Here is a 56,607-nt window from a genome sequence, read left to right on the forward strand (position 1 = left end):
GGCGAGGAAGGCAAGGGCTTTCGCTACATTCTGGACGGAATGAATGCCGAGCGCATCCTCATCGCCAGCGAATGTATCGGTGACGGCCGCTTCTTCATCGACCGCGCCAGCGCCTATGCCAGCGAACGCGGCGTGTTCGGTCGTGCGATCGGGGAGAATCAGGGCGTGCAATTCCCGATCGCGCGCGCGCACGTGCAACTGTCCGCGGCATCGCTGATGGTCGACAAGGCCGCGGCGATGTTCGATGCCGGAATTGCCTGCGGCACCGAGGCCAACATGGCGAAGATGCTGGCCTCCGAAGCCTCGTGGTATGCCGCCGACATGTGCGTGCAAACGCATGGCGGGTTCGGCTTTGCCGAGGAATATGATATCGAGCGCAAGTTTCGCGAGACGCGACTATACCAGGTGGCGCCGATTTCGACGAACCTGATTCTCAGCCATGTCGCGACGCATGCGCTGAAACTGCCGAAATCGTTTTGATGCAGCCGCTCGAAGGCCTCACTGTCGTCGCGCTCGAACAAGCCGTCGCCGCGCCGCTCTGCACGATGCGGCTCGCCGAGGCCGGCGCGCGGGTGATCAAGATCGAGCGCGCCGAGGGCGATTTCGCGCGCGGCTATGACCATGTCGTGCACGGCGAGAGTGCCTATTTCGTCTGGCTCAACCGCGGCAAGGAAAGCCTGGTGCTCGACATCAAGCGACCTGAGGACGCACGGCTGCTCGATCGCCTGCTCGCCCGTGCCGACGTGTTCGTTCAGAACCTTGCGCCGGGCGCGACCGCACGGGCCGGCATTGGATCGGCCGCGCTGCGCGCGCGCCATCCGCGGCTCATCACCGTCGATATCTCGGGATACGGCGACGACGGCCCGGCCGCAGCGATGAAGGCCTATGATTTCCTGATCCAGTGCGAAACCGGACTCGCGTCGATCACCGGCGGAGTCAACGAACCGGGCCGGGTCGGCGTGTCGGTCGCCGACATCGCCTGCGGGATGAACGCGCACGCCGCCGTCTTGCAGGCGTTGCTGGCGCGCGAGAAAACCGGCACGGGCGCGGGCATCGCCGTGTCGCTATTCGATTCGATCGCGGACTGGATGGCGGTACCCTTGTTGCATCACGACTATGCCGGCCGGGCGCCGGCGCGCGCCGGCCTGCATCATGCGACGATCGCGCCCTATGGGGCGTACCCTTGCGGCGACGGAAAGCAGGTGGTTTTGGCGATCCAAAACGAGCGTGAGTGGCGCGGGTTCTGCGCTGACGTACTCGACGATGCAGCGATCGCGACCGACCCACGCTTCGCCACCAACGCACAGCGCTGCGCAAACCGCCCCGCGCTCGACTCCGTGATCGACGCGGTGTTCACGACGCTCGACACCACCGCCGTGATCAAGCGGATGGCGGCTGCCGGCACTGCTTATGCCTCCCTCAACGGTGTGGCCGACCTTTCGCGGCATCCGCAACTCCGCCGCGTCGAGAGCGAGACGCCGAGCGGCCCGGTGGGTCTGCCTGCCTCGCCGGTGCGCTGGGCCGGCCACGACGCTACTGCGCTGCCCGTTCCTGCGCTCGGCATTGACAGCGCAGCGATCCGGGCCGAATTCGCTGCATGACCAGCCTTGCTCCCTTGCGCGCTACCCTCGATTTCCTTGTAAACGACTGGCTCACGGTAGACGAGGATCGCGCGACCGTGGACGGTCTGCTCGATTTGGCCCAGGCGATCGCCACCGACCATTTCCTGCCGCATTACAAACTGACCGACGGGCAGGAGCCTCGGCTCGATGCGGACGGCGTCCATGCCCATCCCGCGATCGCACCCGCGCTGCGACAATATGCCGAAGCCGGCCTGTTCGCCGCGGGCTTCGCGCCCGAGTTGGGCGGCATGGGTCTGGCCGCAGTGCTGACATCGGCGACATTCGCGCTGTTCGCCGCCGCCAACATCGCGACCGCCGCCTATCCGATGCTGACCACCGCCAATGCGCGGCTGATCGCGACGTTCGGCACGCCGGAGCAGATCGACGCGTTCGCGCGTCCGCAGATCGCGGGAAGCTGGTTCGGCACGATGTGCCTGTCCGAACCGCAGGCCGGCTCGAGCCTCGGCGACATCCGTACCCGCGCGGTGGCGGACGGCGTCGACGACCTCGGCGGACGCTATCGCCTGACCGGCAACAAGATGTGGATTTCGGGCGGCGATCAGGACGTGTCGGAGAATATTGTGCACCTCGTGCTCGCCAAGGTGCCGAACGCCGACGGCACGCTGCCCGAGGGCACCGCCGGCATTTCGCTGTTTATCGTGCCAAAGAATCTTGCCGATGGCAGCCGCAACGACGTCGTCGTAGCGGGCCTTAACCACAAGATGGGCTATCGCGGCATCCCCAACTGCCTTCTCAATCTGGGCGAGCAGGGCGGCGCGACCGGCTGGCGGGTCGGCGAGCCCGGGCAGGGCCTCAAGCAGATGTTTCTGATGATGAACGAGGCGCGAATCGGGGTTGCGACGGGCGCTGCGGCATTGGCGATGCGGGGCTATGCGCTGAGCCTCGACTATGCGCGCGATCGGACGCAGGGGCGAACCGCCGGCACGCGGGGCGGCGCGCCCGTGCCGATCATTGCGCATGCCGACGTGCGCCACATGCTATTGCAACAGAAGGTCTATGCCGAGGGCGCGCTGGCGCTATGCCTGTACTGCGCGGCGCTGGTCGATCAAAGCGAGGAAGCGCTGCTCGGGCTGCTTACGCCGGTCGCCAAGACTTGGTCCTCGGAATTCGGCCTCGCCGCCAACGATCTCGCGATCCAGGTGCATGGCGGCTATGGCTACACGCGGGATTTCGACGTCGAGCAGCTGTGGCGCGACAACCGGCTGAACCCAATCCACGAAGGGACGACCGGCATTCAGGCGATCGATCTGATCGGCCGCAAGCTGCAAGGGAAGGACGGCGCCTATGCCGCGTTGCGGGCGCGGATCGCTGACAGCACGGGTCGGGCGCAAGCAGGCACGCTCGCCGATGTCGCCGAGGCGGTAACCGCGGCCTGGGCGCGGATCGACACGACGCGCGACCGGTTGAGCGATCACCAGCAAGCGGCGTACGACAATGCCACGGCCTTCTTGCGGGCCTTCGGCCATGCCACGGTCGGCTGGCTGTGGCTGGATATGGCGCTCGCCGCGGAGGGTGAGGATGCACGCTCTCACGGTCGACGCCACGCGGCGCGCTATTTCGCCAGTATCGAACTGCCGCGCGTTGCCGCCTGGCTCGCGCCGGTCGACGCGCTCGATCGGCTCGCGGCGGAGATGCCAGCCGACGGCTTCTAGGTCCCGCCCGAATAGCGGGGACCCTTTGCGTTCGGTTGGCGGATCGGGCGCGCGGCGCGCAGACCTTGGCCATGTCGATCACCGCCACCGCAGCCTCTCCCGCCACCGGCGACATCGCCCGCGATCTTGTCGCTCTGCTCGGTGATGCGGCGGTCGAGAACGATCTCGCCAAGCGCACCTTCTTTGCGACCGACATGAGCCGGCGCGGCCCCGCCGCCACCGCCGTGATCCGGCCGGTCGATGCCGGACAGGTTGCCGCTGCGGTGAAGCTGTGCATCGACCGCGGCGTGGCGGTGATTCCGCGCGGCGGTGGCTTTTCCTATACCGGGGGCTACGTTCCGACCCGCGATGACAGCGTCATCGTCGATCTGCGCGGGCTCGACCGGATCGTGGAGATCAACGCGACCGACATGTACGTCATCGTCGAGACCGGCTGCACATGGCACACGCTGTACGAGGCGCTGAAGGCGAAGGGCCTGCGCACCCCCTATTTCGGACCGATGTCGGGCTATCACGCGACGGTCGGCGGCGCGCTCAGCCAAGGATCGTTTTTCCTCGGTTCGTCCCAATACGGCCCGGTCGCCGACTCGGTGCTGGCGGTCGAGGTGGCCCTGGCCGACGGGACATTGCTCCGCACGGGCTCGTGGGCCGGAGCCGGGGCCTTGGCCGGGGAAGGGGCGGGAGCGTCTCCCTTCTTTCGCAGCTACGGGCCCGATCTTACGGGCGTGTTCCTGGGGGACACCGGCGCGCTGGGGTTCAAGACCAAAGCGGTGTTGAAGCTGATCCCATTTCCCGCGCACCAGGCCTTCGCCACCTTTGCCTTCAACGACGAGGAAGCGGCGGCGAGTGCGGTCTCGGAGATCGCGCGGACTGGCATCGCGGGCGAATGCTATTGTTGGGACCCATATTTCGTAAAGGTGATGGCGACCGCGACAACGGGCCTCTCGCAGGATCTCAAGATTCTAGCTGGGGTCGCCCGTGGCGGCGGCGCGTCGCGCGCGCGCGGGCTGTTCAACGCGGCCAAGCTTGCCGCCGCGGGCAAGAGCGTGTTCGACGGCGATATCTTCATGCTCAACCTGACGGTGGATGACGCCACGCGTGCCGGGGCCGACGCGCATATCGCGGTGTTGAAGACGATCGCCGCCGCCGGCGGCGGTCGCGAGATGCCGGCCTCCGCGCCGATGGCGATGCGGGGCACGCCGTTCATCGACTTCAACACAGCCGAGCGCCGGCGCCCGATGCGCAACTTGCCGACCCATGGCCTCGTGCCGCACTCACACGTAGCCGAGCTCAGCCGCGAGGTGCGCGCGATCGTCGCGCTGCACCTGGCCGCGATGCAGGAAGCCGGGATCGAAATCGGCGTGATCTATTTCGGGGTCGGCCTGCAGGCCGTCTGTCTCGAACCGATCTTCTACTGGGACGACCATCAACATTTCAACCACGACCGGGTGAACGAGCGCAGCGATCTCGCCGGGCTGGAGGCCAATCGCGAAGTCCCCGAGGCGACCAGGCTGGTCATGGCGATCCGGGCGGAACTGGTTGCCGCTTTCGCACGGCACGGCAGCGCGCATGTCCAGATCGGCAAATCCTATCCTTGGCTATCGAACCGGAGCGATGCCGCGCGTGGCCCCGCGCGGATGCTCAAGCGGGCGTTTGATCCAGCCAATTTGGTCAATCCCGGGTCGCTCGGCTTCCCACACCCGAATAACGGTGATTGAGCTGATCTTGCGGGAAACGCACCGAAAGCATGTCATCCTTGCGTAACATGCATGTCACGCGACATGGATCGGAGGATGCCATGGAAATCCAGCAGCTACGCCATCTGATCGCCGCGGTCGAGAACCGCAACCTGCTCAAGGCCGCCGACAAGGCGTATATTTCGCAATCCGGCCTCAGCCGGAGTCTCAAGAGTCTCGAGCATCGGCTCGGCGTGCCGCTGCTGACGCGCGGCCCCAAAGGCGTCGAGCCGACGATCTACGGCCTCACCGTCATCCGCCGCGCGCGAGTAATCCTTAACGAAGTGGCGCGATCGATGGAGGAAGTGCGGGCGATCGAGTCGGGGCGGATCGGCGACACGAATTTCGGCATCACGCAGAATTACGCCAATTACCTGATGCCCGATCTGCTTGCCGCGCTGCATGTCGAACGTCCCGGCCTGCACGTCACGATCATCGCAGATGGTTTCCTCGAACTCGTCAAAAAGGTGAAGACCGAAGAGATCGACTTCGCCTTCGGCTTGATCGGTCGGATCCATCATAGCGACGGCATCGTGATCGAGCCGCTGATGGAGAATCGGTCGCGGGTCGTTGCCCGGAGCGGTCATCCGCTGGCAGGTGTGAGCGACATCAGCATCGAGAATTTGGCGGCCGCGCAATGGGCCATGCTGTCGAGCGAAAGCGTTCAGCGTGGCTTTGGCCTGTTCTTCGAAACGCACGGGCTGCCCGTCGCCCCGCAGATCTTGAAAGGCAATTCGATCGCGTTGATCCGCCACGTCGTCGCGCGATCGGATGCTTTGACCATCCTGCCGCAGGAAGTCGTGCAGCCCGAGATCGACGCTGGCCGACTGGTCGCGCTCGATTGCGCGACGCCGGTGGAGCGCACCCGGATCGGCCTGATCTTTCGCGATGGTGGCCTCATCACGCCGCAAGCCGAGGTGGTGGTCAACCGCATCAGGAGCGCGGTCGCCGAACGCGCCGCCGCTTATGCTTTGCTCGAACCCGAGGTATTATCATGAATGCTGCCGACATCTACCGTCGTACCCTGACGTCGCGCGAGGACGTGCCGACCGCTTGGTGGTATCTTGGCACGACGACCTTTGCTGCCGAGGGGCATCCCGAGATCGTCGTCAACCATGTCGAGACGGTGATGCTGTACCGCGCTGAGCCGCTCGATGGAGACGCGTTCCGCGTGCCGTGGTGGGAGATCGGACTGTTCCGCGACGCGATCACGGGAGAAATAGCGAGCGACTGGACCAACCCGCTGACCGGAGCGATCGTCCAGGCCGCGCGGACCTTCGAAGAGGGACCGTCGGGCTATACCATCCGTCCCGAGGGCTCCGGTATCATCCTGACCGATGCGGTGCAGGCTTTCGCGCAGCTCGACAAGGCGACGGTCACCGTCGCCGAGGACAACGGCCGGATCAGCGTGACGCAGGTCGAGGAGAAGGTCCGCTCCTTTCCGGGACGCGACGGCATCCCCGACCTCGATCGCGGCGAAGGCACGCGCTCGCGGACCGTGCTGCAATGGTTCGCCGACGCCGCCGACCTTGCCGGCGACGCGCCGAGCGTACCGTCGACCGGGCTCTACAGCTTCCAGATCGGCGCACCGCCGTGGCTCGGCATGGACGGCCGGCCGGGGATCTTTTCGGTCAAGGGGCTGATGCACAAGACGCCGCTCGATCCTCCGCTCAACCCGCGCGGCTGGGCCGACCTGAAGCGGCTGTTTCCGCACTATTTCGACGGCGACACCATCCTGCCGGGCTGGGGCTAAGCTGGCACCGCCCCCCCCACGAACTGTTTGGCCAGGAGCAGCGATGCGATCGTATCGGCATACAGATCCAGCGCGGGGCCGGGCATTTCGGGCAACTCGATCACCGTCGCGTCGGGCATCGCCGCTGCCGCACGTCGCGACGGTTCAGCGAGATGGCCCGGCGGGTTGAGCACCGTGGTCGGCTGGCGGACCTGCTCGAGACGCGCCAGGAGGTCGTGCTCGAACAGGGCGTCATGCGCCCACCAGCCATGTGGCCAAGCCTTCAGTTCATCGACGAAATTCTCGAACGCGCGGCCAAGTGGTAGCCGCGCGGCGCGTTCGCTCACGAAGAAGCGCCAGCGCTCCTCGAACTGGTCGAGCCTCTCGCCAAGCACGTGCCGCGCGGCGAGCTTGCTGCGCCACGCAGCGAAATCGAGCGCACGGAAATGCGGAATGCCCATAAAGGTCAGCCGATCGACGCGGGCAGCGTGCCCAATCGCGATTTCCGCGGCGATCGATACGCCGGTATGATAGCCGAACAGCTCGAAGCGATCGGGGCAAACCTCGGCGATCGACTCGGCATAGGCCTCGATTCCGATCCGACCGTCCGGCGCATCCGATTCGCCGTAGCCGGGTGTATCGAGCGCGATGACGTGTCGCTTGCCGTCGAGCACCGCCAACAGCGCGGAGAAGCTGCGCGATGAGTAAGCGGTCGCGTGCAGGCAGACGAGCGGCGGCTCGCCAAGCGGGGTATTCTCGCGAAGGTGCACCTGCCCGTAGCGTCCGTCGATATAGCGGCGCCGGATCATGCGAGAGTCGCAGTCATCGTGATTGTGTCCTCATCGTCGCGGATCCAGGCATCGCTGCCGGCGCGGGCGAGCGTGAAGCTCCGGCCGGCATAGAGCGGCGAACGCGCCCGGAACTCGAAACGCGTCGGCACTGCCCCTTCGCCCAGCGCCTGATCCATCAGCAGCATCGCCTGGAGCGGCCCGTGCACGACCAGCGCGGGATACAGCTCGACACGCTGGGCATAGGCCAGATCGTAATGGATACGGTGCGCGTTGAAGGTCAGCGCGGAGAAGCGGAACAGCAGCGCCGGATCGGCCAGCATGCGTCGCTCCCGCTCCGCCGGCGGCCGATCGACCGGCTTGGGGGGCGTCGGCGCGGAGACTGGCAAATAGACGAGGTCCTGCTCCTCCTCGATCACTGCCACGCCGTCCACCGACAGATCGTGGCGCAGCGTCAACACCGTCATGCCGCGCTTCTCGGTGATCGCCGCGATGGTCGTGCGCTTTACCAGCGTCGCGCCGATCGGAATCGGCTCGAGAAAGCGGAGCCGGCCGCCAGCCCACATCCGCCGGGGATAGGGGATCGGCGGCAGGAAGCCGCCTTTGGCGGGATGTCCGTCCGCCCCCAGCGTCGCGTGCGGCGCGTCGGGCAGGTGGAACAGCCAGTGGCCAAGCGGGGGCAGCATTCCGGGCGGCCACTGCGCGCCGTCATGGTCGAGCGTTGCCGCAAGCCGGCGCAGCGGGGCGACGACGACCTGCTCTGCCGCCTCGAGTGTCCGGCCGATCCACGCCGTCACGTCTTCAGCCACCGAGGAAATCGGCGATCGTCTTCCACATCCGGTGGCGGGCATTCTGGAGATGCCCGTAATCGCCGCCGTCGGGCACAATCACGAGCGCCTTGTCCTTCGTCGCCAGCCGTTCGAAGAAATCGGCGCGGCCCGAGCCGCCTTGCATGTAATTCTGCATGCCGGCGGCGAAGCCATAGAGCATCAGCGTCGGCACCGAGATCCGGTCGGCGACTGCGGCGACGCTGCCTTCGGCATTCTCGACCCGGATGCCGTTGGGCGAACGCGGTTCGTGCGCCTCGGCCTGCGTCGCCAGCGCCTCGTGGGCGGCGGGCTCCATGAACTCCAGTTCGAGCCGGTCGCGAAAATAGGCGGCCGTGTTCGCCCACCAATCGTCCTTCTCGGGGAACGGCACGATATGGCCGCCGCCGATCGCGGGATCGAGCATCACCATCCGACCGATCCTGTCGCCATGGGTTTCGGCATAGCGCGCCACGATCCGTCCACCCCAGGACCAGCCGAGCAGATGCGGCCGCTCATAACCTTGGGCGATCACCCAGTCGATGACGGTGGCGGTGTCTTCGATCGCTTGCGGCGTCTGCACGCCGTGCGGATGGCCGTCGAGTTCGCTGTCGCGATAGCCCCGGATCGAGAAGGTCACGACGCCGAAGCCGCGCGCGACCAGCGCCTCCATGAACGAATAGTCGTCGCGTCCGTCGAAGCCGAAATCATAGCCCAGTTGCCCCGACAGGTTCGCGCCCTGGACGAGGATGACGACGTGCCGGGGCTTCGCTTCCAGCCCCTTGGTGCGGACCGACAGCTTGCCGGCCGGACCTTGGATGAACAGATCAGTCGCGATAACCATTTTAGCTCCTCAGGGGATGACGACTTGTCGCACGGCCTGGCCGGCGGCGAGCGTATCAAACAGCGCGTTGATGTCCGAAAGCGGCGAGACGGAGGTGAGCAGGCGTTCGACCGGCAGGCGCCCTGCGCGCCACAGCGCAATGTAGCGCGGGATGTCCCGCGCCGGGATGCTGCTGCCGAGATAGCTGCCGATGATCGTCTTGCCGTCGCCGACCAGGCTGACCGCGGGAATCGAGAAGCGTTCGGCCGGGTTGGGAAGACCGACCGTCACGACGCGGCCGCCGCGCCGCGCGAGCGCATAGGCCCGCTCGAGCACGGCGGCCTTGCCGACCGTCTCGACCACCAGGTCAGGCGGCGTGATACCGTCCTCTTCGCCTGGCGCATACACCGCCGCGGCGCCGAGTTCGAGGGCTAGCGCGCGCTTTTCCGGCATCGGATCGATCGCGACGATCGGGTTACCGCCGCCCGCCACCGCGCCCAGCAACGCGGCCAAGCCGACACCACCCAATCCGTAGATTGCCACGCTTTCACCGGTGCGCAACTGCGCGCTGTTCAGCACAGCGCCAACCCCGGTCAGCACCGCACAGCCGAACAGCGCGGCAATCTCCGGCGGCACGTCGTCATCGATTTTAACCGCCGAGCGTCGGTCGATTACGGCATGCTGCGCGAAAGCGGAAACGCCGAGGTGATGGTGCACGTCGGCGCCGGCTTCGTGCAGTCGGAAGCCGCCGCCGAGCAACTCGCCCTTGCCATTTGCCGCGGCGCCGTTCGGGCACATATAGCTTTCGCCGGAGATGCATCGCACACATTCGCCACAGGCCGGCAGAAACGCGAGAACAACCCGGTCGCCGACCGCGAAGACCCGGTCGTTAGAATCGCCCAGTGCCTCGATCGTCGCGCAGGCCTCATGCCCCAGCGCCATCGGCATCGGGCGTGGGCGGTCCCCATTGATGACCGAGAGGTCAGAATGGCACAGTCCTGCCGCCTCGATCCGTACCAGCAACTCCCCTGGCCGCGGCGGATCGAGCTCGAGCGTGGCAAGCCGCAGCGGGCGTGATCCGGCGAACGGCGCGTGATGCCCGATCGTGTCTAACGTGGCTGCTATAGTCTGCATGTTTGCTCCATATCCGATCGTGATCGCTCGCGGGCGCCGGCGCCATGTCGAATTGCGCATACAGGGTTGCGCATCCGGCAAGCTTGCCAATCCGACGCGACCGCAACATCATGGCGTTCGTGGACGCAGACCAAGAACTCAAATCGCTCAAGCGCGGCCTGAAGGCGATGATCCTCATCAACGCGCAAGGATCGCTCGCGATCTCCGAACTCAGTCGCGGTCTGGACCTGCCGCGCACCACGGCCGAGCGGGTGCTGATGACATTGCTTGCCGAAGGGTTTGTCGATCGCGACCCACAGACTAAGCGCTTCTACCTCACCGATCGGGTGCGCGCCTTATCGGGCGGCTATTCTGACGATAGCTGGATCGCGCACGTCGCCGCGCCCATGCTGTTCGAGACAACGCGCGAAATCGGCTGGCCGTTATGCATCGCGACGGCTGCCGGCGAATATATGCGGTTGCGCCTGACCACCGATCCGGTGACGTCGCTCAGCCTGCATCGCCGCCATATCGGGTCAGAGATCGCGATGGCGGTCTCGTCGAGCGGTATCGTCCACCTCGCTTTCCTCGACGCCGAACAGCGCGACATAATGCTGCGCATATTGCGCGATTCGGACGACCCCGCACAGGAGCCGGCGCGCGAGGAGCACCGGCTGACCTATGCAATCGACCAGGCGCGGGAGCATGGCTACAGCTTCGGGCTCGACCTCGGACGCGAACGCAGCGTCAGCGTGCCGATCCTTGACCAGGGGCGGGTGAAAGCGGTGCTGCTGATGGTGTTCATGGCGCGCGGGCTGACGCACGAGCAGGTGATCAAGGAGTTCGTGCCGCGGCTCAAGTGCATGGCGGCCGAGATCGAACGCCTCGCGTTCCAGAAGGACCCAATGCCGATGCTGTGACGTCCACGCCCCGGATGTCGGTTGCCCGACCGACGCTGGATGGCGCGGACCGACCTGTCGTCGTCATCTCACCATATGGCCACCCTGATCAGCCCCGCTTCCGCCCCGCCCCGTGAACCGAGCGCCGCGGCGCGCGTCTTTCTCGAAGGATCGCACCGCCTGCTGATCGGCAACGACTGGGTCGCCGGCGAAGGCCGCAGCATCGCGGTCGAGAATCCGGCGCGCGGCGAGATCATCGCCGAGGTACGCGCCGCCTCGCTCGACCAGCTCGATCAGGCGGTCAGCGCCGCGCGCTCGGCGCTGCACGGCGACTGGGGGCGGATGAGTGGTCGCGACCGGGGCGTGCTTCTCAGCCGTTTTGCCGACCTGCTCGACGAGCGCGCGGAGCTGATCGGTGAAGTCATGACGCTCGACAACGGATCGCCGCTGACATCGTCGACGATGGTGGTGCGCCATCTCGCGGCAGAGCTGTTCCGCTACTACGCTGGCTGGGCGACCAAGATCACCGGCGACAGCTTTCAGCCGAGCCTGACCGCGCGGCCCAATCTCGACTTTCTGGTCGCGACGGTCCGCGATCCAATCGGGGTGGTCGGTGCGATCGTGCCGTGGAACGCGCCTCCGGGGATGATCGCGCTTAAGATGGCCCCGGCTTTGGCCGCCGGGTGCACGGTTGTGCTCAAGACTGCCGAGCTTGCCCCGCTGGTTGGCGAGTTGTTCGCCGCTCTTTGGCTGGAGGCAGGCGGCCCCGCCGGCGCGTTCAACCTGATCCACGGCCACGGCGAGGACATTGGCGCGGCGATGGCGGCGCATCCGCATATCGACAAGATCGCCTTCACCGGCTCGACGGCGGTCGGCCGCAAGATCGTCGAGGCCGCAACCGGTAACCTCAAGAAGGTAAGCCTCGAACTCGGCGGCAAGTCGCCGGTCATCGTCTTTCCCGATGCAGATCTCGACGCGGTGATCCCGGCGGCGGCGATGGCGTGCTACCTCTCGACCGGCCAGCAATGCATGGCGGGGTCTCGCCTGTTCGTTCACGCCGACATTTACGACCAGGTGACCGAAGGCGTCGCGGCCTATGCCAGGACGCTCAAGGTCGGTGACGGCCTCGCTTCCGATACGGTGCTCGGCCCGCTCATTTCGGCGCGACAGAAAGCGCGCGTGCTCGAATATATGGCGATCGCCAAGGCAGAGGGCGCGATCCCGCTGCTCGAGAGCGAGCTGATTGACGGGCCCGGGCACTTTCTCGGCCCGGCGCTGTTCACCGACGTGACCGCGGGAATGCGGATCGAGCAGGAAGAAGTGTTCGGCCCGGTGCTCGTCGCGATCCGCTTCAGTGACGAAGAGGGCGTGATCGATGCGGTCAATGGCACGGCGTACGGCCTGTCGGGGTCGGTGTGGACGCGCGACGTCACGCGCGCCCTGCGCGTCGCCAAAAGGGTCGACTCGGGCCAGGTCGGCATCAACATCCATGCCGCGATGAGTGCCGAGACACCGTTCGGCGGCAACCGGCAGTCGGGTTGGGGCCGCGAATTCGGCCGCGAGGGGCTCGACGGCTATCTCAAGACCAAGGCAATCAGCATCAATCTGGGGCCAAAGCTGTGAGCGCGCGGATCCTGGTAATCGGCGCGGGCCTCGGCGGACTGACCACCGCACTGGCGCTTCGCAAGGCCGGTTTCGCGGTCGAGGTGCATGAGGCAGCGCCGCAACTGGGCGAGGTAGGCGCAGGGCTGACCGTCAGCCGCGGCGCGCAGAGCGTCTTCCGCCACATCGGCGTGCAGGACGAGGTCGCGCGCTTCTCGACGCCCTCTTCCGGTTTTCCCTTCCTACATTACCGCACCGGAGCGCTGCTCGCCGGCACGCTCGATCACGGCATCGGCCTTCCCGACGACGGAACCGCTGACGTCTCGCGGCAATGCCACCGCGCCGACCTTCACGGCGTGCTCGCCACGGCGTTCGGCGGTCCGTTGCACCTCGACCATCGCCTGGTTGGCATCGAGGAAACCGCGCACGGCGTCCGAGCGCGCTTCGCCGATGGCAGCAGCGCCGAGGGGGACGCGTTGATCGCCGCAGACGGCGTGCGGTCGATCGCGCGCTCCATCCTGTGGGGTGAGACCGCACCGCGCTTCACCGGGCAGATGGCCTATCGTTTCCTGGTCGGTCGCCCCTTCGCCGAGCCGTTCCTCGAGCACGGCCGCGGGGCGGTGTTCCTCGGGCCGCAGCGGACCTTCAACCGGTACACCTTGCGATCAGGCCAGGTGATCAACTGCGTCGGCATCGCCGCGACCGATGCCTGGGTGGACGAAGGTTGGTCGACACCCGCGACGCGCGACGAATTACAGGCGACCTTCGCGGGGTGGCAGCCGTCCGTTACCGGGATGATGGGCGTCGCCGAACGGCTAATCAAATGGGGCATCTTTGACCACGCTCCGCTGCCTGCGTGGAGCAAAGGCCGCGTCACCCTGCTCGGCGATGCGGCGCACGCGATGCTGCCGTTCTTGGGCATGGGCGCGGCGATGGCAATAGAGGATGCGATGGTCCTCGCGCGCGCCCTTGAAGCGGAGCGCGACGTCGCCCCGGCCTTCGCCCGCTACGAGGCGGCGCGCATTCCACGCACCACGCTGATCCAGGCAAAATCGGTCGAGCAAGGGATTCTGACCCAGGCGCGGAACCCCGACGATTATCGGCACACTGCGGCGCCCGCGGCCGATCCGGCAATCATGGCCTATGATCCGGTGACGGCGGTGATGTAAGCGTCGCGCCTACGTGAACGCTAGCGGTGGCGAAGCCCGGTTAGACCGGACAGCCAGCGCCAACCCAATCGACTGTCATCGCGCCCATTTGTTCTCGAAGTCCCACACGTCCTGAAACCCGATCAGGCCGCAGAATTCCTTGAAGTCGAAGATCGGCATTTCGGCCGGATGGCCCTCGCCGTCGGCCTTCAGTCGGCGTAGCGCTTGTTCCATTGCCGCCGCTGCGACGAGGCTAGTCATCGCCGGGAAGATCGCCAGCGCGAAACCGATATCGGCTAGTTCGCTAGCTGTGCGCATCGGCGTCAGGCCGCCATTCGACATATTCGCCATTATCGGGCGATCGATCGTGTCGCACGCGCGGCGCATCTCGTCCTCGCTCTCCAGCGCCTCAACGAACAGCACGTCCGCCCCCGCATCGCCGTAGGCACGGGCGCGGGCGATCGCGCTGTCGAGACCCTCACCGGCACGCGCGTCGGTACGCGCGATGATCAGGAAGTCGTTATCCTTGCGCGCATCGCAGGCCACGCGAATCTTGTCGACCATATCCTCCGTGGAGATGACCCGCTTGAACGGCGTATGACCGCACTTCTTGGGAAACTCCTGATCCTCGAGCTGGATCGCGGCGATGCCCGCGTCTTCATAGCCGCGCACCGTATGATGGACGTTAAGCAGTCCGCCGTAGCCGGTATCGGCATCGGCAATGACCGCGGCGTCGCTGCTCTGCACCAGCGTCGCCATCCGGTCGAGCATCTGTGTGTAGGTCGCGATGCCGGCATCGGGAAGTCCGAGGGCTGACGCGGTCAGCCAGTAGCCGCTGCCATAGACCACATCGAAGCCGACCTTGTTGGCAACAACGGCGCCGATCATGTCCTGAATGCCGGGGGCGGAGATAAACTGTCCGGAGGCGAGCCGTTCGCGGAGGAGAGGAGAAGCCATGATTTTATCCTTCTGACCAGAGCCAAGGCTGGTGTGTGTGCTGGCGCTGTTCGAACCGGGTGATCGATTTGCCGTGCCGTCCCAGGATCGTCTCGATATCGTCCCAGCCGTTGAGCAGGGCCTCGCGCGCGCCCTCGTCGATCGCAAAGGTGGCGGACATGCCCTCTGTCCGCTCGATCAGCTTTGCGACGAGATCGATCGTGATCGGCCGGCCTGCCTCGGCATCGGCGATGAACGGTGCAATGTCGGTGATCGTGACCGGCAGCATGCCGTTCTTGATGCAGTTGCTGGTAAAGATGTCGCCGAAGCTCGGCGCGATGATCGCGCGAAAGCCGAGATCGGCGAGGGCCCATGGTGCATGTTCGCGGCTCGATCCGCAGCCGAAATTCGCTCCTGCGACGAGGATCTCGGCGCCTGCGTAGCGTGGCTGGTTCAGGAAGAAATCGGGTTGGCTATGGCCCGTAACGTCATGCCGCCGCTCGTAGAAGGCGTAGCGGCCGAGACCCTTCTTCTCAGTGATGAGCAAAAAGCGCGCGGGGACGATGATGTCGGTATCGACATTATCCTCAGGAAACGGCGCGGCGCGCGCCGTGAGGCGGGTAAACGACCGCATCAGATCGCACCTCCGGTCCTGAGCCTCTCGAGCTCGGCCTCTTCCATCCCGAGCAGGTCGCGATACACGCGGTGATTGTCGGCGCCGACCGTTGCCGGCGCGAGCGTACGGATGCTGCCCGGCGTCTCGGACAGAAACGGGAAGCTGTTCTGCATTGCGAAGGTGCCCCAGCGCGGGCTGTCGACCTCCACTAACGCCTCACGCGCCGCAAAATGCGGGTCGGCGAGCATGTCGGCCGCGCCGAAGATCCGTCCTGCCGGCACGCTGTGCGCGATCATCGCCGCCTCTACCGCTTCCACCGTCAGCGTGCGCGTCCAGTCAGCGATCCGCGCGTCGAGTTCCGCCTGACGTTCGCCGCGTGCGAGATGCGTCGCGTAGCGCGGATCCTGTGCCAGGCCTGGCTCGCCCATCGCAGCGCATAGCCGTGCGAACACCGCATCCTGGTTGGCGCCGATCAGATATTCGCCGTCGCTGCAGGGATAGACGTTGGAGGGCGCAATCCCGGCGAGCACCGATCCGCTGCGCTGGCGGACATGGCCCGACACGACATATTCGGGAACAAGGCTTTCCATGACCTGCAACACCGCCTCGTACAGCGCGCTGTCGACGATCTGCCCCTTGCCGGTGCGCTCGCGCGCATGGAGCGCGGCCAGCGCCCCCATGCAGCCATAGGTCGCCGCCAGGCTGTCGCCGATCGACACACCCATCCGGCTCGGTGGGCGGTCGGCATCGCCGACGATAGCGCGCCAGCCGCCCATCGCCTCGCCGATTCCGCCGAAGCCGGCGCGGCTGGCATAGGGCCCGGTCTGCCCGTAGCCCGAGACGCGCACGATGATGAGGCGCGGATTGATGGCGTGCAGCGCGTCCGGGCCGAGGCCCCATTTTTCCATCGTTCCGGGCTTGAAGTTCTCGATCAGGATGTCGGCGTGTTCGACCAGCCGGCGCACGATGGACTGGCCCTCGGGGACACGCAGATTCGCCGAGACAGACAGCTTGTTACGGGCAACCACCTCCCACCACAGCTTCGCCTCGCCGTGGCCCCAGTCGCGCATCGGATCGCCCATCACCGGCGGCTCGACCTTGATGACTTCTGCACCCATATCGCCGAGCAACTGGCCACAAAAGGGGCCGGCGATGAGCTGGCCCAGTTCGATCACGCGGATGTCGCTCAGCGCGCCGCGATTTTCACTTTTCATATTCCCTCCTTATGCCGGGAACCCGCCCGAACGACTCACGCTGCCCGGCAGTGGGCGGCCCATCTGCTCCCCGAGCCAATAGGCGGCGTCGATCGTTTTCGTGAGATCGTATCCTGTCTTCACACCAGATCGGTCGCACAGATAAACCAGGTCCTCGGTCGCCATGTTGCCGGTCGCCTTCGGTGCGAACGGGCACCCGCCGATTCCGCCGACCGAACCGTCGAGCGTAGACGCGCCCGCCTCGATTGCGGCCCACGCATTGGCGATAGCGGTGCCCCGTGTGTTGTGGAGGTGCACTCGGATCGGCAAGCCGGTTGCCTCTCGCAACTCCGTCACCAATGACCGTACCTGGCGCGGGACCGCGACACCGATTGTATCGGCGATCGCGATCTCAACCGGTCCGGCAGTGGCAAGTTCGCGCGCTATGGCGATAACCCGTTCAGGGTCGACCTCGCCATCGAACGGACAGCCAAACGCGGCGCCAATTGTTACCTGTGCGCGTCGCCCCGCCGAGGTCGCTTCCTGGACGACACGCGCGGCAACCTGGGCAGATTCGCGTGACGTTTGCCCTTGATTGGCGCGCGCGAAGCTGTCGGTCGCAACGCAGACCGCGCCGATCTCCTTGATGGCGGTCCGCAACGCTCGCTCCAGCCCTCGTAAGTTCATTACCAGGCCGATAGTGGTTACGTTTTCGTGCAGGTCCAGCCCGTCGATCACGGCCTCGGCATCCGCCATTTGCGGGACGCGGTCGGCGCGGACGAAGCTTGCGACTTCGAGCCGGTGCGCGCCGGCAGCGACCATGCGTGTGATCAACGCAATCTTTTGCGCGGTGGAAAACTGCTCTCGCTCGTTCTGCAGTCCATCGCGCGCGGAGACTTCGACGATCTCGATCATGTGCGGCTCAATGTCCTGACGTCGGTTATGTATCCCGTCACGGCCGCAGCTGCCGCCATCGCGGGGCTCATCAGGTGCGTGCGCGCGCCCACGCCTTGCCGCCCCTCGAAATTACGGTTCGAGGTCGAAGCGCAGCGCTCCCCAGGGTCCAGCCGGTCGTCGTTCATCGCGACGCACAGCGAACAGCCCGGATCGCGCCATTCGAACCCAGCCGCCTCGAACGTCGCGCGCAAACCCTCGGCTTCCGCCTGACGCTTCACCAGGCCGGAGCCTGGTACAACCATCGCCCGCACGCCTGGCGCGACCTGCCGTCCTCGCGCGACCTGCGCCGCAGCGCGAAGATCCTCGATCCGGCCATTCGTGCAGGATCCGACGAAAACATGATCGATGGCGAGACCCGCAAGCCGCTGGCCACGCGCGAGGCCCATATAGGCAAGCGCTTTTGCATCGGCATCGTCCGGCACCGCGCCGTCAACCCTGCTCACCTGATCCGGACTCGTCCCCCAACTCACCTGGGGGGCGATGGCGCCCGCGTCGATCGTCACCTCGGCATCGAACACCGCGTCGCCATCGCTCGACAGCGTCCGCCAATACGCGAGTGCGCTGTCCCAACCGGCGCCTCGCGGCGCCCGGGGGCGCCCCTCGACCCAAGCGAACGTCGTTGCGTCCGGCGCGACCAGGCCGGTACGCGATCCGGCTTCGATGCTCATGTTGCACAGCGTCATTCGTGCCTCCATCGACATGGCGGTTACGGTCGAACCAGCATATTCGATCGCATGACCGACCGCGCCGCCCGCCCCGATACGGCCGATTAGCCACAGCGCGAGGTCCTTTGCGGACACGCCATCATCGAGCACGCCGTCGATGCGCACGCGCATCGTGCGGGCCTTCTTCTGGCGCAACGTCTGTGTCGCCAGGACACACTCTGCCTCGCTGCTGCCGATGCCGAAGGCGAGCGCGCCGAAGGCGCCGTGGGTCGCGGTGTGGCTGTCGCCGCACACAAGCGTCGTGCCGGGGAGCGTGAAGCCCTGTTCCGGCCCAATCACATGCACGATTCCCTGCCGCACATCGTCGAGTGGTAGATAGTCGATGCCGACTGCCGCGCAGTTCGCTCCGAGCAACGCGACCTGCGCGCGCGCTTGGGGGTCGCCGATCGGTCGCGAGCGGTGGTGGGTTGGAACGGCATGGTCCGCAACCGCCAGGAACGGCGCGATGCGGCGCGGCACCCTGCCGGCGTCGCGCAGCCCGGCGAACGCTTGTGGGCTCGATACCTCGTGCAGCAGCATGCGGTCGATATAGAGCAGATCGACACCGCCGGGCTCGGAAGCGACGACGTGCGTCGACCATAGCTTGTCGTAGAGCGTGGACATGCCCGGTACATCCTGCGGGGCTGCATTCGTCGCAACTCCGCCAACGGCTTCAACCGCCATACGGGCACCCGGCATGCGGGCAGGGCGGCAGATCGCGCTCCCCTAGCGGGATGGGGCTTGTATCTATTGTAGTTCAGGAGACGTCATGACCTTCACTACGCTACGCCATGAAAAAGTCGACGGAATCGCCATTGCGACCTTTTCGACGCCCAACAATCTAAACGGCATTACCGAGGCCCGGCTCGACGAGATCGAGGCAGTGCTGACAGATTGCGAGACCGACGAGAGCATCCGCGCGCTGATCCTGACGGGCGAGGGGCGCGCCTTTTGCGTCGGGCTCGACCTGGAATTGCTTGACCGAGCATTTGGCGATCTTGATTATTTCGATGTGATCGTCGCGCGTGTCAACGGCATCATCACGCGGCTCGAAAATCTCGATATTCCGACGATCGTCGCGAATAACGGCTACACGCGCGCCGGCGGCTTCGAGATCTCGCTCGGTTGCGATTTCATGATCGTCGCGGACGAGGCAAAAGTCGGCGACGTGCACACCGACGCCGGCGTCGTTCCCGCCGCCGTCACGCTGCGACTGAAGCGGCGCGTTGGCGACCAGCGCGCCAAGGAAATCCTCTGGGGCGCAAAATGGTATAAGGGCCAGGAAGCCGTAGATATCGGGCTCGCGATCAAGTCGGTACCGCTCGCCGTCCTGCGCGACGAGGCGATCGCCTATGCCAGAACGATGACCGACAAACCGCGCGCGACCCTCGCCGCGCTGAAGCGGATCATGCGCGATGGTTACGGCCTGTCGGTCGCCGACGGCGCGGCCCTCGAGTTGAAGGCATTCGCGCATTACAACCGCACGCAGCCTTATGGTCGCGAAGGCTATACCGCCTTCCGGGAGAAGCGCGTTCCGAACTGGAAGGCCGCATGATGCGGCGGCTCATCCTCGTTTTGGCGCTGTTGATGGGCTTCGCGACGCCAGCACTCGCCCAGCAAACTGCGGCGTTAGGAGGAGCAGCCAAGATCGTGCTAGATGCAGATCGCTGCGAGGCGTTGGCGGGTGGGCGTTTCCAGGGCCTGAAGGGCGCCGCGACCTGGGTCACCAAGGCGGCCTATGTCGGCGCCAAGCTCAATCGCCAGGCTTATTGCGCGATCGCGGGCTATGTGAACCCGACGAACAATTTCGGCATGTATCTTCCCGTCGATCACTGGAACGGCCGCTATCTCGTGCGTGGCTGCGGCGGGAGTTGCGGTTCGGTCGCGACCGATTTGGCGTGCGGACCGCATCTGCGCGACGGCTATGCCTGTCTTATCACCGACATGGGCCACACATCGACTCTGGTCGACAACAATTGGGTCGACAGCAACCTGCAGGGACTGGTCGACTTCGGCTATCGTGCGACGCACGTGACGGCGGTCGCGGGCAAGGCGATCGCAACGGCCTTCTACGATCACTCCCCGAACAAAAGCTATTTCTTCGCCTGCTCGACCGGCGGCCGCCAGGGCATGATAGAAGCCGAGCGTTTCCCGCAGGACTTCGACGGCATCGTCGCGATCGCGCCTGCCAGCATGGCACCCTATGGCCTGAAGCAGGCTGCGACGGTATCGGATGTCGATGCCTTCAACACCAATCCCGACGGCTCGCCGATCCTGCCCAACCGCAAGGCGATCCTGGTGCATCAGGCGGTCGTCCATGCGTGCGACGGGAATGACGGGATCAAGGATGGGCTCATCGGCGATCCGCGGACGTGCCGCTGGAAGCCCGAGGATCTCGCCTGCAAGACCAGCGACATCCGCGGCTGCCTGACGTCGCAGCAGATCGGGATGCTGCACAGAATGTATGAGTGGCGCGGCGCGATGAAGGGGTCCGAACTCAACTGGATCGGCAATTACATCCGCAATGCCCCGCTCCCGGGTGAGGCGTGGAAGCCGATTTTCGATCTGGGCGTCGGGCGCGGCGATCAGGCGACGATCGAGTCGATGGTCAACCCCAACAACCCAGATCTGCGCCCGTTCAAGGCGAATGGCGGCAAGCTGATCCTCGTCCAGGGCTGGTCCGACCAGTCGGTGATGGCGCCGCCGACGGTCGACTATTACGAGACGATGACCAAGACGATGGACGGGCCCGCGGCGACGCGGACCTTCGCGCGCCTCTTCATGGTGCCGGGCATGGATCACTGTGCGGGTGGCGAAGGCGCGACCGCGATCGACTATATGGGCGCGATCACTGACTGGACCGAGGGCGGCCCTGCGCCCGACAAGTTGCGCGGCGTCCACGTCGTTGCCGGCGCGCCGCTCGACTTTTTCGGCGTTGGCCTGCCGCATCTCGATCGCAAATATTACGCGTTTGAACGCAATCATCAGGCCTATCCCAAGGGAGACGTCATGGTCGGTAAGGATGTCGTGACCGCGCGCGATACGCGCGCGCTAGACGTCCGGCTGGCGGAGACGCTCACGCTCGCCGAGCGGACCGCCGCCAGCGCGGGGTATCCGCGCGGGAGCATCCTCAACGCGGTGGAGAAGGGGGCGTGGGAGCTGTTCTATCGCAGCGACGCGACCCCGGCCGCGCAGGCGGCGGCGCTCGACGCGATCGCGCCGCTCCAGACCTCGTCGGTCGGCCGCGAAGCCGTCCGTCGCCTCCAAGCTGAACAGGCGCTCAACTAATGGCCGGCTATATCGACATCGTCTGCAACATCTACACACCAGAAGCGGTCGACAATGGCTGGACCGGCCTCGACGACGACTTCAAGCGGCAGGTGCGGATGCCGCCGGAAATGTTCAACGGCGTTTCGATCGACGCGTATCTGAAGAAGATGGACCGCGCCGGGATCGAACGCTCGCTGCTGATCGCGGTGCGCGCGGGTGACCTCAACGTGAAGGGATCGTGGGAGATTCCGTACAAGGTCATCGCCGATATCTGCGCACAGCATCCCGATCGCTTCTCGGCGCTCGCCGGGATCGACCAGACGCGCGGCATGCAGGGGCTGCGCGACCTGACCCAGGCGATCGAGGAGTACGGGTTCGTCGGCGCCCATTGGTATCCGCACTGGTTCGCCTGTGCTCCCGACGCTCCGCAGATCTACCCGTATTACGCGAAATGCTGCGAGCTCGATATTCCGATCATGATGCAGGTCGGCCAGAACCTGGTCTACTCGAAGGAACGCCGCCTCCCATCGGTGGCGCGGCCGATCCTGCTCGATCAGGTGGCGATCGATTTCCCCGATCTGCCGATCATCGGCATCCACATCGGCGTCCCCTGGACCGACGAGATGATCGCGATGTGCTGGAAACATCCCAACATCTACACCGCCGGCGACGCCTATGCGCCCAAGCACTGGCCCAAGCAGTATGTCCGCTATGCCGACAGCTATGGCAGCCACAAGGTGCTGTTCGGCACCGACTGGCCCGTGATTGACCCCGAGCGCGCGGTGGCCGAAGTAGCGGAGCTGGGTATGCGACCCGCGAGCCATGCGAGGATGATGCGCGAGAACGCGCTGGCGGTCTTCACGAAGCTGCCGCGGTGACGTTGCCCGAGACCTTTCGTTCGATGACGTTCGGCGCGGCGATCCGTGCCGCGGCGGCGCGTGATCCGGGCAAGGTTGCGATCCGCGACGGTGTCAGAACGACCGATTTCTGCATATTGGCGGATCGAGTCGGGCGCCTGCGCGACGCGGCGATTGGTCTGGGCGTGGCGAAGGGAGACGTCGTCGCGATCGTCTCGCGCAACCGCACCGAATTCATCGAGGTGGTCGCAGGATTGCCCGATGCCGGGGCTGCCGTCGCGACGATCAATCCGCGCCTCGCACCGGCAGAAGTCGCCCAGGCGCTGGATGATTGCGGCGCGCGTGTCGTATTTACCGACGGCGATTCGCGCGAGCTGGTCGAACAGGCGATCTCGCAAAAATTCGCTCCCCCGGCGAAGGTCGGGTGCCAGTCGGACGACGCGAGCAACGGTGCGCCGCCCACGGGCCTGTCGGCCGCAGAGACTGTGCCCTGGCCTTCGTCTGAGCGGACGCTCGTGGTGACTTTCGGCCCGGACTACGAGGCACTCCTGGCCACCGCCACCAGCCCTGAACAGCGCCCTCAGATCGACGAATGGGACGCCTGGACCATCCCCTACACATCGGGCACCACCGGCAAACCCAAGGGCGTCGTTTTGTCGCACAGGTCGCGGATGCTCGTCGGCCTCGTCTGCGCGGCGGAATTCGGCTGTTTTGGCCCGGACGACCGCTTCCTCGCGATGACGCCGATGAATCATGGCGGCGGCCTCGGCTTCCCGACCGGCATCCTCGCGGCAGGCGGATCGATCGAAATTCTCGACAGGTTCGATCCCGAGACGGTACTCGAACGCCTCAAATTCGGCGGGATTACCGGGCTGTTTATGGTGCCGACGCACTTCCAGATGATCTTCGCGCTCCCGCCCGAGACGCTCGCCAAATACGAACGACCCCCGATCCGCTCGATCCTGGCCAATGCAGCGCCTTTGCCGCAGGCGATGAAGGAGAAGATCATTCCCTATTTCGGCGAGACCGTGTTGCACGAACTCTATGCCGCGACCGAGACGGGTCTCGTCTGCAATCTCCGACCTACACATCAACTGCGCAAGCAAAGCTGCGTCGGCACCACCTTTCCGCATGTCGAGGCCGAGGTGCGGCGCGAGGACGGCGAGGTGTGCGACCCGGACGAAGTCGGCGAACTCTGGGCACGTGGTCCGGTGCTGTTCAACGGCTATTGGAATCGCCCCGACGAAACCGCCAAGGCAGTGCGCGACGGCTGGGTCTCGGTCGGCGACATGGCCCGACGCGACGACGAGGGCTTTCTCTATATCGTCGATCGCAAGAAGGACATGGTGATCTCCGGTGGGGTGAACATCTATCCGCGCGAGATCGAGGAAGTGTTGTTCGCGCATCCCGACATCGCCGATGTCGCGGTGATCGGCGTCCCCGACGAAACCTGGGGCGAACGGCTCAAGGCGATTATCGTGCCGCGCGAGGGCGCGGTTTTCGATGCGCAGGCCCTCGCCAGCTTCTGCACCGGCCGAATCGCCAGCTATAAAATTCCCAAGGATTTCGCCTTGGTCGAAGCGCTTCCCCGCAACGCCAACGGCAAGGTCCTCAAGACCGAATTGAGACTGACATGACGGGCCCGACGCGAACGGGCGGTGGGAGCATCTACGCGTGGTACGTCGTCGCGGTCCTGATCCTCGCCTACACGCTATCCTATGTGGACCGCTCGATCCTGACGCTGATGGTAGCACCGATCCGCGCGAGCCTCCACATCAGCGACGTCCAACTGAGCTTGATCCAGGGCCTCGCCTTTGCGGTCTTCTACACCATGATGGGCATTCCGATTGCCCGTCTGATCGACCAGCGGCGCCGCACCGGCATTGTCGCGGTCGGCGTCGGCGTTTGGAGCATAGCGACAGCGGCGTGCAGCTTCGCCAATAGCTTTGGGGGTCTGTTTGCGGCACGCATCGGAGTTGGTGTGGGCGAGGCGGCCCTGTCGCCCGCTGCCTATTCGATGCTCGCCGACCAGTTCCAGGGCAAGCAGCTGGTCCGCGCGCTCAGTTTCTACCAGAGCGCCATCTATATCGGCCCGGCCATCGCGACGCTCGCGGGCGGGGTGCTGCTCGGGCAGCTCGCGCCGCTCGACACCGCGCTCGGCCATTTCGAGCCGTGGCAACAGGTGTTCGTGCTGGTCGGTATCCCTGGGCTAGCAGTGGCAATGCTGGTCGCGAGCCTGCGTGAGCCAGCGCGGCAGGGTGCCAGCGCGACCGCGACAGCGCCCTCGTTTCCGGCGGTCCTCCGGCAGGTCGCCGATCATCGTGGTGCTTACGGCCTACTGATCCTCGGGCTATGCTGCCAGAGTGTGATGTGGAACGGCGCGGTGGCGTGGATCCCGACGCATTTCATGCGCACCTATCATTGGACGCCCGGTGAGGTCGCCTGGAGCTATGGCCCGGTAATCGCGATCGCGGGCACATGCGGCGGGCTGTTCGGCGGCTGGCTCGCGGGGCGGATGCGCGAAAATGGCGCGCGCGACGCCAATGTCCGCATCGGCATCATCGCGGCGGTCGCGGCACTGCCCTTCATCGTCGCGGCGCCGTTGATGCCGACCGCTCAAGCGTCGCTATTGCTCGTCACCGGGTTCCTGTTCTGCGGCGCGATGCCCTATGGGGGCGCGGCTGCGGCGTTCCAGGAGATCACGCCCAACCGCATGCGCGGTCAGGTTTCGGCGATCTACCTGTTCTGGTTGAACCTGGCCGGCATCGGGCTCGGCTCCACGCTCGTCGCTTTGGTCACCGAACAGGCCTTCGGCGGCGACCTTGGCGTCAGCCGCGCAATCTCGAGCGTCGCAGGTATCGCGGCCGCGCTGTCCGCAGTGACGCTGTTGTGCTGCCTCGCTCCATACCGCCGCGCGATGGACCGAGCGGGCATCGCGGGCTGACGCATTTCAACCATCGAGGATCACCAACTGCAATGAAGCGGGAGCGACAGCGGACGCGCATCGAGACGGCGCGAAGCTTCTTGTTCGTCCCGGGGGATCGTCCCGACCGTTTCGCCAAGGCAAGCGTTTCGGGGGCGGACATCGTCATCATCGACCTCGAAGATGCGGTCGCGCCGGAGCAAAAGCAGGCGGCGCGGTCGCTTGCCTTGAGTTGGCTCTCGTCCGGGCGCGAGGCGATGATCAGGATTAACGAAGCGGGGTCCGAATGGTTCGAGGGCGATTTGGCGCTTTCAGCTGAGCCCGGCCTTCTCGGGATCATGCTTCCCAAGGCCGTTCAGGGCGCGGCACTGACCCGAGTGGCCGATCTCGTCCCTACCGTCGCGCTGATCGAGACGGCTCGGGCGCTGCTGGAGCTGGAGCCCATTCTCAAGACCGAGGGGGTTGCCCGGCTGGCCTTCGGAACGATCGATTTGGCGCTGGACCTCGATCTGTCCGATCCACAGGTCATCACAAATTTGGGAGTGCAATTGGTCATAGCGTCCCGTGCGTGTGGCGCTCCAGCGCCAATCGACGGCGTAACGATAGATTTCCGTGACCCGACGGCCGTGGAAAACGCGGTCCGCGCCGCAAAGGCCCGAGGCTTTCACGGCAAGCTGTGCATCCATCCTACGCAAGTGGTTCCGACCCATGCCAGCTTGCTGCCGACCGCCGAGGAAGTCGCTCGGGCGCGGCGCATCGTCGAAGCGGACAAAGCGTCGTCGGGGGCTGCGGTGGCGCTTAACGGTGCAATGCTGGATCGGCCGATCGTCAGCCGAGCGTATCGGATCCTAGCGGAGGCCCAGCCAGATCATTTGATTGAGGGGCAACCGAATTCTCATCCAACTTGAGGATAGGTTTCTGGCGTTCATTCCGCCACCTTGAGGCCGATCGTATGCTAGCCAGCCGCAGGCTTTGCGGAGAGGGACATTCCTCTTTTGACAATCCGTTAACGGTAGTCCGATAATATATCTTATGTTAAATCGTTAATGATTGCGACCTGGCCGCGGACCGTCGGACCGATATTCGATAAAACGCCGATATTCACTGTGCCGCGAATATTGGCATCGTCTCAATAGCTGCCCGCCAACGCCAACCGCACATCCGGCGCGATCGTATAGACAGCTTCGCGCTGCGCACCCCGATTGGGATGATCGACGCGGTACCCCTGATAATGGCGATGCAGCAATCCAGCGCGTACAAGGTCCGATACCGCCCGGCTAACGTTAGTCCGACCGGATCGCAGGATGCGCGCCTCGATCTCCTCATCCTGCTGCTGAGCCAGATCGCCCGTATTTTCCGAGGCGTCAGCCTTTGCCATCAGCTCCGACCGGACCGCTGCTATCATGGCCGTACGACGACAGTCGCGATTGGCCAGCGGTGCCAATGCCTGGCATAGCCAGTCGCGTACCGGAACTTGCTTGGCCTCGCTTCGGACATAAGGTCCAAGACTGCCATTCTCTCCTGCGGCCCTCGCGATCAGGTTAAGAATGAGCAACACATATCTGGGGCGTTTCGATACCTGCGATACTCGCTCGATAAGATCTGGCAGCGCGACGGCTAGCGGCGCCGCAGCCAGGGGGGCTTGTTTGATATGGTCAAAGAGATCGGCTTGGTGGAACATAGCAGGAATCTAGCACAAGCGATTCTGCTGTGAATCCCCCTAAATCATCCGGCTCAACAAAAATCACCAGTGTCACTTTACCCGCGAGGTAAAGTGACACTGGTGACACAACGGGCACATCCTGCAAGAATGCAACGGCCGCGAACACAGAGCGAGTTTACCTTGCCAGGGCAGGCACATCGAGCGATTAACCCCCATGCGCCTGCCTGACGATACTGCTGATATCCCGGATCGACTGAGTGCCCTTCAAAAAAGGGGCGAAGTAATGTTCTTGTGTGGTGCTGGGATTTCGCAGCGGTATGACCTCCCAAGGTCTAGCTCGTGACCTCGAAACCAAACCTTCGCTCCGAGAACGGGATCCTCATTGCAAACAATGGACCCGAGAGTCACACCAAGTCGATCGCAGAAATCCTCGAAGATGCAGACGAGATCACGATTGCGGTCGCGTTTCTAAAGCTCGCAGGAGCCGAATTGCTCGTGTCAAAACTGGGGAAGCGGCTTCGCGTCGGTGCCGCTGTTGAGCTCTTCATTGGAACCGATTTCTTTCTCACCCAACCCGTCGCGCTCGAGCGACTCCTCGCTCTCAAAAATCGACACCCCGCCTGCAGCGTGATGATCGCGGATAGAGCGCCTGCTACTTTTCATCCCAAAGCGTATGTCACGCGCAGAGGGGACAAATACCGGAGCCTGATCGGTTCGGCTAACCTAACGGCAGGCGGACTGGTTTCGAATGAAGAACTCTCGATCTGCGTGGCACACGCCCCTGAAGACGCGCTTACCAAAGATCTCGCCGCCGCCTTCAAGCGGTACCGCGAGGGCAACCGATACCAGGCCTTAGATCCTCTGGTTCTTCAGCAATACGCCTCAAATCACGAGATAAATGAGCGCGAGCGCAAGAAGTTCGAGAAGGCAAGGGATGCCGCGCTGCCGGCCGCTTTTGATCTCCGTGTGATCGATGATTGGTATTCTCGATACCTGGCAGACCCTCAGGCAATGTCAGACCTTGCGCAGCGTAAAGGCCGACGCGCCGAAGCGCTTAAGGTTCAAAAGACGATCGTGGCGCTGAACCAACGCCGGATCGATCAACGTGCAACGACGGTCTTCCAGGAAAGCCTTCGTGACTTAATGACAAGCAACGGCGGCCGGCATCTTTGGGGATCAGATGACATTTACCGACGTGGCACTGAGGCCTTAAGCCACGCTAAACCTATGATCGCATTGTTTGCCTCAGCCCAAGTGGCGGCGCAGCGGCCGACGCAGGAAGGTTACGAGACGATCCGCAAGCTCGCTAATCCAATCCCAGGCGTCGGTATCAATATGGCAACGGAAATCCTCTGCATATTTGCGCCGAACAGATATGCCATTTACAACGGGAACACCGTGGGAGCGTTGGGAGCTCTCGGCATTGCCGCCCCGCAATACGCTAATTTTCAAGCGATCGGCCCGGCGCGCTATGAGAATCTCTGCGCGACAATGAAGGCGCTGGGATCGCGGCTAGGAGACGCAAACTTCTCCGAGACTGACGCCTTCCTCAATTGGCTATATTGGAAAACGAAGAAGGCGAAGGCCTGATGACGGTGCCCCACAGCGCAAATCAGAGCTCTTGGTACGTCCGAGACGTCGGCTCCGACCAAGGCAGGCAACTCTGGAAGATCAGCGATTTTGCGGCGACCCGTATGTACGTTCTGAATCCCGAAACCGGCCCTGGAAGCTTCTACGAAGCAGAGTCCGGAGAAACGATTTGGGAATGCCTGCGACGATCGACGCCGTGGCTGCTTGGAATGGACGATCCCGGCCCCTTTCAGCAGATGATGAACGCTCCAGGCCGATATCATCCACGCGTAGCACGGCCGAACGCCTTGATGGACATTAAAAAACTCTGGCTACCGAACTCGGCCGAAGAGCGGCGATATATTGCTGAGGCGCAGAACCAGCTCGGTGCATTGATCGCCAATCTGCGAGCCATCATCCGCGTGGTCCAGCCTACGCCCGCAACGCTTCTCGTTTATGGCCATGAAATCCGTAATCTTCTGATCCTCGCCGCGACTGAGGTTGAGATGCATTGGCGCGGCATACTGCATGCCAATGGCAAGTCCGCAAAGGTAACCACAAACGACTATGTGAAGCTCGCGAGCCGCTGAATCTGCGTCAATACAGCGTCCGGTTCCACACCTGCCCCGACATCACCCCGATATCTGTGGCGCGACAATCTAGATGGGAAGCGCGTCAATCAGGATGAGAACTGATTGTCGCGGCGCGACAGGGATGGCGGCTCTGTCTGTCGCTGGCAAGATTTATGTGACGGTCTGATTGTCGCTGGGCGCCGCCTGCTCGACCGTCTTGATTGTCGCGTAGGTCGGCGGTCGTCCGGCACCGGTGCGTCGCTGTACGGCGGTGCGGCGTCTGTAGCTCTCGACGTTCATCTCGAAGATGGTGGCGTGGTGGACGAGGCGATCGACGGCCGCGAGGGTCATGGCGGGGTCGGGGAAGATCCGGTTCCATTCGCCGAACGGCTGGTTGGCGGTGATGAGCATCGAGCGCTGCTCGTAGCGCGCGCTGATGAGTTCGAAGAGGACCGATGTCTCGGCCTGGTCCTTGGTGACGTAGGCCATGTCGTCGAGGATCAGCAGATGGTATTTATCGAGCTTGGCAATGGCGGCCTCAAGCGTGAGTTCGCGACGCGCGACTTGGAGGCGCTGGACGAGATCGGAGGTACGGGTGAACAGCACGCGCCAGCCATTCTCGATCAGCGCGAGGCCGATCGCGGCCGCGAGGTGACTCTTGCCGCCGCCCGGCGGGCCGAACAGGATGAGGTTGGCGCCCTGTTCGAGCCAACCGTCGCCCGCGCAGATCGCCATGACCTGGGCACGCGAGATCATCGGCACGGCATCGAACGCGAAGCTGTCGAGCGTTTTTCCTGGTGGGAGCTTGGCCTCGCCAAGGTGCCGCTCGATGCGGCGCCGATCGCGTTCGGCGATCTCGTGCTCGGCAAGCGCGGCCAGGAAGCGGGCAGCGGGCCAGCCCTCCTTGTCCGAGCGCGCGGCCATATCGGGCCAGTGGTGCTTGATCGCGGGAAGACGCAGGTCATTGAGGATGAGCGTCAGACGCTGCGCGTCGATCGGCTGGGTCTTGCTGGTCATGCCGCCACTCCGTTCAGCAGGATATCGTATGTGCTGAGCGCTGCCAGCGTGACGACGACCTCGGGGAGTGTTGCGGGATCTGGCGCGAAGCGCCGGCGCAGTGCCGCCATGTCCGGCAACCGACTGGCATCGAGATCGGCAGCCAGGATAACGGCAAGTTCTGACTCGCAGGCCCGCTCGTGCGCGAGCGCGAGCAGCTCGACCATCGTGCGACAGGCGACACGATCGGGCAGTTGCTCGAGGAGCCGGTCGAACATCCGCCGATACGCCTCGCGCGGGAACAGCTGCTCGCGGTAGACGATGCCGATCAGCGCCATCGGCTTGCGCCGCAGCGAGTGGATCACATGACGATAATCGACCACGTGACCGTGCTTGCCGTTCCCGGCCGATCGCCCGCGCAGGAGCGTCATCAGCCTGGTCGCGCCCAGGAAGACGTCGAGCCGATCGTCATAGAGCCGGACGCGCAGACGGTGCCCGATCAGCCGCGAGGGGACGGTGTAGAACACCTTGCGCAACGTGAAGCCGCTGCTTGAGGTGACGGTGACGATCACCTCCTCGTAATCGCTGGTCCGGCGGTCGGGTAGCAGCTTGAGGTGGGCGCGCTCGGCATCGATCCGTGCTGCCGCCCGGCGGTTCTTGGCAGCGATCACCTCGTCGATGAACCGACGATAGGCGGCCAGGTCGTCGAACGCGGCGCTGCCGCGCATCAGCAGCGCGTCGCGCACGATCTTCTTCAGATGACCGTGTGCGCTCTCGACCGATCCGTTCTCATGCGCGACGCCGCGGTTGTTGCGGCTCGGCGTCATGCCGTAATGCTCGCACAGCGCATCGTAGCGGCGGGTCAGATCGGCTCGGGCATCGGCGTCCAGGTTGCGGAACGCAGCGGACAGGCTGTCGCTGCGATGATCGAGCGGGCTGCCGCCGAGCGCCCACAACGCGTTCTGCAACCCTTCAGCGAGCGCGACATAGCTCTCGCCACCGAGGATCACATGGGCATGCTCGAACCCCGACCAGACGAGACGGAAGTGATAGAGCCGATGGTCGAGGCGCACGCCGGCAACGGTGACGTCGAGATCGGCCATATCGGTGAAGTCCGACAGTCCCATCCGGCCCGGCTCGTGGGTCTGGCGGAAGATCACCTCCTGCTCCTCGCCATGGACCGCTCGCCAGTCGCGGATGCGCCGCTCCAGCGTCCGCCGGATCCCAGTGCCAAGATCGGGATGGCGACGCAGCATCTCCTGGAACACCGCGACCGAGCGCAGGCCGGGCGCTTCACGCAGCAGCGGCACGACCTCGGCGTCGAAGATATCGGCCAAGGGGTCGGGGCGCCGCCGTTCCCGGACACCCGCCTTCTGCGATGGTAGCTGCGGATCGTGCGCGATCCGATATCCGGTCGCCATGCTGAACCCGGCCCTGGCAGCCGCTGTCGCGACGCCGTCACTGTGTCGGAACTTCATATAGAGCCTCATCTGATGAGCGTTGACGTGGCGACCGGGCATCAGCGGCTTCCTCTGCGAGCGAGGAAGCCGGGGATACCCGACCGACCGTGATCATCAGCGGCAACGCCCCTTCAGGAACGCGCCATCGTGAGGGGCTACGTCGGCTCCGGGCTACGCCCTGCGCCGCCGCAGCCCCTCACGATCCTCATCCTGGTTGTCGCGCGTTCTCATCCAGATCGCCGCGCCGCAGATATCTCCGTTCGCGAACTGGAAGGCCACCGACCCGACCAAATCACTGTCCTCGTTTGCCGCCTATCATGGGGTGAAGCACAACCGCGAACATGAGTTCGAGCGCGCGACATTGGCGAACGGCTTCGCTGCAGTCGCAGCGTGTGCGGTGCTTCTGGTCGCGCAATTCGGGCAAGATTGCCTTACGCGCGAACTAGCCGACTTTCTCCTGGTAGAAGCACCAACCTGTCCGGTCGAGGCGATGTATCTGATGCCCGTGGCGGATGGTACTTGGTCCCCTACTCCGCTTCCCGGACTCGATTGAAGGATAAGGGGCGGTCCTCTCTACGAGCGAGACCAACGCCGTTGCTTGGACGGCCATCAGGCCGGTCGGTGTCGAAGGAGCCTTTCTCAGGTATGGATATCGCTCATTTACAGTCGTCTGGCTGGCCGCGATCGCTCAGTCCCTTAAAGGCCGTCGGCGCGGACCTACCAGGATCCGTTTGCGAGGGTCATCGCCAGCCCGAGCCGGGTTACGCTGCCCTTCTTGTCCCCCATCGCGAAGGTCGGAGCTTGGTTCGCGCGCCGGCGACCATACCAGGCGGTCGCGACCTGGATAAGGTCGGCGTTGATGGGCCGACCGAGGAAATGGTCGACCAGTTCCTCGGTCAAGTCGGGGTCAGGGAAGTGGCGAAAATCGCCTGCGCGTGTGAGGTCATCCAGACTCGGCGCTTCGACCTCGTGCCGGCGCTGCATCATTCGGCGCGGCAACTCGATGGCAGCCGGATGTTCAGCGAACGCCTCGCGGTAGATCGGCGCCATGAAGTCGATCACATGGGTATCGGTTTGGATCCACATGTGGAAGGCATCGGGTGTGGATCGGCGTGCAAAAAGGACCCCCTTAGCGGGGTGATCGGCGTCCAAAAGGGACCCCTCATTTCGATGGTTTAGACAGCGGCCTGGGTATTCTCAGGCGGCGAGATCGGGATGTTGGTGGTGGAGACTGTGGTTCGGGTTCGGCGTGAGTACGCCGGCGGCAAGCCGATCAAGGCGATCGCGCGAGATCTTCGATTGTCGCGCAAGGTGGTGCGCAAGGCGATCCGGGCACCGGAAGGTTCGTTCGACTATCATCGTTCAGTGCAGCCGCTGCCGCGGATCGGACCGTTCCAGGAGCGGCTTGATACACTGCTCGCCGAGAACGAGGCGCGCCCGCGTCGCGATCGGCTGCGGATGACGCGTATCCACGATCTGCTGCTGCGCGACGGCTTTGAGGGATCGTACGATGCGGTCCGGCGCTACGCCACGCGCTGGGCGGAGGCGCGGCGCAAGGATCCCGGCGCCGGCGTAGCGGCATTTATCCCGCTGCTGTTCAGGCAGGGCGAGGCGTACCAGTTCGACTGGAGCCACGAAGACGTGGAGATCGCGGGCAAGCCGATGCGCGTGAAAGTCGCCCATGTACGGCTTTGCGCATCGCGGGCGGTCTATGTCCGGGCGTATCCGCGCGAGACGCAGGAGATGGTGTTCGACGCGCATGCGCGCGGCTTCGCCTTCTTCGGAGGGGTGCCGCTGCGCGGCATCTACGACAACATGAAGACCGCGGTGACGACCGTGTTCGTGGGCAAGGAACGCGTGTTCAACCGTCGCTTCCTGGTGATGGCGGATCATTACATGGTCGAGCCGACCGCCTGCTCGCCAGCGGCCGGCTGGGAGAAGGGCCAGGTCGAGCATCAGGTCCAGACGATCCGAGGGCGGCTCTTCAAACCGCGGCCGCGGTTCGCCAGTCTGGAGGAGCTGAACGGCTGGCTGGAAGCCGAGTGCCGCCGCTGGGCGGAGATGCATGCGCACCCCGAGCATAAAGAGATGACGGTCGCGCAGGCGCTGGAGTTAGAACGGCCCGCGCTCCAGCCCATGCTCGCACCGTTCGACGGCTTCCACGAGACGCAGCATGCGGTGACCGGGACCTGCCTGATCAGCTTCGACCGGAACCGCTACTCGGTTGCCGCCAAGGCGGTGCGTCGTGCGGTCCAGGTCCGGGCCTACGCGGACCGGATCGTCGTGCGGATGGGCGACGAAGTGATCGCCGATCATCCCCGGTTCTTCGGTCGCGACCGGACGATCTACGATCCCTGGCATTATCTACCGGTGCTGGTGAACAAGCCTGGCGCGCTACGCAACGGGGCGCCGTTCCAGGGCTGGGATCTACCGCCTGCGCTCGCTCGGCTGCGCCGCAAGCTCGGCAGCGACGACGACGCCGATCGGCGGTTCGTCCGCGTTCTTGCAGCCGTCCTCAGCGATGGCCTGGATGCCGTCGAGGGCGCCGTTCGCGAAGCGCTCGACGCCGGTGCGGTCAGCGACGAGGTGATCCTCAACATCCTGTCACGGCGGCGAGAGCCGCCCCGACCTGCATCCATCGTCACGTCTGAGGATCTAACGCTGATGCACCCGCCAATCGCCAACTGCGCTCGCTACGACAGCCTGCGAGGCCTTCATGCAGCGGCATGAGATGATCGACGCGATGCGCGGGCTCGGGCTCAAGGGCATGGCAGGCGCGTTCGATGACGCGGTCACCGCAGGGGTGCAGCGCAAGCGCACCGCGATGGAGATCCTGAGCGATCTGCTGCGCGCAGAAGGCGCACACCGTCATGCCGCCTCGATCCGCTACCGCATGACGGCTGCCAGGCTGCCGGTCGTGAAGGACCTCGACGCGTTCGTGTTCGAGAACACCCCGATCAACGAAGGGCTGGTGCGCTCGCTTCACGCAGGCTCGTTCCTGCCAGGCCGCCGCAACGTCGTGCTGGTCGGGGGCACGGGCACCGGCAAGACCCACCTCGCCAGCGCGATCGCCGCCAGCGTCATCCGCGCCGGTGTCCGCGGTCGCTACTTCAACACCGTCGATCTGGTGACGCAGCTCGAGGAGGAGACGCGGATCGGCAAGGCCGGCGCGCTCGCGGCCCAGCTGCGTCGCCACGAGCTCGTGGTGCTCGACGAGCTTGGCTATCTGCCGTTCGCCCGCTCGGGCGGCCAGCTGCTGTTCCACCTGATCAGCAAGCTCTACGAGCACACGTCGGTGATCATCACCACCAACCTGACGTTCGGCGAGTGGCCCAGCGTGTTCGGCGATCCCAAGATGACGACCGCGCTGCTCGATCGCATCACCCACCACTGCGACATCATCGAAACCGGCAACGACAGCTGGCGCTTCAAGAACCGCAGCTGATCCCGCCACGGTACCCAGAAAGAGCTGTTCGCGGTGCTCGCGCCTCCGGTCGGGCTACGCCCTCCCTACGCCGCGAGCACCGCGAACGGCACTCCATCATCGACGCCAGCTCAATGCGGCTAGGGGGTCCCTCGTCGACGCCGATCGGGGGTCCCGGTTCAACGCCTATTTACACGCGGACGCCGTCAGAAGACGGCGAGGCGTCTGGCGCGGCGTATCGATCACAAGCTCGCGCTCTTCCTTACGAGACGCCGAGCGCTGCAGGTCACCGAAAGCGAGCACGTCGAGCGTCTCGGACATTTCGTCAAGAAGATCGAGATACCGTTCGCGCATGTTAACCGCGCACCCGTCATTCACCGACGCATGGTGGATGGTCGCCGGTCCGAAATCGATGTGACGACGTGAACCGATCATCCGGTCTTTAACCACCAGCCTAGAAGCTACCGCCCCCACTTCATGGTCGCCGAACGCGACAGAGGTGTAAGCAAGGAAGACGCCGATCTCGCCGGCGCGGGTCTCGACCGGCGTGAATTCAAGGCGCAGCGCCCGGCTCGCCACCAGTGCATCGACGACGGAGAGTGGCACGAACTGCGCATTGATCGCCTCCAGTGAAGTATGCAAAGGATCCGCGTTTTCGTAGGTCACCAGCGCGCGCAGCGCCTGGGTGATGAAATAGAGCTGCGACCAGCCCTCATCCATATTGGGCTTCATGTTGAGAAAGCCCAAGTCGCTATAGGGGCCTTTGGTTTTTACGCTGATCAGTAATCGGTTCGCCTGCGATGACTGACGCAGCAACGCATAGCCGGCAATACTTTCGAGCGACGAAACTTTATTACCGAGCAGCCGACACTTGGAGCTTGTCTGGTCGTGCGGCTTGATGACCATGTCGAGCCAGTCAGCCTTAATCCGCCCTTTGAGGCGCCGCGTGCCCGGTAGCGCTGCAGAGAAGACCTCGGCCGGTAGAAACTCCTGCTCGCCGTTGGCTGCGCGTAGCCGGACGGTTCCCTGTCGGCCCTGCGGGACTATCTCGAGCGTGCCGCCTTCGATGACCATCTCCGGTTCGGGGCTATCGATCCCGAAGCGCCGCGGCGTGTAGCTGAAGCGATCAATGTCGAGCCTTGTAAGGATACCGAGTTGAAGGTCGGCGAGCGCGTCTGGGGATGCTGTGCTAAAGGTGACGTGCCCGATGCCGTGCCCCTCATCGAAACCGAGCGTATCGACGAGGAGTTGCTTTGCGGCGGCATAACGTGTTTCGCCGATCTCATCGACTTGCGCCCGCATCCAACCAAGCACGTCGGAGCGCGTCGTCTGCTCGTCAAAGTCGAACGAAAGCGTCCGACGGTTTATCGCTTCATCCTTCTCGACGTGTGCCTGGCGCGCGGCTTTCAGAATGCGAGCGATCGCCAGGTTCCACAGGTGGATTGCACGAAACGTCTCCTCGCCGCTCGAGCCGATCCCGACGCATACGATAAAAGCGGGAAGCGGCGAGCGGGCTAGGCTGAGAGCATTTTTCAAACTGATTGACCAGCGTTGCGCCTCGACATGGGTCGCCTTGATCTGGACGAGCGCGGTGGCACCGACCGAGCGTTGATCGATCGGCACCTTTACGATTGGAGGCGGCGGGAAGTTGATAATAAAATCCCAGCCTCGATCATCTTCTTCCGCCTTGTTGCAGGTCACTTGACGACGACTACACAAGAGACTGAAAATCTTTTCGCCCTCCCGGCCAGTCCAACGCACATCAATCATGGTTATATCATCGGCGATCGGATCGATTCCGCCAAGATGGTTGTGTGAATTTTACGCTCCCCACGTTGATCGTCATTGGAGACCGGAGGGCAGTGCTAATCCGCTATCTGAGCCTGCGCTGTGGCGAACCTCCACCTCCACCTCCACCTCCACGGACGCGATGCTTGAAACCTGTAGTACCGCTGATGGCCAGCCTCTGTCGCTCTCTGATAGCCGGTAGACAAGGTGCTGGACGTCCGCTCTTGGCGGCACCTGCGATTAAACATTTCATCCTGAAACGGCAGGAAAGTCCCGATGTTCGCCAGCCATTGCCCGCTTTGGGCGGTTCGACGGCGCGTCAACCAATAGGAACAAAGGTCTGAAATTCGAGGTAGCGAACGCGCGCTGAGAGCCTGTGACTGGGCGACGGTCCCCCGGTTTCTCGTCAAATCTTCGGGTGAGTTTCGGTTTGAGAACGGCGATGTCAGCGGATCAATACGACCTTTACACCAACGTCCGCAGCCACGTCCCTCCACGCCCGATCCGCAGTAAAGGCCGGCATGCCGATTTGCTTGGCCAAGGCCAGGCAAAAGCGGTCACCGAGCGAGAGCCCTACCGAGCTTGTCAGTGCCCGCAGCCCGCCGGCTTCCCAAGCCAGCGCTTCGTCTGCAGCCACGATTGTGTAAGGCAACGCACTCAACATGGCGCGGATCTCGTCGATCGGCGCGCCGAGATGAATGTAGTGGGAGACGACTTCCGCTTGGTTGAACACGCCTACCACCGCTTCGGCCACGACGCTTGCGACCTTGCTTGCGCCGCGTTCCCCTTTGAGCAGGGCAATGATGGCGGAGGCATCAAGAACTGCGGTGATCACTCTCCGCCTTCCGTGCGGCGACTGGCGATAAAGGCATCAACCGAGGCGTCCGGGTGATCGGAATATTTCTTGGCGATCGCCTGGGCGCGCGCCACGGCTTGCGAAACCGTTCGTAGGATCACCCCGTCAGCGGTTTCCTCGATCAGCACCGCGCCGCCTGCTTCGAGACCGAGCCGTTTGCGAATGCCCGCCGGTAGGCTCATGCGACCATTGGGCGTTATGTTCACTTGCATGGACACGGGACACTAACTTTCTCGACGGAATAGTCACCAGGAATAGCACCAGAGACACTTCTAAAACAAGCCGGAAGGATTGTGCAATATTCCTCCAGTGTGGCTTGTAGTGCCATTTATGGCACGTTCTCCACTCTATGCCACGCCACCTATTTAGCGATAAGCATGATTCCCGCTAATTACATACTGGCCTCAGATCGGGCGTTCGGGTATCGATTCCAAAGGTTCCGGGACGGTCGCTCACGCGCTTGTTTCGGTTTGGACGATCGCAACTCGGGAGGTCGGCATGGCCGACGATAGTGGCATCGATGACGCGGAGCACGTCGATCCTTCGGATCTGGCTGGTATCGTGGCTGACGCGCTGGTGGTGTTCGACCAGGTTCAGTCGCTCGAGCCGTATCTCCCGCAGCTTGCGCCCGACGATCGCGAGCGTGTCGACGACTATGTCCGCCGGGCCTCGGCCGACGCGACGTTGCGCGCCTACAAATCGGATTGGCGTCTTTTCTGCGCGTGGTGTCAGGAAAGCGGTTATCGGCCGCTCCCAGCGACGCCGGCGACCGTCGCCGCGTTCCTGACCCTGCTAGCCGAGAGCGGGTTCAGTCCTCAGGAGCTTCGCCGAACAAAGCGCGGGACGGTGCTGCCGCGCAAAGAGCCGGTGCCGCTCGGCCGCGCGACGATTGGCCGACGGCTCGCTGCGATCGTGTTCGCGCATCGCGCCGCGGACGTTGAGCCGCCGACTTCGCAGCCTGACGCGGCACGCCTGGAGCGGGCAATGCGCGGCATCCGCAAAGACAAGCGCGGGGAAATGCCAGGCAAGAAGCGCCCTGCCGACGGCGACGTGCTGCGCGACATGGTCCGCGCGATCTTTGGCGATGATCTGCGCGCCTGTCGCGACCGCGCATTGCTCGCGATCGGAATGGCCGGCGCCTTCAGGCGTTCCGAGCTTGTGGCAATAACAGTTGAATGTGTCAGCGAAGACAGCCGCGGGCTGCTGATCCGCATCGCGAACTCGAAGACCGACCAGGAAGGCAAAGGCCACACCGTCGCCATTCCCGACGGGCGCAGGCTCGAGCCGGTGCGACATTATCGCGCCTGGTTGGAGAGGGCCGGGATCACCAGCGGCCCCGTATTCCGTAAGCTGACGCCGCAAGGCCGCCTGACCGACAAGCGGATGAGCGCGCAGGGCGTGGCGCTCGTGGTGAAGGCGGCTGCGGTCGCTGCCGGCTATGCGCCCGAGCTGTTCTCGGGTCATTCACTACGCGCCGGCTTCCTGACCGAGGCTGGCCGCCAGAACGCCAATTTGTTTAAGATGAAGGAGCATAGCCGGCATTCGTCATTAGAGATGGTTGCTGAATATGTGCGGGACCATGAGAAATTTCGAGAACATGCGGGTGAGCGCTTCTTGTAATTGCGCCTTCCTAATCGCTTACTCCCCCAGATTTCAATTTAAATACTTAGCCTTGCATGATGATGTTATTCCGATTGCTTCCTAGTGATTCAAATATACCATTGAAATACACATCGTGATAAAAAGGCCGGTCTGCCTCCGGCTAGCGCTTTTCGCTGATTAAATCGTGAACGTCGCCGCGACACTTCCGCTGGTGGCGAGCTGTGGCAACCGTTTTGACCTCACGCTTTGCTTAAAGCCACCTGATGGTGAAGCGGTGAAGCGTTGCGCAGCAAATTCGATTGTAGGGTTCCCGCTGGCGATTGACTAATGCGCCGGCTGATCGGCCGGCGAAGCCGTGACGATCCGATTGTCCCTCTGGGTCCAGACGCAGCGGCTGGCCTGCTCGCGAGCGTAGGCGATCTAGCTGTGGGTGGCGTTTATAGAATTCCCGGGCGAGGGTGGCTGGACGTCGGCCAAGTATTGCGGATCGTGGATGTTCAAGCCGTCTAGACTGATCCTGCGGCTCGAATGTCGATTACCAAAATCGTGGCTTCCTTTTCGGAAACGTGTCTCTGAATGCTCTATAGTAATCCGCGCCTTGGGACGCTCTGTAACGACCACGACATGCGGTGCCGCTCACACCCCAGCCGCGACATGAGCGTCAATCAAGGAAACCGTGAGCTTCTCTTGAGGAACGTAGCCCACAGTATTCCTGGCGGCGACCTCCGACGGTTCACGCCAGACGCCGTCGCAATCAGAATGAACGGAGAGTTGAGCTATGGTCGCTAAAAACCGAGAGATCGGTGGTGATCATGACGACATGTTCCTACTCAGCAGCGGCAGGGCGCAGGCGGAACAAAGTGGGGCGTCCTTCCTTGGCGGCGTTCTCCATTTCTCGATGATTTGTTCCCGCCCGCGACCAGTATCGACCGCGCCGACAGGATACCACGCAAGTGGGACTTGCCCGCAAAGACCGTCATTACAACCAACAACACGCCATCGAGCGCCGCTGCGGCAGCTGCATAGCGTTTCTTCGTTCGATCTCGCTCGTTTAGATCGATGCGGTCGCAGCGACCGAACAAACAATTTCAGCTGGCTAATTCCAGGATCATTTGATCCACCGCCAGGCTGTCACCCGCCTTCGCCTCCACCGACTTGACCCTCGCGGTCTTCTCGGCGCGCAGGATGTTTTCCATCTTGATCGCTTCGACCACCGCGAGCGGCTGCCCCGCCTCGACCTTGTCGCCTACCACGACGTCGAGCCGCACCAGCAGCCCCGGCATCGGGCAGATCAGTAAGCGCGACAGATCGGGCGGGATCTTCTCGATCAGGTGACGCGCATGCGGCGCCACCTTCGCCGGCAGCACCCGCGCGACATGGCTCGCCCCGCGCGTCGTCATCCGAAAGCCGGTTCGCGTCCGCGCGATCCGCACCGTCAGCGCCTCGTCGCCATCGACGTGCACCATCCGGTCCCCCTGCGTATATTCGAGCGACAGGGGCAGTTCCTCGCCATCGACGACGATTTCGTCGGTCGAGATCGACACCGCGTGATCGATCTTGCCGATCTGCACCACCCAGTTGGCCGGCGGATGCAGCCGCTGCCCGAGCTGCCCGTCGGTCCGCCACGCCCGGTCCGCCTCGGCGGTCGCTGCGAAAGCAGCGGTCGCCGCGAGCGTGCGCAGCAATGCCGCGCTTGCCGGAGCACCGTGGAAGCCGTCGGGATATTCCTCCGCGATGAACCCGGTGGTCAGCGCGCCGTCGCGAAACCGCGGATGCTGCATGATCGCCGACAGGAAATCGATGTTGTTGCCCGGTCCTTCGACCACGAACGCATCGAGCGCCGCGATCTGGAGATCGATCGCCGCCGCGCGCGTCGGCGCCCAGCTTCCGGTCGTTCCGCCCGACCGATCAGATTCTGGCGTCGATCGAACTTCTGCGGGCGGTGTATGCGGGCGGCAGGCTGCCCAGGACGGTGCCGCTGTCATTCCTGACCCGCAAATGGCGGCGTCGCGTCCGCTCGAACAGCGGGGATCTCGATACCCGCGCATGGGAGGTCGCGGTTTTTGTTCACCTGCGCGAGCGGCTGCGCGCCGGCGATAGATGGGTCGAAGGCAGCCGGGCCTGGCGCATTTTCGAAGACCATCTGTTGCCGCGACCGACCTTCGACCTGATGCGCGCCGAGCAGCGTCTGGGGCTCTCCGTGCCGGACAGCTTCGATGCCTGGCGCAAGGAGCGTACCGCCACCCTCGATGCCCGGCTGAAAGCCCTCGCGCAGGCGGCCGCGGCCGATGCGATCCCCGACGCGACCCTGACCGGCAAGGGGCTGTCGGTGAGTCCGATCGGCGAGGAGGAACGCGACCGTATCAACAGGCTAAGCCGTCGTCTTTATACGCTCGTGCCGCGCGTCGGGATCACCAGCCTGCTTGCCGAAGTTCACCGCTGGACCGGGTTTCTCGACAGCTTCACCCATTATCGCACCGGAGAAACCGCAGACGACGAAGCCGCCCTGATGGCCGCCATTCTTGCCGATGCGACCAATGCCGGGACCGAGCGCATGGCAGAAAGCTTGCGCGGCGTCACCATCCACCGAATGATGTTGATGGTGGATCGCCATCTTCGCTCCGAAACCTATGCGAGCGCGACCGCCGTGCTGGTCGATGCGCAACAGGCCCATCCGTTCGCGGCGATCTGGGGCGATGGCCATGTATCCTCGTCCGACGGACAGTTCTTCCCCGCTGGTGGTCGCGGCGAGGCCAGCCTCGATTATAACGCCCAATACGGCAAGCGGCCCGGCGCCTCGCTCTACGGGTTCCTCTCCAACCGGTACGCTTCCTTCTTCTCCCGGCTGATCTCCGCCTCCGAAAGCGAAGCGCCCTATGTGCTCGACGGGCTCGTTCACAACGAAAGCTCGGTCGAGATACACGAGCATGCCACCGATACCGCGGGCGCGACCGAGACGATCTTTGCCATGTTCCACCTGTTCGGCTACCGGCTCATCCCGCGCATCCGCAACCTGGGCAATCGTCGGCTGTTCGTGATCGAACCCGACAGCGCCTATGATCCGCTCGATGCGCTGATTGGCGGCACCATCGCTATGGGCAGGATCGAGCCGCACTGGGACGAGGTGCTGCGGCTCGGCGCATCGATCGGCGCCGGGCTCGTGCCCCCCTCGGTGATCCTCAAGACGATCGCCGCGACGCCACGCCAGAACGGATTGTCGGTCGCGCTGCGCGATATCGGGCGGATCGAACGCTCGATCTTCATCTGTGACTGGCTGCTGGACACCAGGCTGCGCCGGCGTTCGCACGCCTTCCTGAACAAGGGTGAGAGCCGTCATGCCCTGGCACGCGCTGTGTTCCTCCATCAACTCGGAGAATTGCGCAATCGCGTCGCCGATACGATGGCATACCGAGCCTCAGGCCTCAATCTCGCCGTCAACGCGATCATCCTGTGGAACAACGTCTATGTCAGTCGCGCCGTCCGCTTCGTGCATCATCAGGGCAACCCCATCCCCGATGCGTTCCTCGCCCAGGTCGCGCCGCTACCCTGGAGCCATATCGCCCCGACCGGCGACTATCTCTGGAACGAAATTGACCAACCCCACGAACGATATCGCCCGATCCGGGCCAACCGCTTCAATCCCCGGAACTTCGTCTTTCCTTAGCGTACACCGCTGATGAAATGCCCACGGAGCCCCATGCAACTCGGCATCGGTGATGTCCGGATCGACCACCGCGACGCCGCGCGCCAAGCCGCCCGACTTGGCGATACCGTTCAGCGTCGCATCATTATTAGTGCCGTGACAGCTCGCCTGCACGATGACGTTGCGCGCAAAGCCGAGATGGTCGCGTAAGCCAAACAGCATCTCAGCCGTCGCATCTTCGGGGTGATATTTCGCTTTGAGGCTAAACGGGAATTCCGCCTCCGGCCCAAAGACATGGACATGCGCATCGATTGCGCCGGGCGGCGGCACAAACTGCGGCTTCGAGGGAGCATCGATCCGGGTCTGGCTGCGGCTCATGCGAAAGCGAATCCGTCCATCAATTTGCGCGCCGTGCGCAGCAGTGCGGCGGTTGCGACGTGCCCGTCTGCGCCCAGTTCGAGCACGCAGGTCATTTCGCCGGTCGGGTGTTCGACCGACAATGTCTTGCGCTTGCCCTCGGGCATCACGGCCAGCTCGGCAGCGGGCGATCCCGCCTCCAGGCACGCCGTCGCGACACTCACCGCGCCCAGCACACCGATCGTGGCGTGCGCGCGGTGCGGGATGAAGCTGCGTACCGTGACCGCCCCGCCGTGCGCAGGCGCTGCGACGAGCATCATCTTGGGCACCGATTTCGCGGTGACATCGCCGAGGTTCATCAGCGGTCCCGCTTGCAGCCGGATCCCCTCGATCCGCGCCTTCAACGCGGCATCGGCATCGAGCGTATCGCGATCCTCATAGCCGGTCGCGCCGACATCGGCGGCCTTGAACACGACGCATGGCATCCCGTTGTCGATCAGCGTGCACGCCACGCCTTCGATCATGTCCACCGCATTGCCGGTCGGCAGAAGTGCCCCGCACGACGACCCCGCCGTATCGCGGAATTCAAGCGGAATGGGCGCGGCGCTGCCCGGCACCCCGTCGATCCGCGCATCCCCGTCATAGGTCGGCACGCCGCCCGGCGTCTGGACCGAGGCGATCGCGACTTGCCCGGTGTTGACCATGAAGATCGCCACGCGGGTTTCGTCCGCCATTGCTGCGATAAGCCCGCGCTCGATCGCGAAGGGGCCGACACCAGCCAGCATGTTCCCGCAATTCTGCGCATCGGTGACGATCGCTTGATCGACGAACACTTGCAGGAACAGATAATCGACATCGACGCCCTCGCGCGTGGATTTCGACACGACCGCGACCTTCGACGTCAGCGGATCGGCACCACCCATCCCGTCGATCTGGCGCGGATCGGGCGACCCCATCACGCGCAATAGAAACGCATCGCGCGCCGCAATGTCGCCGGGCAAATCGTCCGCCACGAAGAACGCGCCCTTTGACGTCCCGCCGCGCATCCACATGCAGCGAACGCCCTCACTCATAGGTGAGACCAAGTTCAGCCAGCTTCCCACGCATGTCGTAGATGTCGAGCCCGAGTTCGCCCGCCGCGAGCCGCTGGCGCTTCGATTCCTCATTGGCCTCGCGGGCTTGCGCCTTCGCCAGCACATCGGCGGCATCGGCGCGCTTCACCACGCAAACGCCGTCGTCATCCGCGACGATCACGTCGCCCGGTTCGATCGCGGCATTGGCGCAAACGATCGGCACATTCACCGACCCGAGCGTCGCCTTGACCGTCCCTTGCGCGAACACCGCCTTCGACCACACCGGAAAGCCCATTTGGGTCAAATCGCGCACGTCACGCACGCCTGCGTCGATCACCAGCCCACGACACCCCCGCGCGATTGCAGATGTCGCCAGCAGATCCCCGAAATAGCCGTCCTCGCAAGGTGGCGTCGGCGCCAGCACGAGAATGTCGCCCGCTTGCAATTGCTCGATCGCGACATGGATCATCCAATTGTCGCCCGGCGGGGCCGAGATGGTGACCGCCGACCCGGCGATGCGCGCGCCTGGATAGATCGGTCGCATATGGCTGGCGAGCGAGCCGATCCGTCCTTGCGCTTCATGCACCGTGGCGACGCCGCATGCGGCGAGCCCGTCGATCACGCTCGCCTTTGCCCGCTCGATCTTTCGCACGACGCGTCCGGCCATTTCGCTTCTCCTATCCGGTCTGCGCTTGGCGACCGGCGCGGTGCTCGCCCAATCCATATTGCGCAGTGGCAATAAGTTTTTACTATGGATGAGTGATGACCCTTACCCCGTTCGATCTCAACTTGCGACACTTGCGCGCCCTTTCCGCTGTCGTCTCGAACGGCAGCCTCAGTGCGGCGGCGCGCGTCGTCAGCCTGTCACAATCGGCGCTGACGCAAGGCCTTGGCAAGCTCGAGCGGCAACTCGATGGGCGCTTGTTCGAGCGTCATTCGGACGGCGTCTCGGCAACCGAGGCCGGCATGCAGATGGCGGATCGCGCCGCAGCCGCGTTCGAACATCTGGCGGCATCGACGCGCGGCGCGGCGCGTGGCGGACGCGGTTTCGCGCGGCCCGAACATTTGATGACCGCAACGCAACTCGCCGCGTTCCTGCGCCTCGCCGATGCCGGAAGCTTCGTCGGGGCGGCAACCGCCAGCGGACTGTCGCAACCCGCGCTGCACCGCGCGGTGCGCGACCTGGAGCAGATTTGCGCGGCGCCGCTGCTCGAACGGCGCGGGCGCAATGTCGTGCTGACGGCGGCGGGGCGTCGGATCGCACGCGGCATCCGACTGGCGGCAAGCGAGATCGCAGCGGGCATCGTCGAGGTCGGGGCCGAGGTCGGCGGTGACCAACGCCCCGGCGGACGCATCGCGATCGGCGCGATGCCGCTGTCGCGCGCGCTCGTCCTACCGCGCGCGATCGCGCGGTTCGTGCGGGAAGTGCCGGGCACGGTGATCGACGTGGTCGAAGGGTCGTGGCGTGAACTGATCGATCCGCTGCGCGATGGCGTGATCGACGTGATGATCGGGGCGTTGCGCGACGAAGACCCGCCCGGTTTTCAGCAGCGTCCGCTGTTCACCGACCAACTCGTGGTGGTCGGCCGCGCCGGGCATCCGCTGTCCGGCCACGTCGATCCCGGCCTCACAGCCCTTGGCGACTATGGCTGGATCGTCGCGGCGCCGGGCACACCGCTGCGCTTGCGCTGGGATGCGTTGTTCGCAAACCGCGTCGCGCCGGACGTGCCGATCGAATGCGGATCGGTGATGGTGATCCGCGGCATCCTGCAAGACAGCGATTTGCTGACCTTGCTATCGCCGGATCAAGTCGCGCTCGAAATCACGGCGGGGATGCTGACCTCGATCGGGCCGCCACTGCCGCACGGCACCCGCATCATCGGTATCACCACCCGGACGGACTGGCGACCGACCGCCGCCCAGCGCAGCTTGATCGCGCTGATCGAACAAGCGGCGATCGACACAAGAATTCAGGAAAACAAATAGCACCCCCGGCAATTCGATTGGCGCGGCAAGACACCTCGCGCCTAACTGGCCGCCGTGGACAGCACGCACACCTTCATCGGCTTCGGCGAGGCCGGCATAGCCTTTGCCACCGGGGCTGCCGCGCGTGGGTATGACCGCAAGACCGACGACCCGGCGACGCGCGCCGCCAAGCTCGCCGATTTTGCGCGGCACGGCGTTAGCGCTTGCGACACCGCCGCAGCGGCATTGAGTGGTACGCACGCGATCCTGTCGCTCGTCACCGCCGACCAAGCGCTGATCGCGGCCAGCACGAATGCCCCGCACCTCAAGGCTGGCGCGCTGTGGCTCGACCTCAACAGCGTCGCGCCCGACACCAAGCGCGCCGCCGCCGCGCACGTCGTCGCGGCGGGCGGACGCTATGTCGATGTCGCGGTGATGGCGCCGGTGCACCCGGCGGGGCTTGATGTGCCCGTGTTGCTGAGCGGCACGGATGCCGAAGCAGGCATGGCCACACTCACCGCGATCGGCTTCACCGATGCGCGCATCGTGAGCGGCGGGATCGGTGCTGCGTCCTCGATCAAGATGATCCGCTCGGTCATGGTCAAGGGGCTGGAGGCACTGACCACCGAATGCTTCCTCGCGGCGGATGCAGCAGGCGTCGCGGAAGAAGTGCTGTCGTCGCTCAACTCCAGCTGGCCCGGCACGGATTGGGCCGACAAGGCCGATTACAATCTGGAGCGGATGATGCTCCACGGCCTGCGCCGCGCCGCCGAGATGGAAGAAGTCGTCAAGACACTCGACGCACTCGGCACTGGGTCGGCGATGACACGCGGCACGGTGGAACGCCAACGCGCGATCGGCATGCTCGGGTTGAAGCCAGGGCGCCGCCTGAACGACAAGATCGACGCGCTGCTCCCACGCAGGCAAGATATCTTACAGCAAAAGAGGGATTGGGCGGCATGACCCTCATCATCGATTGCCACGGCCATTACACCACCGCCCCGCCACAGCATGACGCGTGGCGCGACGCACAGAAGGCGGCATTCAAGGCGGGCGAGGTCGCGCCGCCCTACCCCGCGATTTCCGACGACGAGATCCGCGAGACGATCGAGACCAATCAGCTGAAGCTCCTGAAGGAGCGCGGCGCGGACATGACGATCTTCTCGCCGCGCGCCTCGACGATGGGCCCGCACATCGGCGACGAAAGCGTCGCGTTGGCATGGGCGCGCAATTCCAACAATTTAATCGCCCGCGTGTGTGATCTCTATCCCGAAACCTTCGTCGGCGTGTGCATGCTGCCGCAAAGTCCCAAGGCCGACATGGCCGGGTCGATCGCCGAGCTGGAACGCTGCGTTACCGAGCGCGGCTTCATCGGCTGCAACCTCAACCCCGATCCGGGCGGTGGCAAGTTCGAACATCCGCCGCTGACCGATCGCTTCTGGTATCCGGTCTACGAGAAGATGGTCGAGCTTGACGTGCCGGCGATGATCCACGTCTCCGGATCGTGCAATCCGGCGCTGCACGCGACCGGCGCTTATTATATCGCGGCGGACACGATCGCGTTCATGCAGTTGATCCAGGGCGATCTGTTCAAGGATTTCCCGACGTTGCGCTTCATCATCCCGCATGGCGGCGGCGCGGTGCCCTATCATTGGGGGCGTTATCGCGGCCTGGCCGATATGCTCAAGCAGCCCGCGCTGGCGACGCATGTGATGAACAACGTCTATTTCGATACCTGCGTCTATCATCAGCCCGGCGTCGATATGCTGGCGAAGGTGATCGATTCCAAGAACATCTTGTTCGGCAGCGAGATGGTCGGCGCGGTACGCGGGATCGATCCCGAAACCGGGCAGTATTTCGATGACACCAAGCGCTATGTCGATGCGCTCGACATTCCCGAGACGGAGCGCGCAGCGATCTTCGAAGGCAATGCGCGCCGGGTGTTTCCACGACTGGATGCGAAGCTGACGGACCGTGGCCTATGACATCTCCCACCGACATTCACGTATACGCGGCCAGTCGCAGCGACAGCTTCGAGAAAAGCGGGATCGCTAAACGCGTTGAGCGAGCCGCCTCGCTTTACCCGCGCCGCATAGGCGTCGGGCGCAACCGCCTCGATTTCCGGGATCGTCGTGCCAAGGAACGCCATGTCTTCGCGCGTCGTGGTGAGAACCAGCGGAATGTTGAGTTCGGTGCCGAGCTTGGCCAGCGTGGCGGCATTGGCGGCGAGTTGCGCGGCGGGCACGCTCTGGGTCATGTGCACCACGCCTGGCTGATGGTCGACCAGCAGGATCGCGCTGTTGGCGGGAGTGAACGCGTCGGTCATAACAGGTCTCCTCGGGTGGATGAGCGCGTCAGCCGGTGAGGCCGACATCCTTGCGATATTTTGAAACGAACATGTTCTTGGACTTCATGTGTCGTGCGATGAACGAAGCGCGGAACTGGCCGAACGGCAGCGAGCTGAGCCCGTCGCGGCGACCAAGCGTGACCACCATGATCTTGCCCATGCCTTTGCCGGGGATTGCCGGCTTATACGGCTTGAGCGTCACGTCCTGCTTGGGGTCGGCCTCAGCCAGCGTCTTCAAATTGGCAACGATCGAGGTGAAGTGGAACGACGCGGTGATGACTAGCCTGCCCTCCGGCAAGTTCGTGATATCGCCGGCCACGAAGACATTGGAATGCCCTGCGACCCGTAGATAGTCGTCGGTCGCAACCAGCCCCTTGGCATCGACCAAGGCAGGCCACGACGATTTAACGAACTCGGTCAGCGGCTGGGTTCCCGCAGCCCACACGATCGTATCGGCCTTGATCCGCGCGCCGCTCTTCAGAGCAACGATGCCGTCCTCAGGTTGTTGCGCCATCTCCGGCGAAATCACGCTGTCGCCGAGCACGAGCTTTACACCGCGATTGCGCAAATCTTTTTCGGACCAGGCGGCGAACCGGCTGGGGCCGTTGTCGAGCAATTTCGAAGCGGAATGGACAAGCGTGATCTTCAGATCGGGGAAGGTCTCGGAAAGTTCGGCCGCGACCTCGACCCCGACCGGGCCGCCGCCCACGATGACGACGTGCTTGGCGGCCTTGAGGCGGGCGTGCGCAGCCGCGATTTCGGCGCTGCGTTCCCCAATCGTTGCCTTCTCCGCCTTGATCAGCGGATCGAGATAGCGCGAGCCGGTCGCGATGACGGCATAATCAAACGCAATCGTCTCGCTGCCGGTCGCCGAGGCGACCTCGACGCTATGATCGGCAATGCCGATGGCACGAGCCTGGACGATGCGTGCGCGCGGCAGGAATTCAGCAAATTCCATCCGCGCCGGAAGCGCCCCGGGCTCGACCAGCAAACGCGGCAGCGCCATCGGCACTTCCCAATAGGTCTTGGGATCGATCAGCGTGACGTTCATCACGTCCATCAGATTATGCGCGATCTGATGACCGGCGGCACCGCCGCCGATCACTACGAGCGTCTTCTCGGCCACGGCCTGACCTTTCTGCCGATCGAATGTCATGCGCTTCGCAACGCGGCGACAGCAGGGGTGCGCTCGAGCGCCGCGATGGTGCGTTCGCCCTGGGCCAGCGCCGCAGCGTTGGTGTGCACCGAGTAATAGCCCGATACGAGCGGATATGGGTGCTTAGCGGCCGACGCGACGATTAGTTCCACCGCTCCTTGTGCGACCATTTCGATCGCAGCGTTGCCTTCTACAAAGACCGCGATCTCGCGCTCGAGCACGGTATCGCCGATATGTAGCCGCCCGCTGTTGAGCGCGAGCCACGCAACGTCATGATCGGCGGCGGGCTGATAGGACCAGCGCTCGCCGTCGTCCAGCTTGACGTGGAGATAAGTCAACGGGACCAGCAGCTTGAGCGGGCTGGTCCTGCCTTCGTAACTCCCCAGGATCACGCGGACATTGCCGACGCTCTCTATCCGGTCGGGCTCGAGATATATGCTTTGCGGTTCTGCCAGTTCGAGTTCGGGCGGCAGCGCCAGCCAGAGCTGATACCCACGCATCGCCTGTCCCGGGGCGGGATCACCCGCATGCCAGACGCCGGAGCCTGCCTGCATCCATTCGACCGCGCCGGCGTGCAGCGCACCGCGTTTGCCGGTCGAATCGGCATAGGTCATGCTGCCGTCGAGGAACAGCGTGACGGTCGCGATGCCGGAATGCGGGTGCGGCGCGAAGCCGCGGCCCTGGAAGGTATCGGCCTCGAACAAATCGAGGAAGATGAACGGCTTGACCATTTCGCCAAGATCGCCGGGGCTCATCAGCCGGGTGATCGGCCCATGGCGGTTGCCGCTGGTGCGGTAGGCGATCGGGCGGGATTGGACTGCGAGCTTGGCTGCAGTGGCCATAATGAAAACTCCTGTAGGGAGAGAAAGGGGTCAGGCGGTGAGGGCGGCAATCTGCTGCTCTGCGCCCGCGACGGCGGCCGCGCGTTGGTCCGGGCCGATCGCGACGCCTTCGGCTGCGATGACCTCGATTCTTGTCACACCGATGAAACCGAGTGCCGTGCGCAGATAGGTTTCGGCATGTTCGAAGCTCTCGGTCGGCGTACCTGGGCCGTAGAAGCCGCCACGGGCGATGCCCAGGATGACGCGCTTCGCCCCGCACAGGCCTTCGGGGCGACCATCGGCACCGTAGCGAAAGGTCTGCCCGGCGATCAGGATGCGATCGACCCACGCCTTCAACTGGCTGGAGATGCCGAAATTATAGAACGCGGCGCCGATCACGACGGTTTCCGCTGCGAGAAATTCCTGCAGCACCGCGCCGCCGATCGCGAGATCGGCCTGCACCTCGGGAGCATGTTGGCCGGTAAGGTTTTGCGCCGCGAATAAAGTACCGCCCGACAAATGCGGGATCGGATCGGCCGCGAGATCGCGGTAGGTCACCGTCGTGCTTGCATCGACCGACTGCACTTGGGCGACGATGCCGGCCGACAGCGTGCGGCTGACCGAATTGGGGCCGAGAATGCTGGAATCGAGATGCAGAAGGTTCATGGTCGAGTCTCCAATGGTATTGCTTTGTGACCTAGGCTATATGAATGCCCGGATCATATTCGCCAAGGAGGCACATTTTTGAAACCCGAGCACATCGATGTAACCGCCGCACACGCGGCAGAGCCGCATCCGCATTTGCCGGGCGAGTGTCAGGCGGTCAGCTCGATCCTGTCGCGCGTCGGCGACAAATGGACCGTGCTGATCGTAATGATGCTGGCTGACGGCCCGCGCCGCTTCAACGAACTGAAACGCATGATCGGCGGCATTTCGCAGCGTATGCTCACGCTTACGTTACGCGGGCTCGAACGCGATGGCTTCGTCTCGCGCACGATGTTTCCGACAATTCCGCCGCGCGTGGATTACGAATTAACCCCGCTTGGTCACTCGCTACGCGGCCCGATCGAGGAACTCGGTAATTGGGCATTCGCGCATATTCCGGTCGTCGACCAGGCGCGGCGCGAATACGACATGCGGGAGCGCTGAGGCTTGGCGAAGCGATGGCCCACCCCAAGGCCGTAAAAGCGCGGCAAATTGACCGCGGTGGCGACGTAGCTGGCGGCCAACCGGGCGGTCGCCCCATCAGTAAGGAAAGCCGGGTCCCGCATAGACCGGCGCGACGAGCGCCGACTCTCGATCCACAGTGGCCCGGAGCTGAACTCGGATGGCCGCGCGCGCCGTGCTGAACGCGTCGGCACCGATCGTCTCCGATCCCGCATGAAGCGCACCGATAAGCGCTTCGAGCGCTGCCTTGAATTGGTCGTTCTGCTCGTTCAACCGGTCGAGCGACACGGCAGTCTCCGACCGGCCCTCACTCGCGGCAGCCGCTTCAGCAAAGGCGGCGGCAAGGGCGGGGGGGCGGTTTTCACCGACAATTTCTTCGAGCCGTGCGAAAAGCGCACGCTTTTCCGCCGAATCTTGCAGCAGCATGGCCGGCTCCTGCTGCAGGCGCAAGATGCTCAAGCGGATGAGAATCGAAGAACAGCGCGCCGCGCTGCAAGCGTGCTCCTCGGTCAAGTGCGGGAAGACGATCTCCTCCAGGTTCTCGATGACGCACAGTAGCGTGTCGGTGACGGATGGCTGCACGAATCCTCCTAAAAGCCAGCAACTTTGGCGAGTGACGGCATCGTCAAATAGGGGAGATAAGCGACCGACATCAGTTGCACGCGACGATCGATCCCGTTGACGACATATTCGCGTGCGCGCCCCTGCAGCACCGCGAACTGGCGAATCTTGTGCATGGCGGCGTAATAATCGAAGCGCGACCGCGTGATCCGTTCGCCGGTCAAGCTTTCGTAATAGTCGAGCATGGCGTCCACATTCCAGCACCAGCCGGTACTGCGGACCGCCATGACCATGTCGACGGCGGGGTCGCCCAGGCTGGCGGTCTCCCAGTCGCACATGGCGATGATCTCAGGCCGCTCCTCGTCCCATACTTCATCGCCGAGACCGCAATTCTCCTTGACGAGCGTGATGCGAGACGGCGGCTCGGGCGGCGATTCCTTCAACGACAGGATCAGTTCGAGCAGCGCGGGCTGGGGCGGCGCAGTGCTGCCGAGATAGTCGGCATACACTTCATCAAGAACGTCTCCGGCAACATCGGCAGGGGTGGCGGGCAAGCTCATGAAACTGTCGAGCCCGAGTGCGTGCCAGTCGAGCGCGTGGACCTGCGCCAACCGAGCGATCAGCTCTTTCGCCACCGCGATGCGCAGCCCGTCGTACGTTGGGTCGGGATCGTTGAGATGCCGTGGCTCCAGCACGCCGTCGACCCAGCCGCGGACCAAAAACGGGCGATCGCCATCGATCAGCCATTTGGGATCGGTCTCATAGGCCACATAGGGCGGCATCGGTAGGTCGGAAGCGGCGAGCGTGCGATAGACGTTCGCTTCATATTCGAGCGTGCGCGGCGCAAGGCTGCGATTGCCCGGGAGCGGCGTCCGCAGCACATAGCGCGCGCGCCGATCGCTGCCGTCCTCGCGCCACTGAACGGTGACGAACCAAGTCTCGCGCGAAAGGCCGGGAAAGGCGCGCCGCAGTCCCGCGATTTCAAGGTCGGTTGCAGCCGGCATGAGACGCTCGAACCAGCGTTGAAGCTTGCTCCCGTCGAGCTGGCGCAGCAGCATGCTCATCAGACCCTCCCTTCGCCATAGCGGTCATGCTGCGGAAGCAGGACGGCGATCCCTTCCCCGTGTCCCGGCGCGCCGTTCAGTGTCACGTCTAACTGCGCATGCATCATGCCGGGGCCCGCGAACGTGTGACGGCCGCTCTGGTCGACGATATTCGCGAGATCGCGCAGATCGTACGTCTCGCCCTCGACCGCCAATCCCCCGCGCCACGCGCCGAGCCCCTGCCGATCGCTCCAGCCGTCCATATAGCCGAAGCCCTGATAGACGAAACGGGCGGTCGGCCTGACCTCGATCTGCCACGTGCCGTCCGCATCATCCGCGAGCACGTAGGTGCCGCCCTGGAAGTCGCGCCCGCCCGGCCCGAAGCCGAGCTCATGCGTGATCGACCGCACCCGGACCTTGCCGCCGGCGCGGTCGTAAATGGTCCCGGCCATGAAGATTTGCTCGCCTGCCGCATTTTCCGACAGGTGCAGATGGCCATAATGATCCGGCGTCTCGAACAATGTTCCGATCGCGAGCGCCTCGTGCGCGCCGATGCCGCTGGCCATCGCTTGTCCGCGCCCGGCGGAGGGTCCGCCTACGCCTGGGCGCACCCCGAAAGAACGGTCCCGCGCGGTCGGCCAGCCATCTGGTCCGCTGTCGAAGCGTTCGCCGTCGATTTCAACCCAGCCGGTCGCGCGCGCGAGTTGAAACAGGCGCTGGTAATCTTTCTCCAGCCAGCCGCGATCACGGGTAAGATATTGCGCTTCGCCAAACAGCGGGCTCGTTGCGTCCAAGGTGAGATCGCAGGCAATGCGCTGCTCGTTGGTGGCGAGCGTCAGGCGATGCTGCCGCATCGGCGCAACGATCTCCATCCGCAACGGTCCGGCCCCCAATGGCAACCAATCAGGGCGCAAGCGGCGGGAAACCCTCAGGTTCGTCTGCTTGCCGCCGTGCGCCAACGAGACGAACCCGTCGGACACGTCCATATTTTTGTAGACGCCCAGGCCCGCAATGAGGCCGAAGCGGTTCTGCGGATCCCTGACCGAAAACCAGTAGCGATCGAAGAACCGCAGGTCGGACGTTCCCGCTTGATCGAAGGTGGCGCTGGTCTGGTGAAACGGATAATCGTCAAAGTCCAGCATGACACCCTTTCGATAACGAACTAGAAAGTCGTGCCACGCGGGCGAGACGATGCTCGCCGCGCGGGATAGCAGACGGTGCTGCCGACCTTGCAGTCAGCATGGGTTCGACCAAGCGAGCATCGTCAGTTCACGCCTCTTCTCATTTCGACGAGGACGTTTGCCATGCCCTTTGCCAGCGCAAAGGGCTTGTCGATATCTACGCTAACCGCCGACACGCCGTTCAACGCAAGGCATTGCTCCGCCAGTCGCTGCGCGAAGGTTTCGATCAGGGGTATGTGGGCTGCGGACAATGCTTCTGCCAACGCAACAATTTTACGATAGTCGACGGTTTGCCCAATTGTCTCGATGCGATCAGCGTACAGTCCTACTTCCACGGATACGATCAATGGCTGACGACGACCGATCTCGTCCGGATTGATGCCGACATCGGCGAGCAACGCAAGGTCGCGAACGCGAACCCTCGTTGTGCAGATGACCGCTGCGCGACTGACCTGCGCTTCATGTTTCAAGGATCGACCTCGCCGCCCGGACGGTGTTGGAGAGCAGGCACGCTATTGTCATTGGTCCGACGCCGCCGGGAACCGGCGTCACGGCTCTCGCATGATCCATTTCGTCGCTTGCGCAATCGCCCAAAAGGCGGGTTTTTCCGTCGTCCCCGACCACACGGGTTATCCCGACATCTATGACGACGGCACCGGGCTTGACCCAATTGCCCCGGACCAGGCCCACCGCTCCAGCGGCCGCCACCAGGATATCAGCATGACGCGTGATCTCCGCCAGGTTGCGCGTTGCGATATGCGTGACCGTCACCGTGCATTCCCGGTCGAGCAGCAGCAGTGCGAGTGGTTTCCCAACGACGTTCGACTTGCCGATTACGACGGCGTTCAGTCCGCGATAATCCGAGAATAGGCCGTCGAGCAGTGTTATACAGCCGAGCGGCGTGCACGGAATGAGCCCTCCGGTCCCGGTGGATAATCGGCCAACGTTGACGGGATGGAAGCCATCGACATCCTTGGCCGGATTGATCCGGTCGAGGATAAGCCCGGCGTCCAGCTCGCTCGGAAGCGGGAGTTGAACCAGGATCCCGTCGATCAACGGGTTCTGATTGAGCGCATCGATCAGGAGAATCAGATCGTTCTGATCGATATCGGGCGACAGCCGATGCTCGAATGAACTGATACCCACCTTGCGGCATTGCGTCATCTTGTTGCCGACATAGACTTCGCTTGCCGGGTCGTTGCCGACCAGAACGACCGCCAAGCCCGGTGGCCTTCCGTGCCGCGCAACGATTTCGGCGACGTCGGCCGAAACCGTCTCTCTCAAACTAGCGGCAACTGCCTTTCCATCGATAACGATCGCCATTCTCAGGATCGAAACACGACGGTGCGGGATTGGTTGAGAAACACCCTGCCCTCGAGATGCGCCAACACCGCTTCGGCAAGGACGCGACGCTCGATATCGCGGCCTTTGCGAACCATCTCCTCGGGCGTGTCGGCATGCGTGACCGGTTCGACATCCTGATGGATGATCGGGCCCTCGTCCAAATCGGCGGTAACATAATGCGCCGTTGCGCCGATCATCTTGACGCCGCGCCCGTGCGCTTGGTGGTAGGGTTTGGCGCCCTTGAAGCCCGGCAGGAAGGAATGATGGATATTGATGCATCGGCCCGACAGGAAGGTTGCGAGATCATCGGACAGGATCTGCATGTAGCGGGCAAGCACGACGAGATCTGCGCCGACCTCGTTCACGATCCGCTTTATCTCAGCTTCCTGCTGCGCCTTGGTATCCTTGGTCACTGGCAGATAATGGTAGGGAATGTCTTGTATCAATGACGATGTTATGGGTGTCGCCGGATGGTTCGATATGATCGCAACCACCTCCATTGGCAATTCGACCATACGATACCGATACAACAAGTCTCCCAGGCAATGGTCAAACTTGCTGACCATGAGGACGACCCGCTGCCGCTCCCGCAGGTCGCGGATGTTCCACTCCATATCGTTC

General features: G+C 64.1%; 54 protein-coding genes and 2 pseudogenes (2 of these 56 only partly in view). 27 read left to right on the plus strand and 29 right to left on the minus strand.

The window, feature by feature from the left end; genetic code table 11:
- The 6 genes from ABIB28_RS13640 to ABIB28_RS13665 all read left to right on the plus strand — a co-directional run.
- A protein-coding gene (locus tag ABIB28_RS13640; RefSeq protein ID WP_354288656.1) for an acyl-CoA dehydrogenase family protein crosses the window boundary here: on the plus strand, positions 1-480 show its final stretch. It extends 672 nt beyond the left edge of the window; the window shows 480 of its 1,152 coding nt (coding positions 673-1,152); its start codon lies off the left edge, out of view; it ends in the stop codon at positions 478-480.
- Positions 480-1,601, plus strand: a complete 1,122-nt coding sequence (locus tag ABIB28_RS13645; RefSeq protein ID WP_354288658.1) for a CaiB/BaiF CoA transferase family protein — start codon at positions 480-482, stop codon at positions 1,599-1,601. Before ABIB28_RS13640 ends, ABIB28_RS13645 begins: the two co-directional genes overlap by 1 nt.
- Positions 1,598-3,295, plus strand: coding sequence for an acyl-CoA dehydrogenase family protein (locus ABIB28_RS13650; protein WP_354288659.1), 1,698 nt, complete (start codon positions 1,598-1,600; stop codon positions 3,293-3,295). The genes ABIB28_RS13645 and ABIB28_RS13650 overlap by 4 nt, the downstream gene beginning before the upstream one ends.
- 71 nt (positions 3,296-3,366) lie before the next feature.
- A complete protein-coding gene (locus tag ABIB28_RS13655) occupies positions 3,367-5,013 on the plus strand; it encodes an FAD-binding oxidoreductase (RefSeq protein WP_354288660.1) in 1,647 nt (548 codons plus the stop codon).
- Between the two features lie 80 nt (positions 5,014-5,093).
- Positions 5,094-6,029, plus strand: coding sequence for a LysR family transcriptional regulator (locus ABIB28_RS13660; RefSeq protein ID WP_354288661.1), 936 nt, complete (start codon positions 5,094-5,096; stop codon positions 6,027-6,029).
- A complete protein-coding gene (locus ABIB28_RS13665; RefSeq protein WP_354288662.1) occupies positions 6,026-6,784 on the plus strand; it encodes a hypothetical protein in 759 nt (252 codons plus the stop codon). Before ABIB28_RS13660 ends, ABIB28_RS13665 begins: the two co-directional genes overlap by 4 nt.
- Here the strand turns inward: ABIB28_RS13665 and ABIB28_RS13670 are convergent.
- From ABIB28_RS13670 to ABIB28_RS13685, 4 genes are read right to left on the minus strand one after another with little or no spacing between them, the layout of a single operon-like run.
- On the minus strand, positions 6,781-7,572 hold the full coding sequence (locus ABIB28_RS13670; protein WP_354288663.1) for an alpha/beta fold hydrolase: 792 nt from the start codon (positions 7,570-7,572) through the stop codon (positions 6,781-6,783). The two genes, ABIB28_RS13665 and ABIB28_RS13670, sit on opposite strands and share 4 nt — an antisense overlap.
- Positions 7,569-8,348 carry an HTD2 family dehydratase gene (locus tag ABIB28_RS13675; RefSeq protein WP_354288664.1) on the minus strand — a complete coding sequence of 260 codons (780 nt, stop codon included), beginning with the start codon at positions 8,346-8,348 and terminating at the stop codon, positions 7,569-7,571. The genes ABIB28_RS13670 and ABIB28_RS13675 overlap by 4 nt, the downstream gene beginning before the upstream one ends.
- 4 nt (positions 8,349-8,352) lie before the next feature.
- Positions 8,353-9,201 (minus strand): alpha/beta hydrolase, encoded by an 849-nt coding sequence (locus ABIB28_RS13680; RefSeq protein ID WP_354288665.1) that lies wholly within the window; start codon positions 9,199-9,201, stop codon positions 8,353-8,355.
- 9 nt (positions 9,202-9,210) lie between these two features.
- On the minus strand, positions 9,211-10,314 hold the full coding sequence (locus ABIB28_RS13685; RefSeq protein WP_502958249.1) for an alcohol dehydrogenase catalytic domain-containing protein: 1,104 nt from the start codon (positions 10,312-10,314) through the stop codon (positions 9,211-9,213).
- 119 nt (positions 10,315-10,433) lie between these two features.
- Here ABIB28_RS13685 and ABIB28_RS13690 point away from each other — a divergent pair, with 119 nt between their 5' ends.
- From ABIB28_RS13690 to ABIB28_RS13700, 3 genes are all read left to right on the plus strand, one after another.
- Positions 10,434-11,213, plus strand: coding sequence for a helix-turn-helix domain-containing protein (locus ABIB28_RS13690; RefSeq protein ID WP_354288667.1), 780 nt, complete (start codon positions 10,434-10,436; stop codon positions 11,211-11,213).
- A gap of 75 nt (positions 11,214-11,288) precedes the next feature.
- On the plus strand, positions 11,289-12,815 hold the full coding sequence (locus ABIB28_RS13695; protein ID WP_354288668.1) for an aldehyde dehydrogenase family protein: 1,527 nt from the start codon (positions 11,289-11,291) through the stop codon (positions 12,813-12,815).
- Complete coding sequence (locus tag ABIB28_RS13700; protein ID WP_354288669.1) at positions 12,812-13,963, plus strand: FAD-dependent monooxygenase; 1,152 nt, start codon at positions 12,812-12,814, stop codon at positions 13,961-13,963. The genes ABIB28_RS13695 and ABIB28_RS13700 overlap by 4 nt, the downstream gene beginning before the upstream one ends.
- 75 nt (positions 13,964-14,038) lie before the next feature.
- Here ABIB28_RS13700 and ABIB28_RS13705 read toward each other — a convergent pair whose 3' ends face one another.
- From ABIB28_RS13705 to leuC, 5 genes are read right to left on the minus strand one after another with little or no spacing between them, the layout of a single operon-like run.
- Positions 14,039-14,899 (minus strand): isocitrate lyase/PEP mutase family protein, encoded by an 861-nt coding sequence (locus tag ABIB28_RS13705; RefSeq protein ID WP_354288670.1) that lies wholly within the window; start codon positions 14,897-14,899, stop codon positions 14,039-14,041.
- 4 nt (positions 14,900-14,903) lie between these two features.
- On the minus strand, positions 14,904-15,512 hold the full coding sequence (leuD, locus tag ABIB28_RS13710; RefSeq protein WP_354288672.1) for a 3-isopropylmalate dehydratase small subunit: 609 nt from the start codon (positions 15,510-15,512) through the stop codon (positions 14,904-14,906).
- On the minus strand, positions 15,512-16,708 hold the full coding sequence (locus ABIB28_RS13715; protein ID WP_354288673.1) for a CaiB/BaiF CoA transferase family protein: 1,197 nt from the start codon (positions 16,706-16,708) through the stop codon (positions 15,512-15,514). Before ABIB28_RS13715 ends, leuD begins: the two co-directional genes overlap by 1 nt.
- Positions 16,709-16,717: 9 nt before the next feature.
- Positions 16,718-17,602, minus strand: a complete 885-nt coding sequence (locus ABIB28_RS13720; protein WP_354288674.1) for a hydroxymethylglutaryl-CoA lyase — start codon at positions 17,600-17,602, stop codon at positions 16,718-16,720.
- Positions 17,599-18,972, minus strand: coding sequence for a 3-isopropylmalate dehydratase large subunit (leuC, locus tag ABIB28_RS13725; RefSeq protein ID WP_354288675.1), 1,374 nt, complete (start codon positions 18,970-18,972; stop codon positions 17,599-17,601). The genes ABIB28_RS13720 and leuC overlap by 4 nt, the downstream gene beginning before the upstream one ends.
- Positions 18,973-19,117: 145 nt before the next feature.
- Here leuC and ABIB28_RS13730 point away from each other — a divergent pair, with 145 nt between their 5' ends.
- The 6 genes from ABIB28_RS13730 to ABIB28_RS13755 are packed head-to-tail and all read left to right on the plus strand — an operon-like array spanning position 19,118 to position 26,306.
- On the plus strand, positions 19,118-19,903 hold the full coding sequence (locus ABIB28_RS13730) for an enoyl-CoA hydratase/isomerase family protein (protein ID WP_354288676.1): 786 nt from the start codon (positions 19,118-19,120) through the stop codon (positions 19,901-19,903).
- Positions 19,900-21,636 carry a tannase/feruloyl esterase family alpha/beta hydrolase gene (locus ABIB28_RS13735; RefSeq protein ID WP_354288677.1) on the plus strand — a complete coding sequence of 579 codons (1,737 nt, stop codon included), beginning with the start codon at positions 19,900-19,902 and terminating at the stop codon, positions 21,634-21,636. The genes ABIB28_RS13730 and ABIB28_RS13735 overlap by 4 nt, the downstream gene beginning before the upstream one ends.
- A complete protein-coding gene (locus ABIB28_RS13740; RefSeq protein ID WP_354288678.1) occupies positions 21,636-22,496 on the plus strand; it encodes an amidohydrolase family protein in 861 nt (286 codons plus the stop codon). Before ABIB28_RS13735 ends, ABIB28_RS13740 begins: the two co-directional genes overlap by 1 nt.
- Positions 22,497-22,498: 2 nt before the next feature.
- Positions 22,499-24,112 (plus strand): class I adenylate-forming enzyme family protein, encoded by a 1,614-nt coding sequence (locus tag ABIB28_RS13745; protein WP_354288679.1) that lies wholly within the window; start codon positions 22,499-22,501, stop codon positions 24,110-24,112.
- Positions 24,109-25,419: a spinster family MFS transporter gene (locus ABIB28_RS13750; RefSeq protein WP_354288680.1), complete on the plus strand. Its 1,311-nt coding sequence runs from the start codon at positions 24,109-24,111 to the stop codon at positions 25,417-25,419. Before ABIB28_RS13745 ends, ABIB28_RS13750 begins: the two co-directional genes overlap by 4 nt.
- A gap of 32 nt (positions 25,420-25,451) precedes the next feature.
- Positions 25,452-26,306, plus strand: coding sequence for an HpcH/HpaI aldolase/citrate lyase family protein (locus tag ABIB28_RS13755; protein ID WP_354288682.1), 855 nt, complete (start codon positions 25,452-25,454; stop codon positions 26,304-26,306).
- A gap of 221 nt (positions 26,307-26,527) precedes the next feature.
- Here ABIB28_RS13755 and ABIB28_RS13760 read toward each other — a convergent pair whose 3' ends face one another.
- Entirely contained in the window at positions 26,528-27,079 is a 552-nt protein-coding gene (locus ABIB28_RS13760) for a hypothetical protein (protein WP_354288683.1), read from the minus strand.
- A 321-nt stretch (positions 27,080-27,400) separates the two neighbouring features.
- Here ABIB28_RS13760 and ABIB28_RS13765 point away from each other — a divergent pair, with 321 nt between their 5' ends.
- A complete protein-coding gene (locus ABIB28_RS13765; RefSeq protein WP_354288684.1) occupies positions 27,401-28,651 on the plus strand; it encodes a phospholipase D-like domain-containing protein in 1,251 nt (416 codons plus the stop codon).
- Positions 28,651-29,220: a hypothetical protein gene (locus ABIB28_RS13770; RefSeq protein ID WP_354288685.1), complete on the plus strand. Its 570-nt coding sequence runs from the start codon at positions 28,651-28,653 to the stop codon at positions 29,218-29,220. Before ABIB28_RS13765 ends, ABIB28_RS13770 begins: the two co-directional genes overlap by 1 nt.
- Positions 29,221-29,373: 153 nt before the next feature.
- On the opposite strand, the gene istB (ABIB28_RS13775) is transcribed toward ABIB28_RS13770, so the two are convergent.
- Positions 29,374-30,219 (minus strand): IS21-like element helper ATPase IstB, encoded by an 846-nt coding sequence (istB, locus tag ABIB28_RS13775; RefSeq protein ID WP_354288686.1) that lies wholly within the window; start codon positions 30,217-30,219, stop codon positions 29,374-29,376.
- Positions 30,216-31,718: an IS21 family transposase gene (gene istA / locus ABIB28_RS13780; RefSeq protein WP_502958246.1), complete on the minus strand. Its 1,503-nt coding sequence runs from the start codon at positions 31,716-31,718 to the stop codon at positions 30,216-30,218. Before istA (ABIB28_RS13780) ends, istB (ABIB28_RS13775) begins: the two co-directional genes overlap by 4 nt.
- A gap of 154 nt (positions 31,719-31,872) precedes the next feature.
- On the opposite strand from istA (ABIB28_RS13780), the gene ABIB28_RS13785 reads away from it, so the two are divergent.
- Positions 31,873-32,211: a hypothetical protein gene (locus tag ABIB28_RS13785; protein WP_354288687.1), complete on the plus strand. Its 339-nt coding sequence runs from the start codon at positions 31,873-31,875 to the stop codon at positions 32,209-32,211.
- A gap of 164 nt (positions 32,212-32,375) precedes the next feature.
- Here the strand turns inward: ABIB28_RS13785 and ABIB28_RS13790 are convergent, their stop codons facing one another.
- Complete coding sequence (locus ABIB28_RS13790) at positions 32,376-32,810, minus strand: DUF2026 family protein (protein WP_354288688.1); 435 nt, start codon at positions 32,808-32,810, stop codon at positions 32,376-32,378.
- Between the two features lie 63 nt (positions 32,811-32,873).
- Between ABIB28_RS13790 and istA (ABIB28_RS13795) the strand changes: the two genes are divergently transcribed.
- Both istA (ABIB28_RS13795) and istB (ABIB28_RS13800) read left to right on the plus strand, forming a co-directional pair.
- A complete protein-coding gene (gene istA, locus ABIB28_RS13795; protein ID WP_354288689.1) occupies positions 32,874-34,388 on the plus strand; it encodes an IS21 family transposase in 1,515 nt (504 codons plus the stop codon).
- Positions 34,375-35,103, plus strand: a complete 729-nt coding sequence (istB, locus tag ABIB28_RS13800) for an IS21-like element helper ATPase IstB (RefSeq protein WP_354288690.1) — start codon at positions 34,375-34,377, stop codon at positions 35,101-35,103. Before istA (ABIB28_RS13795) ends, istB (ABIB28_RS13800) begins: the two co-directional genes overlap by 14 nt.
- A 165-nt stretch (positions 35,104-35,268) precedes the next feature.
- On the opposite strand, the gene ABIB28_RS13805 is transcribed toward istB (ABIB28_RS13800), so the two are convergent.
- From ABIB28_RS13805 to ABIB28_RS13815, 3 genes are all read right to left on the minus strand, one after another.
- Positions 35,269-36,852, minus strand: coding sequence for a hypothetical protein (locus tag ABIB28_RS13805; RefSeq protein ID WP_354288692.1), 1,584 nt, complete (start codon positions 36,850-36,852; stop codon positions 35,269-35,271).
- A 463-nt stretch (positions 36,853-37,315) separates the two neighbouring features.
- Complete coding sequence (locus ABIB28_RS13810) at positions 37,316-37,705, minus strand: type II toxin-antitoxin system VapC family toxin (protein WP_354288693.1); 390 nt, start codon at positions 37,703-37,705, stop codon at positions 37,316-37,318.
- Positions 37,702-37,944, minus strand: coding sequence for an AbrB/MazE/SpoVT family DNA-binding domain-containing protein (locus tag ABIB28_RS13815; RefSeq protein ID WP_354288695.1), 243 nt, complete (start codon positions 37,942-37,944; stop codon positions 37,702-37,704). The genes ABIB28_RS13810 and ABIB28_RS13815 overlap by 4 nt, the downstream gene beginning before the upstream one ends.
- 280 nt (positions 37,945-38,224) lie before the next feature.
- Between ABIB28_RS13815 and ABIB28_RS13820 the strand changes: the two genes are divergently transcribed.
- Positions 38,225-39,346 (plus strand): tyrosine-type recombinase/integrase, encoded by a 1,122-nt coding sequence (locus ABIB28_RS13820; RefSeq protein WP_354288696.1) that lies wholly within the window; start codon positions 38,225-38,227, stop codon positions 39,344-39,346.
- A 1,070-nt stretch (positions 39,347-40,416) separates the two neighbouring features.
- On the opposite strand, the pseudogene ABIB28_RS13825 reads toward ABIB28_RS13820, so the two are convergent.
- A pseudogene (locus ABIB28_RS13825) lies at positions 40,417-41,214 on the minus strand (biotin/lipoyl-containing protein); the annotation flags it as partial.
- 56 nt (positions 41,215-41,270) lie between these two features.
- Between ABIB28_RS13825 and ABIB28_RS13830 the strand changes: the two are divergent.
- On the plus strand, positions 41,271-42,992 hold the full coding sequence (locus ABIB28_RS13830; RefSeq protein ID WP_354288697.1) for a Tn3 family transposase: 1,722 nt from the start codon (positions 41,271-41,273) through the stop codon (positions 42,990-42,992).
- 36 nt (positions 42,993-43,028) lie between these two features.
- Here ABIB28_RS13830 and ABIB28_RS13835 read toward each other — a convergent pair.
- From ABIB28_RS13835 to ligK, 3 genes and pseudogenes are all read right to left on the minus strand, one after another.
- Positions 43,029-43,349: pseudogene (locus ABIB28_RS13835) on the minus strand (amidohydrolase family protein); the annotation flags it as partial.
- On the minus strand, positions 43,346-44,401 hold the full coding sequence (locus ABIB28_RS13840; RefSeq protein WP_354288698.1) for a 4-oxalomesaconate tautomerase: 1,056 nt from the start codon (positions 44,399-44,401) through the stop codon (positions 43,346-43,348). The gene ABIB28_RS13840 and the pseudogene ABIB28_RS13835, both read right to left, overlap by 4 nt.
- Positions 44,394-45,068, minus strand: a complete 675-nt coding sequence (gene ligK / locus ABIB28_RS13845; RefSeq protein WP_354288700.1) for a 4-carboxy-4-hydroxy-2-oxoadipate aldolase/oxaloacetate decarboxylase — start codon at positions 45,066-45,068, stop codon at positions 44,394-44,396. The genes ABIB28_RS13840 and ligK overlap by 8 nt, the downstream gene beginning before the upstream one ends.
- Before the next feature lie 95 nt (positions 45,069-45,163).
- On the opposite strand from ligK, the gene ABIB28_RS13850 reads away from it, so the two are divergent.
- Genes ABIB28_RS13850 through ABIB28_RS13865 form a run of 4 tightly spaced genes read left to right on the plus strand, consistent with a single transcriptional unit; the run spans position 45,164 to position 48,731 of the window.
- Positions 45,164-46,387, plus strand: a complete 1,224-nt coding sequence (locus ABIB28_RS13850) for a LysR family transcriptional regulator (RefSeq protein WP_354288701.1) — start codon at positions 45,164-45,166, stop codon at positions 46,385-46,387.
- 54 nt (positions 46,388-46,441) lie between these two features.
- A complete protein-coding gene (locus ABIB28_RS13855; protein WP_354288702.1) occupies positions 46,442-47,329 on the plus strand; it encodes an NAD(P)-dependent oxidoreductase in 888 nt (295 codons plus the stop codon).
- Positions 47,326-48,351: an amidohydrolase family protein gene (locus tag ABIB28_RS13860; protein WP_354288703.1), complete on the plus strand. Its 1,026-nt coding sequence runs from the start codon at positions 47,326-47,328 to the stop codon at positions 48,349-48,351. The genes ABIB28_RS13855 and ABIB28_RS13860 overlap by 4 nt, the downstream gene beginning before the upstream one ends.
- Positions 48,348-48,731: a hypothetical protein gene (locus tag ABIB28_RS13865; protein ID WP_354288704.1), complete on the plus strand. Its 384-nt coding sequence runs from the start codon at positions 48,348-48,350 to the stop codon at positions 48,729-48,731. The genes ABIB28_RS13860 and ABIB28_RS13865 overlap by 4 nt, the downstream gene beginning before the upstream one ends.
- Here ABIB28_RS13865 and ABIB28_RS13870 read toward each other — a convergent pair.
- Genes ABIB28_RS13870 through ABIB28_RS13880 form a run of 3 tightly spaced genes read right to left on the minus strand, consistent with a single transcriptional unit; the run spans position 48,721 to position 51,356 of the window.
- Complete coding sequence (locus tag ABIB28_RS13870) at positions 48,721-49,869, minus strand: NAD(P)/FAD-dependent oxidoreductase (RefSeq protein ID WP_354288705.1); 1,149 nt, start codon at positions 49,867-49,869, stop codon at positions 48,721-48,723. The genes ABIB28_RS13865 and ABIB28_RS13870 overlap by 11 nt on opposite strands.
- The gene (locus tag ABIB28_RS13875; protein WP_354288706.1) at positions 49,866-50,711 is read right to left on the minus strand and encodes a pirin family protein; all 846 of its coding nucleotides are present in this window, start codon (positions 50,709-50,711) and stop codon (positions 49,866-49,868) included. Before ABIB28_RS13875 ends, ABIB28_RS13870 begins: the two co-directional genes overlap by 4 nt.
- A 30-nt stretch (positions 50,712-50,741) precedes the next feature.
- Complete coding sequence (locus tag ABIB28_RS13880) at positions 50,742-51,356, minus strand: FMN-dependent NADH-azoreductase (RefSeq protein WP_354288707.1); 615 nt, start codon at positions 51,354-51,356, stop codon at positions 50,742-50,744.
- Positions 51,357-51,434: 78 nt separating this feature from the next.
- Between ABIB28_RS13880 and ABIB28_RS13885 the strand changes: the two genes are divergently transcribed.
- Positions 51,435-51,839: a winged helix-turn-helix transcriptional regulator gene (locus tag ABIB28_RS13885; protein WP_354288708.1), complete on the plus strand. Its 405-nt coding sequence runs from the start codon at positions 51,435-51,437 to the stop codon at positions 51,837-51,839.
- A gap of 96 nt (positions 51,840-51,935) precedes the next feature.
- Here the strand turns inward: ABIB28_RS13885 and ABIB28_RS13890 are convergent, their stop codons facing one another.
- The 6 genes from ABIB28_RS13890 to purU form a co-directional block, all read right to left on the minus strand.
- On the minus strand, positions 51,936-52,439 hold the full coding sequence (locus tag ABIB28_RS13890) for a hypothetical protein (RefSeq protein WP_354288709.1): 504 nt from the start codon (positions 52,437-52,439) through the stop codon (positions 51,936-51,938).
- Positions 52,440-52,447: 8 nt separating this feature from the next.
- Positions 52,448-53,482, minus strand: coding sequence for a phosphotransferase family protein (locus ABIB28_RS13895; RefSeq protein ID WP_354288710.1), 1,035 nt, complete (start codon positions 53,480-53,482; stop codon positions 52,448-52,450).
- Positions 53,482-54,603, minus strand: a complete 1,122-nt coding sequence (locus ABIB28_RS13900; RefSeq protein ID WP_354288711.1) for an Rv3169 family protein — start codon at positions 54,601-54,603, stop codon at positions 53,482-53,484. Before ABIB28_RS13900 ends, ABIB28_RS13895 begins: the two co-directional genes overlap by 1 nt.
- Positions 54,604-54,725: 122 nt before the next feature.
- Positions 54,726-55,112, minus strand: a complete 387-nt coding sequence (locus ABIB28_RS13905; RefSeq protein WP_354288712.1) for a dihydroneopterin aldolase — start codon at positions 55,110-55,112, stop codon at positions 54,726-54,728.
- Positions 55,102-55,965, minus strand: a complete 864-nt coding sequence (gene folD / locus ABIB28_RS13910) for a bifunctional methylenetetrahydrofolate dehydrogenase/methenyltetrahydrofolate cyclohydrolase FolD (RefSeq protein ID WP_354288713.1) — start codon at positions 55,963-55,965, stop codon at positions 55,102-55,104. The genes ABIB28_RS13905 and folD overlap by 11 nt, the downstream gene beginning before the upstream one ends.
- 2 nt (positions 55,966-55,967) lie before the next feature.
- On the minus strand, positions 55,968-56,607 hold the 3' portion of the coding sequence (gene purU, locus ABIB28_RS13915; protein ID WP_354288714.1) for a formyltetrahydrofolate deformylase. The gene runs 218 nt beyond the window's last position; only the last 640 of its 858 coding nucleotides appear in the window; its start codon lies off the right edge, out of view; it ends in the stop codon at positions 55,968-55,970.

This window comes from Sphingomonas sp. UYEF23, from assembly GCF_040546165.1.
GTDB lineage: Bacteria > Pseudomonadota > Alphaproteobacteria > Sphingomonadales > Sphingomonadaceae > Sphingomonas > Sphingomonas glacialis.

Excerpts from the sequence above, each read along its gene's own strand:
- ABIB28_RS13865 (WP_354288704.1), top strand. The coding sequence starts at position 48,348 with ATGACATCTCCCACCGACATTCACGTATACGCGGCCAGTCGCAGCGAC.
- folD (WP_354288713.1), bottom strand. The coding sequence starts at position 55,965 with ATGGCGATCGTTATCGATGGAAAGGCAGTTGCCGCTAGTTTGAGAGAG.
- ABIB28_RS13645 (WP_354288658.1), top strand. The coding sequence starts at position 480 with ATGCAGCCGCTCGAAGGCCTCACTGTCGTCGCGCTCGAACAAGCCGTC.
- ABIB28_RS13680 (WP_354288665.1), bottom strand. The coding sequence starts at position 9,201 with ATGGTTATCGCGACTGATCTGTTCATCCAAGGTCCGGCCGGCAAGCTG.
- ABIB28_RS13740 (WP_354288678.1), top strand. The coding sequence starts at position 21,636 with ATGGCCGGCTATATCGACATCGTCTGCAACATCTACACACCAGAAGCG.
- istB (WP_354288686.1), bottom strand. The coding sequence starts at position 30,219 with ATGACCAGCAAGACCCAGCCGATCGACGCGCAGCGTCTGACGCTCATC.
- ABIB28_RS13770 (WP_354288685.1), top strand. The coding sequence starts at position 28,651 with ATGACGGTGCCCCACAGCGCAAATCAGAGCTCTTGGTACGTCCGAGAC.
- ABIB28_RS13730 (WP_354288676.1), top strand. The coding sequence starts at position 19,118 with ATGACCTTCACTACGCTACGCCATGAAAAAGTCGACGGAATCGCCATT.
- ABIB28_RS13735 (WP_354288677.1), top strand. The coding sequence starts at position 19,900 with ATGATGCGGCGGCTCATCCTCGTTTTGGCGCTGTTGATGGGCTTCGCG.
- istA (WP_354288689.1), top strand. The coding sequence starts at position 32,874 with ATGTTGGTGGTGGAGACTGTGGTTCGGGTTCGGCGTGAGTACGCCGGC.
- ABIB28_RS13660 (WP_354288661.1), top strand. The coding sequence starts at position 5,094 with ATGGAAATCCAGCAGCTACGCCATCTGATCGCCGCGGTCGAGAACCGC.
- istA (WP_502958246.1), bottom strand. The coding sequence starts at position 31,718 with ATGCCCGGTCGCCACGTCAACGCTCATCAGATGAGGCTCTATATGAAG.
- ABIB28_RS13760 (WP_354288683.1), bottom strand. The coding sequence starts at position 27,079 with ATGTTCCACCAAGCCGATCTCTTTGACCATATCAAACAAGCCCCCCTG.
- ABIB28_RS13875 (WP_354288706.1), bottom strand. The coding sequence starts at position 50,711 with ATGGCCACTGCAGCCAAGCTCGCAGTCCAATCCCGCCCGATCGCCTAC.
- ABIB28_RS13665 (WP_354288662.1), top strand. The coding sequence starts at position 6,026 with ATGAATGCTGCCGACATCTACCGTCGTACCCTGACGTCGCGCGAGGAC.
- ABIB28_RS13840 (WP_354288698.1), bottom strand. The coding sequence starts at position 44,401 with ATGAGTGAGGGCGTTCGCTGCATGTGGATGCGCGGCGGGACGTCAAAG.
- ABIB28_RS13720 (WP_354288674.1), bottom strand. The coding sequence starts at position 17,602 with ATGATCGAGATCGTCGAAGTCTCCGCGCGCGATGGACTGCAGAACGAG.
- ABIB28_RS13755 (WP_354288682.1), top strand. The coding sequence starts at position 25,452 with ATGAAGCGGGAGCGACAGCGGACGCGCATCGAGACGGCGCGAAGCTTC.
- ABIB28_RS13670 (WP_354288663.1), bottom strand. The coding sequence starts at position 7,572 with ATGATCCGGCGCCGCTATATCGACGGACGCTACGGGCAGGTGCACCTT.
- ABIB28_RS13685 (WP_502958249.1), bottom strand. The coding sequence starts at position 10,314 with ATGCAGACTATAGCAGCCACGTTAGACACGATCGGGCATCACGCGCCG.
- ABIB28_RS13715 (WP_354288673.1), bottom strand. The coding sequence starts at position 16,708 with ATGAAAAGTGAAAATCGCGGCGCGCTGAGCGACATCCGCGTGATCGAA.
- ABIB28_RS13805 (WP_354288692.1), bottom strand. The coding sequence starts at position 36,852 with ATGATTGATGTGCGTTGGACTGGCCGGGAGGGCGAAAAGATTTTCAGT.
- leuC (WP_354288675.1), bottom strand. The coding sequence starts at position 18,972 with ATGTCCACGCTCTACGACAAGCTATGGTCGACGCACGTCGTCGCTTCC.
- istB (WP_354288690.1), top strand. The coding sequence starts at position 34,375 with ATGCAGCGGCATGAGATGATCGACGCGATGCGCGGGCTCGGGCTCAAG.
- leuD (WP_354288672.1), bottom strand. The coding sequence starts at position 15,512 with ATGCGGTCGTTTACCCGCCTCACGGCGCGCGCCGCGCCGTTTCCTGAG.
- ABIB28_RS13650 (WP_354288659.1), top strand. The coding sequence starts at position 1,598 with ATGACCAGCCTTGCTCCCTTGCGCGCTACCCTCGATTTCCTTGTAAAC.
- ABIB28_RS13870 (WP_354288705.1), bottom strand. The coding sequence starts at position 49,869 with ATGACATTCGATCGGCAGAAAGGTCAGGCCGTGGCCGAGAAGACGCTC.
- ABIB28_RS13860 (WP_354288703.1), top strand. The coding sequence starts at position 47,326 with ATGACCCTCATCATCGATTGCCACGGCCATTACACCACCGCCCCGCCA.
- ABIB28_RS13655 (WP_354288660.1), top strand. The coding sequence starts at position 3,367 with ATGTCGATCACCGCCACCGCAGCCTCTCCCGCCACCGGCGACATCGCC.
- ABIB28_RS13880 (WP_354288707.1), bottom strand. The coding sequence starts at position 51,356 with ATGAACCTTCTGCATCTCGATTCCAGCATTCTCGGCCCCAATTCGGTC.
- ABIB28_RS13695 (WP_354288668.1), top strand. The coding sequence starts at position 11,289 with ATGGCCACCCTGATCAGCCCCGCTTCCGCCCCGCCCCGTGAACCGAGC.
- ABIB28_RS13820 (WP_354288696.1), top strand. The coding sequence starts at position 38,225 with ATGGCCGACGATAGTGGCATCGATGACGCGGAGCACGTCGATCCTTCG.
- ligK (WP_354288700.1), bottom strand. The coding sequence starts at position 45,068 with ATGGCCGGACGCGTCGTGCGAAAGATCGAGCGGGCAAAGGCGAGCGTG.
- ABIB28_RS13705 (WP_354288670.1), bottom strand. The coding sequence starts at position 14,899 with ATGGCTTCTCCTCTCCTCCGCGAACGGCTCGCCTCCGGACAGTTTATC.
- ABIB28_RS13895 (WP_354288710.1), bottom strand. The coding sequence starts at position 53,482 with ATGAGCATGCTGCTGCGCCAGCTCGACGGGAGCAAGCTTCAACGCTGG.
- ABIB28_RS13750 (WP_354288680.1), top strand. The coding sequence starts at position 24,109 with ATGACGGGCCCGACGCGAACGGGCGGTGGGAGCATCTACGCGTGGTAC.
- ABIB28_RS13850 (WP_354288701.1), top strand. The coding sequence starts at position 45,164 with ATGACCCTTACCCCGTTCGATCTCAACTTGCGACACTTGCGCGCCCTT.
- ABIB28_RS13900 (WP_354288711.1), bottom strand. The coding sequence starts at position 54,603 with ATGCTGGACTTTGACGATTATCCGTTTCACCAGACCAGCGCCACCTTC.